This window comes from Marinomonas polaris DSM 16579 (assembly GCF_900129155.1).
GTDB classification, from domain to species: Bacteria; Pseudomonadota; Gammaproteobacteria; order Pseudomonadales; family Marinomonadaceae; genus Marinomonas; species Marinomonas polaris.
In genome coordinates this window covers 57,672-115,342 of the sequence record NZ_FQVF01000017.1, presented here as the reverse complement: position 1 = coordinate 115,342, position 57,671 = coordinate 57,672, and the positions used below count along the sequence as shown (strand labels likewise).

General features: G+C 41.4%; 51 protein-coding genes (2 of these 51 cut by a window edge). 30 read left to right on the top strand and 21 right to left on the bottom strand.

Going from position 1 to position 57,671, the window contains the following annotated elements; genetic code table 11:
• From BUA59_RS17305 to BUA59_RS23495, 3 genes are all read left to right on the top strand, one after another.
• A protein-coding gene (locus BUA59_RS17305) for an alpha/beta hydrolase (RefSeq protein WP_072840929.1) crosses the window boundary here: on the top strand, positions 1 to 452 show its end. The gene continues 655 nt to the left of window position 1, outside the view; only the last 452 of its 1,107 coding nucleotides appear in the window; the start codon falls outside the window, past its left edge; its stop codon occupies positions 450 to 452.
• Between the two features lie 94 nt (positions 453 to 546).
• Positions 547 to 1,752: an MFS transporter gene (locus BUA59_RS17300; protein ID WP_072840928.1), complete on the top strand. Its 1,206-nt coding sequence runs from the start codon at positions 547 to 549 to the stop codon at positions 1,750 to 1,752.
• Positions 1,753 to 1,795: 43 nt separating this feature from the next.
• Positions 1,796 to 2,335, top strand: a complete 540-nt coding sequence (locus tag BUA59_RS23495; RefSeq protein ID WP_084122511.1) for a cyclophilin-like fold protein — start codon at positions 1,796 to 1,798, stop codon at positions 2,333 to 2,335.
• Between the two features lie 169 nt (positions 2,336 to 2,504).
• Here the strand turns inward: BUA59_RS23495 and BUA59_RS17290 are convergent, their stop codons facing one another.
• From BUA59_RS17290 to BUA59_RS17255, 8 genes are all read right to left on the bottom strand, one after another.
• Positions 2,505 to 2,699, bottom strand: coding sequence for a hypothetical protein (locus BUA59_RS17290; RefSeq protein ID WP_072840927.1), 195 nt, complete (start codon positions 2,697 to 2,699; stop codon positions 2,505 to 2,507).
• Between the two features lie 168 nt (positions 2,700 to 2,867).
• Positions 2,868 to 3,701: a carbon-nitrogen hydrolase family protein gene (locus tag BUA59_RS17285; RefSeq protein ID WP_072840926.1), complete on the bottom strand. Its 834-nt coding sequence runs from the start codon at positions 3,699 to 3,701 to the stop codon at positions 2,868 to 2,870.
• A complete protein-coding gene (locus BUA59_RS17280; RefSeq protein ID WP_072840925.1) occupies positions 3,701 to 7,519 on the bottom strand; it encodes a YhdP family protein in 3,819 nt (1,272 codons plus the stop codon). The genes BUA59_RS17285 and BUA59_RS17280 overlap by 1 nt, the downstream gene beginning before the upstream one ends.
• Before the next feature lie 17 nt (positions 7,520 to 7,536).
• Positions 7,537 to 8,991 carry a ribonuclease G gene (gene rng, locus BUA59_RS17275; RefSeq protein ID WP_072840924.1) on the bottom strand — a complete coding sequence of 485 codons (1,455 nt, stop codon included), beginning with the start codon at positions 8,989 to 8,991 and terminating at the stop codon, positions 7,537 to 7,539.
• The gene (locus tag BUA59_RS17270) at positions 8,984 to 9,592 is read right to left on the bottom strand and encodes a Maf family protein (RefSeq protein ID WP_072840923.1); all 609 of its coding nucleotides are present in this window, start codon (positions 9,590 to 9,592) and stop codon (positions 8,984 to 8,986) included. Before BUA59_RS17270 ends, rng begins: the two co-directional genes overlap by 8 nt.
• A gap of 20 nt (positions 9,593 to 9,612) precedes the next feature.
• Positions 9,613 to 10,086: a rod shape-determining protein MreD gene (mreD, locus tag BUA59_RS17265; RefSeq protein WP_072840922.1), complete on the bottom strand. Its 474-nt coding sequence runs from the start codon at positions 10,084 to 10,086 to the stop codon at positions 9,613 to 9,615.
• The gene (mreC, locus tag BUA59_RS17260) at positions 10,086 to 10,889 is read right to left on the bottom strand and encodes a rod shape-determining protein MreC (RefSeq protein WP_072840921.1); all 804 of its coding nucleotides are present in this window, start codon (positions 10,887 to 10,889) and stop codon (positions 10,086 to 10,088) included. Before mreC ends, mreD begins: the two co-directional genes overlap by 1 nt.
• A 46-nt stretch (positions 10,890 to 10,935) precedes the next feature.
• Positions 10,936 to 11,979: a rod shape-determining protein gene (locus BUA59_RS17255; protein ID WP_012069640.1), complete on the bottom strand. Its 1,044-nt coding sequence runs from the start codon at positions 11,977 to 11,979 to the stop codon at positions 10,936 to 10,938.
• A 236-nt stretch (positions 11,980 to 12,215) separates the two neighbouring features.
• On the opposite strand from BUA59_RS17255, the gene gatC reads away from it, so the two are divergent.
• Genes gatC through gatB form a run of 3 tightly spaced genes read left to right on the top strand, consistent with a single transcriptional unit; the run spans position 12,216 to position 15,423 of the window.
• Positions 12,216 to 12,503, top strand: coding sequence for an Asp-tRNA(Asn)/Glu-tRNA(Gln) amidotransferase subunit GatC (gene gatC / locus BUA59_RS17250; protein WP_072840935.1), 288 nt, complete (start codon positions 12,216 to 12,218; stop codon positions 12,501 to 12,503).
• Positions 12,504 to 12,514: 11 nt separating this feature from the next.
• The gene (gene gatA / locus BUA59_RS17245; RefSeq protein WP_072840920.1) at positions 12,515 to 13,975 is read left to right on the top strand and encodes an Asp-tRNA(Asn)/Glu-tRNA(Gln) amidotransferase subunit GatA; all 1,461 of its coding nucleotides are present in this window, start codon (positions 12,515 to 12,517) and stop codon (positions 13,973 to 13,975) included.
• 2 nt (positions 13,976 to 13,977) lie between these two features.
• A complete protein-coding gene (gene gatB / locus BUA59_RS17240) occupies positions 13,978 to 15,423 on the top strand; it encodes an Asp-tRNA(Asn)/Glu-tRNA(Gln) amidotransferase subunit GatB (protein WP_072840919.1) in 1,446 nt (481 codons plus the stop codon).
• 80 nt (positions 15,424 to 15,503) lie between these two features.
• Here gatB and BUA59_RS17235 read toward each other — a convergent pair whose 3' ends face one another.
• Entirely contained in the window at positions 15,504 to 16,739 is a 1,236-nt protein-coding gene (locus BUA59_RS17235; protein WP_072840918.1) for a GGDEF domain-containing response regulator, read from the bottom strand.
• Between the two features lie 183 nt (positions 16,740 to 16,922).
• On the opposite strand from BUA59_RS17235, the gene BUA59_RS17230 reads away from it, so the two are divergent.
• Together BUA59_RS17230 and BUA59_RS17225 are read left to right on the top strand one after the other, a co-directional pair.
• Entirely contained in the window at positions 16,923 to 17,210 is a 288-nt protein-coding gene (locus tag BUA59_RS17230; RefSeq protein WP_072840917.1) for a YkgJ family cysteine cluster protein, read from the top strand.
• Positions 17,207 to 18,877: a L,D-transpeptidase family protein gene (locus BUA59_RS17225; RefSeq protein WP_072840916.1), complete on the top strand. Its 1,671-nt coding sequence runs from the start codon at positions 17,207 to 17,209 to the stop codon at positions 18,875 to 18,877. Before BUA59_RS17230 ends, BUA59_RS17225 begins: the two co-directional genes overlap by 4 nt.
• 117 nt (positions 18,878 to 18,994) lie before the next feature.
• Here the strand turns inward: BUA59_RS17225 and rlmM are convergent, their stop codons facing one another.
• The 3 genes from rlmM to BUA59_RS17210 all read right to left on the bottom strand — a co-directional run bounded on the left by rlmM (position 18,995) and on the right by BUA59_RS17210 (position 21,834).
• Positions 18,995 to 20,047, bottom strand: a complete 1,053-nt coding sequence (rlmM, locus tag BUA59_RS17220; RefSeq protein WP_072840915.1) for a 23S rRNA (cytidine(2498)-2'-O)-methyltransferase RlmM — start codon at positions 20,045 to 20,047, stop codon at positions 18,995 to 18,997.
• A gap of 46 nt (positions 20,048 to 20,093) precedes the next feature.
• On the bottom strand, positions 20,094 to 20,765 hold the full coding sequence (locus BUA59_RS17215) for a TIGR01621 family pseudouridine synthase (RefSeq protein WP_072840914.1): 672 nt from the start codon (positions 20,763 to 20,765) through the stop codon (positions 20,094 to 20,096).
• Positions 20,766 to 20,868: 103 nt separating this feature from the next.
• Entirely contained in the window at positions 20,869 to 21,834 is a 966-nt protein-coding gene (locus tag BUA59_RS17210; RefSeq protein WP_245813175.1) for a GGDEF domain-containing protein, read from the bottom strand.
• Positions 21,835 to 22,456: 622 nt separating this feature from the next.
• Between BUA59_RS17210 and BUA59_RS17205 the strand changes: the two genes are divergently transcribed.
• The 12 genes from BUA59_RS17205 (at position 22,457) to BUA59_RS17155 (ending at position 36,170) form a co-directional block, all read left to right on the top strand.
• A complete protein-coding gene (locus BUA59_RS17205; RefSeq protein ID WP_084122509.1) occupies positions 22,457 to 24,010 on the top strand; it encodes an ABC transporter ATP-binding protein in 1,554 nt (517 codons plus the stop codon).
• Positions 24,007 to 25,074, top strand: a complete 1,068-nt coding sequence (locus BUA59_RS17200; RefSeq protein WP_072840912.1) for an ABC transporter permease — start codon at positions 24,007 to 24,009, stop codon at positions 25,072 to 25,074. The genes BUA59_RS17205 and BUA59_RS17200 overlap by 4 nt, the downstream gene beginning before the upstream one ends.
• A 9-nt stretch (positions 25,075 to 25,083) precedes the next feature.
• Positions 25,084 to 26,016, top strand: coding sequence for an ABC transporter permease (locus BUA59_RS17195; protein WP_012069627.1), 933 nt, complete (start codon positions 25,084 to 25,086; stop codon positions 26,014 to 26,016).
• Positions 26,017 to 26,073: 57 nt separating this feature from the next.
• Positions 26,074 to 27,141: a BMP family ABC transporter substrate-binding protein gene (locus BUA59_RS17190; protein WP_072840911.1), complete on the top strand. Its 1,068-nt coding sequence runs from the start codon at positions 26,074 to 26,076 to the stop codon at positions 27,139 to 27,141.
• Positions 27,142 to 27,303: 162 nt separating this feature from the next.
• Positions 27,304 to 28,311, top strand: coding sequence for an adenosine deaminase (locus BUA59_RS17185; RefSeq protein WP_072840910.1), 1,008 nt, complete (start codon positions 27,304 to 27,306; stop codon positions 28,309 to 28,311).
• 105 nt (positions 28,312 to 28,416) lie between these two features.
• A complete protein-coding gene (locus tag BUA59_RS17180; protein ID WP_072840909.1) occupies positions 28,417 to 28,785 on the top strand; it encodes a DUF2750 domain-containing protein in 369 nt (122 codons plus the stop codon).
• Positions 28,786 to 28,808: 23 nt separating this feature from the next.
• A complete protein-coding gene (locus BUA59_RS17175) occupies positions 28,809 to 29,306 on the top strand; it encodes a DUF2946 domain-containing protein (RefSeq protein WP_084122507.1) in 498 nt (165 codons plus the stop codon).
• Positions 29,307 to 29,459: 153 nt separating this feature from the next.
• The gene (locus BUA59_RS17170; protein ID WP_072840907.1) at positions 29,460 to 30,854 is read left to right on the top strand and encodes a PepSY-associated TM helix domain-containing protein; all 1,395 of its coding nucleotides are present in this window, start codon (positions 29,460 to 29,462) and stop codon (positions 30,852 to 30,854) included.
• 175 nt (positions 30,855 to 31,029) lie between these two features.
• A complete protein-coding gene (locus BUA59_RS17165; RefSeq protein ID WP_072840906.1) occupies positions 31,030 to 31,986 on the top strand; it encodes a class I SAM-dependent methyltransferase in 957 nt (318 codons plus the stop codon).
• 14 nt (positions 31,987 to 32,000) lie between these two features.
• The gene (locus tag BUA59_RS23895; protein WP_012069620.1) at positions 32,001 to 32,171 is read left to right on the top strand and encodes a hypothetical protein; all 171 of its coding nucleotides are present in this window, start codon (positions 32,001 to 32,003) and stop codon (positions 32,169 to 32,171) included.
• 302 nt (positions 32,172 to 32,473) lie between these two features.
• Complete coding sequence (locus BUA59_RS17160) at positions 32,474 to 34,126, top strand: phosphoethanolamine transferase (protein ID WP_072840905.1); 1,653 nt, start codon at positions 32,474 to 32,476, stop codon at positions 34,124 to 34,126.
• Positions 34,127 to 34,205: 79 nt separating this feature from the next.
• On the top strand, positions 34,206 to 36,170 hold the full coding sequence (locus BUA59_RS17155; RefSeq protein ID WP_072840904.1) for an LTA synthase family protein: 1,965 nt from the start codon (positions 34,206 to 34,208) through the stop codon (positions 36,168 to 36,170).
• A gap of 72 nt (positions 36,171 to 36,242) precedes the next feature.
• On the opposite strand, the gene BUA59_RS17150 is transcribed toward BUA59_RS17155, so the two are convergent.
• A complete protein-coding gene (locus tag BUA59_RS17150) occupies positions 36,243 to 36,908 on the bottom strand; it encodes a class I SAM-dependent methyltransferase (RefSeq protein ID WP_072840903.1) in 666 nt (221 codons plus the stop codon).
• 129 nt (positions 36,909 to 37,037) lie between these two features.
• On the bottom strand, positions 37,038 to 37,934 hold the full coding sequence (locus BUA59_RS17145) for a LysR family transcriptional regulator (protein WP_072840902.1): 897 nt from the start codon (positions 37,932 to 37,934) through the stop codon (positions 37,038 to 37,040).
• A gap of 117 nt (positions 37,935 to 38,051) precedes the next feature.
• Between BUA59_RS17145 and BUA59_RS17140 the strand changes: the two genes are divergently transcribed.
• From BUA59_RS17140 to BUA59_RS17125, 4 genes are all read left to right on the top strand, one after another.
• Positions 38,052 to 39,113 carry a 4-oxalomesaconate tautomerase gene (locus BUA59_RS17140; RefSeq protein ID WP_072840901.1) on the top strand — a complete coding sequence of 354 codons (1,062 nt, stop codon included), beginning with the start codon at positions 38,052 to 38,054 and terminating at the stop codon, positions 39,111 to 39,113.
• Positions 39,114 to 39,174: 61 nt separating this feature from the next.
• Entirely contained in the window at positions 39,175 to 40,257 is a 1,083-nt protein-coding gene (locus BUA59_RS17135) for a Bug family tripartite tricarboxylate transporter substrate binding protein (RefSeq protein ID WP_072840900.1), read from the top strand.
• A gap of 23 nt (positions 40,258 to 40,280) precedes the next feature.
• Complete coding sequence (locus tag BUA59_RS17130) at positions 40,281 to 42,251, top strand: tripartite tricarboxylate transporter permease (protein ID WP_072840899.1); 1,971 nt, start codon at positions 40,281 to 40,283, stop codon at positions 42,249 to 42,251.
• Positions 42,252 to 42,519: 268 nt separating this feature from the next.
• Positions 42,520 to 44,037, top strand: coding sequence for an alanine/glycine:cation symporter family protein (locus tag BUA59_RS17125; RefSeq protein WP_072840898.1), 1,518 nt, complete (start codon positions 42,520 to 42,522; stop codon positions 44,035 to 44,037).
• 122 nt (positions 44,038 to 44,159) lie between these two features.
• Here the strand turns inward: BUA59_RS17125 and BUA59_RS17120 are convergent, their stop codons facing one another.
• Positions 44,160 to 44,537: a DsrE family protein gene (locus tag BUA59_RS17120; RefSeq protein ID WP_072840897.1), complete on the bottom strand. Its 378-nt coding sequence runs from the start codon at positions 44,535 to 44,537 to the stop codon at positions 44,160 to 44,162.
• A gap of 149 nt (positions 44,538 to 44,686) precedes the next feature.
• On the opposite strand from BUA59_RS17120, the gene BUA59_RS17115 reads away from it, so the two are divergent.
• The 4 genes from BUA59_RS17115 (at position 44,687) to BUA59_RS17100 (ending at position 50,824) form a co-directional block, all read left to right on the top strand.
• Positions 44,687 to 46,357: a transporter substrate-binding domain-containing protein gene (locus tag BUA59_RS17115; RefSeq protein WP_072840896.1), complete on the top strand. Its 1,671-nt coding sequence runs from the start codon at positions 44,687 to 44,689 to the stop codon at positions 46,355 to 46,357.
• 45 nt (positions 46,358 to 46,402) lie between these two features.
• Positions 46,403 to 47,896 (top strand): sigma-54-dependent transcriptional regulator, encoded by a 1,494-nt coding sequence (locus BUA59_RS17110; RefSeq protein ID WP_245813174.1) that lies wholly within the window; start codon positions 46,403 to 46,405, stop codon positions 47,894 to 47,896.
• A gap of 190 nt (positions 47,897 to 48,086) precedes the next feature.
• Positions 48,087 to 49,514, top strand: a complete 1,428-nt coding sequence (locus BUA59_RS17105; RefSeq protein WP_072840895.1) for an aspartate ammonia-lyase — start codon at positions 48,087 to 48,089, stop codon at positions 49,512 to 49,514.
• Positions 49,515 to 49,549: 35 nt separating this feature from the next.
• The gene (locus BUA59_RS17100; protein ID WP_072840894.1) at positions 49,550 to 50,824 is read left to right on the top strand and encodes a dicarboxylate/amino acid:cation symporter; all 1,275 of its coding nucleotides are present in this window, start codon (positions 49,550 to 49,552) and stop codon (positions 50,822 to 50,824) included.
• 101 nt (positions 50,825 to 50,925) lie between these two features.
• Here BUA59_RS17100 and BUA59_RS17095 read toward each other — a convergent pair whose 3' ends face one another.
• The 3 genes from BUA59_RS17095 to BUA59_RS17085 form a co-directional block, all read right to left on the bottom strand.
• The gene (locus tag BUA59_RS17095; protein WP_072840893.1) at positions 50,926 to 52,509 is read right to left on the bottom strand and encodes an L-lactate permease; all 1,584 of its coding nucleotides are present in this window, start codon (positions 52,507 to 52,509) and stop codon (positions 50,926 to 50,928) included.
• A 599-nt stretch (positions 52,510 to 53,108) separates the two neighbouring features.
• On the bottom strand, positions 53,109 to 54,359 hold the full coding sequence (locus tag BUA59_RS17090) for an HD-GYP domain-containing protein (protein ID WP_072840892.1): 1,251 nt from the start codon (positions 54,357 to 54,359) through the stop codon (positions 53,109 to 53,111).
• A gap of 122 nt (positions 54,360 to 54,481) precedes the next feature.
• Positions 54,482 to 55,141 (bottom strand): NADPH-dependent FMN reductase, encoded by a 660-nt coding sequence (locus BUA59_RS17085; RefSeq protein WP_072840891.1) that lies wholly within the window; start codon positions 55,139 to 55,141, stop codon positions 54,482 to 54,484.
• Between the two features lie 238 nt (positions 55,142 to 55,379).
• On the opposite strand from BUA59_RS17085, the gene BUA59_RS17075 reads away from it, so the two are divergent.
• Positions 55,380 to 56,141, top strand: coding sequence for an EAL domain-containing protein (locus BUA59_RS17075; protein ID WP_072840889.1), 762 nt, complete (start codon positions 55,380 to 55,382; stop codon positions 56,139 to 56,141).
• 41 nt (positions 56,142 to 56,182) lie between these two features.
• Here BUA59_RS17075 and BUA59_RS17070 read toward each other — a convergent pair whose 3' ends face one another.
• Together BUA59_RS17070 and BUA59_RS17065 are read right to left on the bottom strand one after the other, a co-directional pair.
• Positions 56,183 to 56,647: an ASCH domain-containing protein gene (locus BUA59_RS17070; protein ID WP_072840933.1), complete on the bottom strand. Its 465-nt coding sequence runs from the start codon at positions 56,645 to 56,647 to the stop codon at positions 56,183 to 56,185.
• Between the two features lie 50 nt (positions 56,648 to 56,697).
• Positions 56,698 to 56,889, bottom strand: a complete 192-nt coding sequence (locus tag BUA59_RS17065) for a DUF3185 family protein (protein ID WP_012069603.1) — start codon at positions 56,887 to 56,889, stop codon at positions 56,698 to 56,700.
• Positions 56,890 to 57,063: 174 nt separating this feature from the next.
• On the opposite strand from BUA59_RS17065, the gene BUA59_RS17060 reads away from it, so the two are divergent.
• The gene (locus BUA59_RS17060) at positions 57,064 to 57,435 is read left to right on the top strand and encodes a glutathione S-transferase N-terminal domain-containing protein (RefSeq protein WP_072840888.1); all 372 of its coding nucleotides are present in this window, start codon (positions 57,064 to 57,066) and stop codon (positions 57,433 to 57,435) included.
• A 140-nt stretch (positions 57,436 to 57,575) separates the two neighbouring features.
• On the opposite strand, the gene BUA59_RS17055 is transcribed toward BUA59_RS17060, so the two are convergent.
• A protein-coding gene (locus BUA59_RS17055) for a GGDEF domain-containing protein (protein ID WP_072840932.1) crosses the window boundary here: on the bottom strand, positions 57,576 to 57,671 show its 3' portion. Its footprint extends 807 nt past the window's final position; the window shows 96 of its 903 coding nt (coding positions 808–903); its start codon lies off the right edge, out of view; the stop codon is at positions 57,576 to 57,578.

Sequence of the window (57,671 nt, the reverse complement as noted above, 5' to 3'; positions counted from 1 at the left end):
CCCTAGAACAGCGTACACAAGGACTGAAACAATTAAGCCAACAACGTTGGGAAGATGCAGGTAAAGCAGCTCCAGCTTACCAAGCACCCTACAACGTATTAAAAGGTGGCGAGCCGCAATTCATGCTCGATTATCATGATTACTACATGACACCTCGTGGCTATCACCCACGTGCGGTGAATTCTGGTAACGCTTGGTCACAGACGACGCCATTATCTTTTATGAATATGCCGTTACTAACCTATATCTCTGAGATTTCCCCTCGTCCGGTTTTGTTCATCCATGGCGAAAAAGCACATTCGCTTTATATGGGCAAAACAGCCTATGAAAATGCGGCTGAACCAAAAGAGATGATGATCATTCCTGGGGCAAGCCATGTTGATTTATATGATCAAGTGGATGTCATCCCATTCGACAAGCTAACAAGCTTCTTTAAGCAACACCTAGCCTAATCGGCATCAAAATAGTTGAAGTAACTTCTGCACCATGCGGCTCTTTGAGCTCGCGTGGTGCTTTTTTGTAAAAACCGAGGCGTAACAAAAAACTATGGCACTCACCACATCTGATATTCATGATGGAACATCAACAGACAAGACTGATAACACGGCTCATTGGAGTGGCGTTTTTGCCATGTCTCTATGCGTATTCACGCTGATAGCGTCCGAATTTATGCCTGTTAGTCTGCTAACACCCATTGCCAGCGACTTACAAATTACGGAAGGAATGGCTGGCCAAGGTATTGCGATTTCTGGCGCCTTTGCCGTACTAACCAGCCTTTTACTGCCTATGCTAATTGGCACTATGGACCGCAAAAAGTTAATGCTGATGCTAACAGTCTTGATGGGGATCTCTGGAAGCATTGTCGCGCTAGCGCCAAATTATCCGACCTATATGCTTGGTCGTGCGCTCATCGGTGTAGTCATCGGTGGATTTTGGTCGATGTCCGCCGCCATGGCGATTCGATTAGTTCCATCTAATAAAGTACCTAAAGCTCTGGCCATTTTTAATGGTGGCAATGCACTGGCAACAGTAATTGCCGCACCATTGGGGAGTTATTTGGGCTCTATAGTAGGATGGCGAGGCGCATTTTTAGCTATCATTCCCATCGCACTGATCACCTTAATCTGGCAGTGGATGGCATTACCTTCTATGAAAGGGAAAGCAAGTACACCGGGTTCCGGCAATATTCTCAAGGCACTAAAAAGCCGCGCGGTTGCCTATGGTATGGCTGGATGTGGTGCTTTTTTTATGGGTCAGTTTGCCCTCTTCACTTATCTACGCCCTTTCCTTGAAACCGTCACACAAACCAGCGTATCAACACTATCGCTTCTATTACTCACTATTGGATTTTCAGGGTTTATCGGTACGTTAATCATCAGCTCAATACTAAAACGTACTTTATATGGTCTGCTTATTGGCATTCCCGTTTTTATGGCAGCAATTGCTGTAATGCTGATTCCTGCTGGAAGCGATGTTGCACCTGTCGCTTTACTACTGGCAATGTGGGGGCTAGTCGCAACTGCTGCACCTGTCGCTTGGTGGACTTGGCTGGCGAAAGCAATGCCACATAACGCAGAAGCTGGCGGCGGTCTGATGGTTGCAGTGGTTCAATTATCCATTGCATTGGGTTCGACAATAGGCGGCATACTCTTCGACGCAGACGGCTACCAAAGCACCTTTATTGCCAGTGCTGCTGTCTTACTCATTAGCGCCTTTCTGACGTTTCACGCATCTCGCATGCCAATACAGTAACGTACCTATCTATATACAAAAATAAAATAATGAGGACCCTATTATGAATAAATCCTTTCAAACCTATTCGGATAAAGCAAACATTTCAATCTTAATTGCGGGCCGTCAGCATGTAAGAATTCTGAAGCGAGTTGGCCTTTCATTGCTGCTTTTACTGACGATCGGTAAAGGCTATACAGCGCAGTCAACAACAAAACCTGTCACTGCTCAACCAGCATCCATAAACTTGGAAGAATCACAGATGTGGATAACCATTGGAGAACATCGTTTCGCAGCGACCTTAGCCGACACTGATGCGGCACGTGAATTTGCGGCTATGTTACCGCTAACCCTAGACATGGATGATCTGAACAGTAACGAGAAGGAAGCCGATTTACCAAAAGCACTGTCAACTGATACCTATCGACCTGGCACAATTAATAACGGGGATCTAATGTTATGGGGATCGCGCACTATGGTTGTCTTCTATAAAACGTTTAATACTTCATACTCATACACACGTATTGGGCATATAGAAGAGGCTACCAATCTACCACAAGAATTGGGGCGGAGAAATGTACAGATAACATTTTCCAAAGAGTAACGTCTAATGATTATTAGATGTTACTCCAATAAATCTACGCTTATCGATCAACGAAAAACCGGCTAAAAAGGTAAAAAAAGAGCCTCAACAGAGGCTCTTAGTATAATAAGTTGCGCGACAGCAATACCCTGTCAGAACTAAAAAATACTTATCGACAGTTCTTTAATAATCAATCGTCGTTTGAGTCATCCCAGAAGTCATCATCGCTATCACTTGGGTCACCATAATATGGTTCATCATCACCTTCGTCGTATTCATCATATTCGCTGTATTCATCACTAAGAGAATAATGGCTAGCCATGGCTGACTCTGAGATAAAAATAGTACTTGGTAGTGTTATGGTTTGTGTAGTTTGTAGATACATCAGACAGCCCTCCATTCTCAGGCTAATCAAGCAGGAATACTAAGCTTAGCAGGGAATATCTGATTTGGTAAAAGCAAATAATCTGAATTAATATTTCTATAATCTATAGTGATTATTTTAAAATTGATGCCCTCTCAAAGGTCTTAAGAAGGCTTGGGGGAAGGCTTGTTATGGGAGTCTACGGTGTGAAAGACAAGGCATTTTTTGTCTACAATTACTTAATGTCGTCTTTGTCATATTAAAAACGAAATACCCAGGCTCTTCTTCTAAAGAGGCTAGACGTTCGCCGAATGGAGAGTACAGAACACTGTGACCATAGGTTTGTCTAGTTTCATTATGCCAACCACATTGACCAACGCCAAGAACGTAACACTGATTCTCGATCGCTCGTGCGGCCAAAAGAATATCCCAGTGTGCTTTTCCAGTTACATAAGTAAATGCTGCTGGTACTAACAATACTTCAGCGCCTAACTTAGTCAATTCTCGGTAGAGCTCCGGAAAGCGCAGGTCGTAACAAATGCTCAGACCTACTTTAAAACCATCTACGTCAATTACTTTTAAAGCCAACTCTCCCGGTTCAATAACTCCGGACTCTTTGTAAGACGTCGCTTTATCATCAACGGTTACATCAAACAAATGAATTTTATCATAGCGCTCATGTAAGAGACCGTCAGGCCCAATAACCCAACATGTTTGTCTTACTCGTTCATCTGCAACCAGATTGCCGCTAGGTCTTAATAGCGAAGGATGTGATCCAACCACAAGATAGATTGAGTGTTCTTGAGCAAGTGCTGATATTTCTTTGAATATGACGCTCTGATCATCAGATTCAGCTAGGCTTCGCATTCCTTTACCATGAAACAAAAATACGTTTTCTGGTAATACAACCAATCGAGCACCGTCTCTTGCTGCAGAAGCAACAAGATGCTTCACTTCATGTAAGTTGTCTTGCCAACTTATCGTGCTAGTTAATTGAATAGCAGCAACACATAAAGTACTCATTATTTCGTTTTCTCTAATGGTTGATAGCGGATCGGCGTCATAACAGGGTCATTAAATGAGCCTTCTACTTTGTATTGCACACTGGTTACTTTTGACAACTGATCACCGATTAATTTGTCAGTAATAAATAGTAATCCAGCTAATTGTGGTGTGCCCCATAACAATCCAGCCAATGGAAGAGTTCCTGTTAAAGGAAAAGTTGCGGTCAGCTTTTCATTTAATGTTTCAGTCACAATATTAGCTTCCCCAGTAACAACCAACTCAGCTGAAGGAGCAATAATTGAAATAGGTGATGTGGTTTTTAAAATTCCCTTATCAAGAGAAAGTGCGCCACTAAATTTGTCATAAGTTAAACCTGGTTCGTACACATCAGAGAAGTCTAATAATAAACGTCGACTAAGCGCGCCAATATTAAAGATACCTAATGCTTTTAAGAATGCCGGTAACTCATCTACTTTACTAAAATTACCATCTTCAGCCGAGAAGCTAATACGGCCTGAAACAGACTCACGATCAAAGTAGAACGGATGACCTTTCCAGCTCAAACCGACATCAAATTTATATTTTTTAGAGGATACAAATGCATCATTCGAAAACTTTTTCGTCAATTCTGCTAGATCAGCACCACTTGCCGCCATTGCTAGCTCGACACTGGAATTGTCTCCTTTGTCTTGCCAAAACAAACTGCCTTTTAGACTACCTGTTTGTAATTTAGACGAAATAGGATCTATGCGAACAACATCGCCCTCTCTGAAAATAGCTAATTGCCAATCACCATAAGGATTTTCATTAAAATATAGCTGATCAACTGACAAGGTCATGTTAGGTATTTGTTTTGCTGAAATCGGCGATGACTTAGATTCAGGCTCAGAAGGGTCAGCTGGTGAAGTATTCCAACTTAAAAACCCAAAATGCAGATCTGGAGTTCCATCTTTATTAAGTAAAGAAAAGTTCATTTCATCAGAACTAACAAATAACGACTTATTTGTCGCCGAGTTATAAGCTACTTTAAAGTTGTGCCAAGTGTTACTAGGATTAACGATTACTTCATCAACAATTAGGTCTACTTTACTTAGCCATTCAGGGACATCTGGAACCTCAGCGCCCTCCGAAGACGTTGATACATCACTGGATAAATCAGTAAAAGCGGATTGCCAATCTTGAACATAGAATCGATCAAAGTCACCGGTTAGAACCAATCCTTTCGGAATTTTGGCATTTAAAGTTTGGTCTTTTCCGCCATTTAAAATCACCTCTCCACCCGCAAATTCACTATCTTGCAGCAAAATTCTTGCCTTGGATAAGGTCGCATAATCCGCATCAATAACAATATCTTTTTCGTGCTGCATCACTTTTATATGCAATGCTTTGGCTTCTACTGCATTTTTACCAACAGGCTCAGGCAAGTTAATATTCGCACCAAGCAAATCACTATCAATCACTAAATCAACTTGACCATCTTGTGACTGATTAACCGATAAGCGTCCAGTATAAGCCGCATTTCCAGATACTTTTTTGAGTGCTGCTTCTGGTAATTTCTGCCAAGCCGCTACCTGCTTTACATCAACGTCACCTGCAAAATCGCCGAAGACAGCAAGCCCACCGTTAGATGCTGCAGCAGACGATAGTATAAGATGCGATGATCCGCCCAAAACCTGAGCATCAAATTCTGAATTGGTTATACCTTGCTCTGAACTATAGCTTAAGTGCCCATTTGTAACGTGGGTAGAAAGGTCAATATCATTGATCGCTAAAAGGTTGTCTTTGAAATCAAGATTCAATTGTACTTTTGGTTCAACGCCTTCTTTAAAGGGAACTGCAACATCAAAACTGCCTTTGACTTTACCGCCCAATTGCCAATTGGCAAACGGCTGTAAAACTGAGTCTGCCAGTGGAGTTGCCCTCAAGGTTGCTAAAATAAGCGGCGCGTTATTACTAACCTTCCCTTTAAGGTTTAACCAATCAGCAGAGCCATTCGAAATAGGAACCGTTAATAATAAATTGCTGACAGGTAAATCAAGTAAATTACCTGATTTGACCTGAACCGAAACACCAACTTCATTAAATTCAAAAAAACCATTTACGTTAGTTGCTGTAGGCCAATTTTCATCAAACGTCACATCTGCATTACTTACATCTAACTGCACACGAACATGTGGTTCAGCGTCATCGGATAATTCGCTTTGAACTAAGACATCAACATTGTCTACTTTACCAGTATCTGCAAACGCCCCTTTTATCCATGACATGACATCATCACTAAGAGCTTTTGGAGGAAGATACGTTAAACGATCCGTAACCGAGAGATTACTGCCATGTAAGTCCAATGCAATCCAATCAGGTTCAGTGTCACGCACTTCTAATCGAAAACCACCACTTACATTCGCGCCATTACGTTGGACGGCTAAATCACGACCTTCTACCAAGAAAACATCTTGTTGTTGCTGCCAACTAACATAACCTGACAAAAAGCTAGTGCGCCAAGACTCGTCATATATAGTGTCGAAAGCTATTTCACTGTCTCTGCCGCGGAAATCGACATAGCCGCTTTCATCAGAAAGGCTAAGCACAGCATTAATATTACTTGCCTTGGGAATACCGTTATAACCTTTGATAGAAGCGGACTGTAGATTACTTAAAAATTGAAAAGACAATTCACCATTTTCACGCCATAAGCTAACAGAACCATTTTTGGCCATTCCACTTGGATCAAGTCCGTTCAAAATTTTTGATGCATTTGTATCTTCAGGCAAAAAATGAGCCGCGATTTTATGTGCTAAACCTAAATCCGCTCGCGCAAAGCTGATATTCGAGCGATTAGTCACCGACGACCAGTCAAATAATAGATCCGTTGTCGGATAATTTAAGCCATCTTTATCTTTGATGAGCATGTCGTGAACATCCATCCGTACACTCGGATGCTTTTGAGAATATCGAAGCTTAATAGAGGATGTCACCTCATATTTCTGGCCATCATCAAACGCCACATTTAACTGCGTTGCCTCAGTTCTTACTTCTAGTTCCTTGCCAACTAACGCATCCAACCAAATATCACCACCAAACTCTATAGAAGATAGCGAATAAGGATTATCTGGTAACATATCATTTAAAGGAATGGAAAATAATGGTGCTTTAATCGATGCTTTAACTCGATAATTACCCAGTAAACTACGAGTCTGATCAATGCGAGCGTCTAAATGAAAAGGTGATTGATAGTCGTCTAAATAGAGCTCTGACGTTAATAACGATTCAAACGACTTTTGAAATATATATACATGAGGAATGCGTACTGAATGCTGACCAAATTGATCACTGTCAATTTCCAATTCAGCGTCATAAATAGAAAAATTTCTTTGTGCGGATAAATAATCTAAAACACGTTCAACACCCACTTCATTGCCGACATTACGCGAAGGTGTCGCGCCATTTAGTCGCCACTGACCATCGCTTTCCTGCAAACCAACTTTAGGCCGTACAAATCGAATGTAGGTGAACTGAGGGCTCAAAGTAAGAAGTGACTTAACCGTATCTAATCGCACTCGCATTTCATTAACAGTGATCGCAGATTGGCCATTTGCTTGCAAATGAAATCCACTAATAGAAACCGTTGGATCAACACCTTCAAGGCGACCACCAATTTCTTCTAGCGTAACGGGATAGCCCATAATTTGTTGAAGATTATGCTCTATTTGAGGACGATAATGGTCTAGATAAGGCAGCAACTGCCCAACACTGACGGCAAAAATAGCAAGCAATGCCGATAAAGCAATTGCTCCCCAAAAAATAAAAAGGATCAGTTTACGCAACAACCAACGCATCTTAAGGCCTTTTTTTGCTAGCGCAAAACAACATCATATTGATCTTGCGTGTAGACAGAGTCCACTTGAAAACGAATCGTCTTACCAATAAAAGCTTCCAATTCAGCAACGGCAGCACTTTCCTCGTCAAGGAAACGTTCAACTACTGTGCTTGCCGCCAAAACGGTATAGGTTTGAGAATTATAAGCACGATCTGCTCTTAAAATTTCACGAAATACTTCATAACAAACGGTTTCAGGCGTTTTCACCAAACCACTGCCACGACAAGACCGACAAGGCTCACACAAAGTCTGACCAAGACTCTCGCGAGTTCTTTTCCTTGTCATTTCTACTAAACCAAGTTCCGAGACACCAGTGATTTTGGTTTTGGCATGATCCGCGTCTAATATTTTTTCGAGCATACGCAGCACTTGACGTTTATGTTCTTCATCTTCCATATCAATAAAGTCGATGATGATAATGCCACCAAGGTTTCTTAATCTGAGCTGTCGCCCTATTGCTGTCGCAGCTTCAAGATTGGTTTTGTAGATAGTCTCTTCAAGATTACGACTACCCACAAAAGCACCGGTATTCACATCTATAGTGGTCATTGATTCGGTTTGCTCAACCAACAAATAACCACCAGATTTCAACTGCACTTTACGGTCTAATGCTTTGTGAATCTCATCTTCAACACTGTATAGGTCAAAAATTGGACGCTCACCTGGGTAGTACTCAATACGATCTCTCAACTCAGGTATAAAGTCTTCGGCAAATGCCCGAAGCTTGGCGTAGTTTTCTTTAGAATCTATGCGGATTTTTTCCGTTGTTAATCCCACCAAATCTCGCATAGTACGCAAATGCAGAGGTAGATCTTCATAAATAATAGAAGGCGCTTTTGCATTTTGCATGCGGCGTTTAACAGACTGCCATAATCGTGTTAGAAATTTGATATCAGCAAGAATCTCTTCTTCACCGGCTCGTTCGGCAGCGGTTCGCAATATATAGCCACTGTTTTCATCAGCATCCGTTAGAGCTTCTGATACTAATGACTTAAGACGTTCGCGCTCAACTTCGTCTTCTATTCTTTGGCTTACACCGACATGCGCTTGATCTGGCATATAAACTAGGTAACGAGAAGGGATAGACAGATGAGTGGTTAAACGCGCCCCCTTAGAACTAATAGGGTCTTTTGTCACTTGAACCACAAGCGATTGCCCTTCACGCAAATAATCACCTATCTGATCACTTGGGTTAACAGCATCACGATTTACGACTTCTGATACATGAATAAACGCCGCTCTTTCAAGACCAATGTCTACAAAAGCTGCCTGCATACCAGGTAGGACACGAACCACCTTACCTTGATAAATATTACCGACAATTCCTTTACGACTAGAGCGCTCAATGTAAACTTCTTGCAATACACCGTTTTCAACTAGAGCAACACGAATCTCCATAGGAGTAACATTAATGAGTACATCTTCACTCATGAGACATTTCCTCTAGTGAATGAATTCCAAATTGGGTTAATAATTGCGCCGTTTCATAAAGCGGTAGCCCAACGACTGCAGAATAAGATCCTGAAATAGAGCGAACAAACACAGACCCTAGCCCTTGGATGCCATAAGAGCCAGCTTTATCTTTAGGTTCATTAGTTTTCCAATATTGATCTATTTCAACATCTGAGATTTCACGAAAAAGCACGTCGCTGGTAACACATTTTGTAGCGACATGTTCATGTTCTAAATTACAAAGACAAAGAGAGGTAATAACTTGGTGAGAGCGGCCGGAAAGCAGCCTTAACATCGATCTAGAATCTTCAAGAGACGCGGGTTTACCTAAGATACAACCATCAACCACAACACTTGTGTCTGAGGCTATAAAAATAGCTGACGTGTTAACGTCTGCTTGCCGCTGATATTTCAATGATGCCGCTTTCGCTTTTTCAATCGCCATACGCACAACATATTCTTCAGCCTTTTCTTGATGATTTGGAGTTTCATCTATATCGGCAGGCAAAACCTCAAACTCTTTCACCAAGAGGCTAAGTAGCTCTTTTCTTCTTGGCGAAGCTGAAGCCAAAACAAGCATAAACTTTCCCTAAAAACGGCCTAACGGATAGCATAAATGCGCCGTACGCTACGCAAAATAATAAATGACCAAGGCCACAATAGCCCAGTAATAACCGCAGGCATAAAGATCATTAAGGTCGGCTCAGCATGACCAAGATAGTGATCGATCCAGAAATCAACCAGCTGATTAATACTGACTAGCAAGCAGATAAAAAAGCCCTGTTGCCAACGATGATACATTCGCAATCGCTTGTAAAACACAGCGCATGTATAGGCGATAATGACATAAGTTAACGAGTGTTGACCTATTATGCCGCCCTGCAATAAATCGACCATTAAACCCAGAAACCAAGCCAAGCCAACACCCACGCGGAATGGCAAAGCAATAACCCAATAAAGAATAACCAACAACGCCCATTCAGGGCGGAACCAAACAAGCTCTTCAGGAAAAGGCATAGCTTCAAGCATTAAAGCCGTTAACAGAGTAATACAAAAAACAAAAATCGGTTTCATTATCGCCCTGCCTTCGGCTTTTCAATGAGCATGACATGACGGCTACGTCCCAACTGAGCTAAAGGAACGACGTCAACATCTGCATAAGCCTTACCTTGCGTGTACTTAACACTTCTAACCACACCTACAGGGTAGCCACTCGGAAAACGTTTATCCAACCCTGAAGTGGTTAAAATATCGCCCTTCTTGATATCAACAGATCGAGGAACACTCATTAGCTCTAAACGTTTCAAGCTCCCTGTGCCTCTCAAAATGCCTCTAAACCCTGTCCTAGTAAGCTGTACAGGAACAAAATGACTCGCATCGGCAATCAATAATACTCGACTACTGTATGCCGCTGTTTCTACTACCTGTCCCAATACACCAGTTGCGTCTAAAACAGGCTGACCAACGTAGGCACCAGAGGAAAAGCCTTTATCTATCATTAATTTATGACTGTACGCATTCTGATCAAAACCAATAACTTCCGCCATAACAATCTTTTCATCTACACGTTGAGAAGCATCTAGCAACTCGCGCAAACGAACGTTTTCTGCTTGGAGGGAATCGAGACGCTGCTGACGACTGCGCAGTAACAAAATTTCTGATTGCAGGGATTGATTCTCTTTTACCAATCCTTCTCTACTTGCAAGATGCTCACCAGCCCAATTAAGCATTTTCTGAGGCGTATTCACCACAACCTGGATAGGAGTCACAAGCAAGGTCAAATAAGGCCTTGCTTGTGAGAAAACAGAGTAACGAACATCTGCAATGATCATCGCCATAGACAAAATAACCAGCACAACAAAACGAGTGCTAGACACCTTGCCACTATACTGAAGCGAATTTTTAATGGTGCGCTCCTAACTTTTACTCATTGTCTGCAGTAAAAAGCTCAGATGCGTGCTTATCCATTAACTCTAGGGCCATACCGCCGCCACGAGCAACACAAGTTAGTGGATCATCAGCAATAATAACTGGCAAGCCAGTTTCTTCGCTGATTAAACGGTCGATTTCACGTAACAACGCACCACCGCCAGTTAACACCAAACCAGTTTCACCGATATCTGCAGCCAATTCTGGTGGAGACTGCTCAAGAACACCTTTAATAGCCTGAACAATTTGCGCCAAAGGTTCTTGTAGTGCTTCGAGAATTTCAGTACTGCTCAAAACAAATGAGCGTGGAATCCCTTCGGCCAAGTTACGACCACGAACATCGATCTGTAACTCTTCACCAGTGTGGTAAGCCATACCGATTTCAGTCTTGATTCGTTCTGCAGTTGCATCACCAATCAAACTGCCATATTGACGACGAACATAAGTTGTAATTGCTTCATCAAAGCGATCACCACCAACACGAATGGATTCAGATGTCACGATGCCATTCAAGGAAATAATAGCGATTTCAGTAGTACCACCACCGATATCAATCACCATAGAACCTGATGCTTCCGCAACAGGAAGGCCAGCACCAATCGCCGCAGCCATTGGTTCTTCAATAATATAAACTTCACGAGCGCCTGCGCCCAACGCAGATTCTTTGATGGCTCGACGCTCAACCTGTGTAGATTTGCAAGGTACACAAACCAAAACACGCGGGCTTGGTTTCAAAAAACTATTTTCGTGAACTTTGGAAATAAAATACTGCAACATTTTTTCTGTGACATGAAAATCAGCGATAACGCCATCTTTCATCGGGCGAATAGCCGTAATGTTACCTGGAGTACGGCCTAGCATACGCTTCGCATCGGTACCAACTGATGCTACTGTTTTCTGATTTCCATTATGACGAATGGCAACTACTGATGGCTCATCAAGCACAATCCCACGGCCACGAACGTAAATAAGGGTATTTGCCGTTCCTAAGTCAATGGACAAATCGCTTGAAAACATTCCCCTGATTTTCTTAAACATGAATTCTTACACCCTGATAATACGATACGAACAGCGTCAAAATGTAACAACCACGGGGCCAATGGGCAAGTTGATTCAGTGTAAAACTTAAAAAAGTTCCTATGTATTTCATTGTTTACTAAAAAAAATTTAATAAATAAAAAATAAGCCCTGTTTTTCCCCCTCTTCGCTTTATAGCAATACAACTAAGAGATACAATGGCAGCCATTTACGATAATCAAAATATCAGGTGGAACATGTCCATAGACAAACAAGACGTGCAAAAAATTGCACACTTGGCACGCCTCGCTCTTACTGAGGCTGATGCCGATCAATACCAGCAATCGCTTTCTAGCGTTTTATCACTTGTTGAACAAATGCAATCTGTTAATACCGATGGCGTTGAACCACTTTCCAATCCGCTTGAAATGACCCAAAGATTGAGAGAGGACATAGTCACCGAAGAAAACCGCCGTGACGCATTCCTAGCGAACGCACCGCAGACTGAAGCCGGCCTTTTCCTTGTACCAAAAGTGATCGATTAAGAGAGACAAGCATGTTCGAACAAAGCATCTCGACATTAGCACAAAAATTACGCAACAAAGATATTTCCAGTGTTGAGCTAACCCGCCTTTTCTTAGCGCGTATAGCCAAACTTGACCCACAACTAAATAGTTTCATCACCGTCAGCGAACAACGCGCCTTAGAACAAGCAGCAGCGGCCGACATACTTCTTCAAAGCGGAAAAGGCACCAGTTTGACAGGTATCCCTGTTGCCCATAAAGATCTATTTTGCACGGAAGGCACGTTAACAACTTGCGGCTCCAAGATGCTGCATAACTTCATTCCACCTTATGAATCCACTGTTACCAGCCGCATTCAACAAGCTGGCGCCGTCATGTTGGGTAAAACCAACATGGATGAGTTCGCTATGGGCTCTTCTAACGAAAACAGCTTTTACGGTGCGGTGAAAAACCCTTGGAACTTAGACATGGTTCCTGGTGGGTCATCTGGCGGCTCAGCTGCAGCTATTGCCGCGGGATTGGCTGTTGCCGCAACAGGTACCGACACTGGAGGATCAATTCGCCAACCAGCTTCTTTCTGTGGTATCACAGGCCTTAAACCGACTTACGGTCGTGTTTCTCGTTTTGGTATGATTGCGTACGCATCAAGCCTCGACCAAGGCGGCCCAATGGCAAAAAGCGCCGAAGATTGCGCGCATTTAATGCAAGCTATGGCAGGATTTGACGAAAAAGATTCTACCTCTGCAGACAAGCCAACCGACGACTATTTAGCAAACCTAAATACACCACTAACCGGTTTAAAAATTGGCCTACCAAAAGAATACTTTGGTGAAGGCCTAGATTCAAAAGTAGCTGACGTCATTATGGCAGCTGTCAAAGAGTTTGAAAAACTAGGCGCGACAGTAAAAGAGATTTCACTACCAAATCTACAGCTTAGCATTCCATCTTACTATGTCATTGCGCCTTCTGAAGCCTCTTCAAATTTATCCCGCTTTGACGGTGTTCGATTTGGCCATCGTTGTGATGACCCAAAAGATTTGCTCGATATGTACACGCGCTCTCGCGCTGAAGGCTTCGGTACAGAAGTACAAAAGCGCATCATGGTTGGTACTTACGCATTATCAGAAGGCTACTACGACGCTTATTACTTAAAAGCACAAAAAATTCGTCGCCTTATTAAAGAAGACTTTGTCAAAGCATTTGAAGAAGTGGATGTCATCATGGGCCCTGTTGCACCAACCACCGCGTTTGGTCTTGGCAGCAAAACCAGCGATCCTGTCGCTATGTATCTAGAAGACATCTACACCTTATCCGTTAACCTTGCTGGCATCCCTGCCATGTCTGTTCCTGCAGGCTTTGCTGATGGCATGCCTGTCGGACTTCAAGTAATGGGTAACTATTTTGCCGAAGCCAAGCTATTAAACATAGCGCATCAGTATCAACAACACACTGACTGGCATTTACAAACACCAACTATGGCAAAAGGAGCATAAGCATGAATTGGGAAGTTGTTATTGGCCTTGAGATTCATACTCAGCTCTCTACAAAATCAAAATTGTTTTCTGGCGCAGCGGTTGGCTTTGGTGCTGAGCCAAACACTCAAACCACACTTGTCGATTTAGGCATGCCTGGCGCATTACCTGTTTTCAACAAGGAAGCCTTGCGCATGGCCGTGATGTTTGGCCACGCTATCAATGCTGAAATTGGCATGACATCGGTTTTTGCTCGCAAAAACTACTTTTACCCAGATCTTCCAAAAGGCTACCAAACCAGTCAAATGGATCACCCTATTGTTGGTAAAGGCTACCTAGACGTAATGCTAGAAGACGGCACCACTTCTCGTGTTGGCATCACTCGCGCCCACCTTGAAGAAGACGCTGGCAAATCTTTACATGAAGATTTCCAAGGCATGACAGGCATAGATTTAAACCGCTCCAGCACACCATTGCTAGAAATTGTGTCTGAGCCAGACATTCGCTCTGCAAAAGAAGCCGTAGCTTACGTAAAGATGATTCACTCTATTGTGACTTACCTTGGCATTTGCGATGGCAACATGGCAGAAGGCTCAATGCGTTGTGACATCAACTTGTCACTGCGCCCTAAAGGCCAAAAAGAATACGGTACACGCACCGAAATCAAAAACGTCAACTCGTTCCGCTTTATCGAAAAAGCAATCTACACGGAGATCGAGCGTCAAGCAGACATTTTAGAAGACGGTGGACGCATCATTCAGGAAACTCGCCTGTACGATCCAGAAAAGAACGAAACTCGCAGCATGCGTTCTAAAGAAGACGCAAACGACTATCGCTACTTCCCATGCCCAGACCTACTTCCTATTGTGTTAACACAAGAATATGTTGACGGTATCAAGGCAACCTTACCTGAGCTACCAAGCCAAAAAGCAGCGCGCTTCCAAAGCGAGCATATGCTAAGCGAATATGACGCAAACGTACTGTCGTCTTCTCGTGCCATGGCAGACTATTTTGAAACAGCTAATACTGTCGTTAGCGATGCAAAGTTGACTGCGAACTGGGTAATGGGTGAGCTAAGCAAGCTTCTAAACCAAGATCAGCTAGACATAGAAAACTCTCCAGTTAGTGCTCAGGCATTTGGTGAATTATTGGTTCGAATCAAAGACGACACCATCAATGGCAAAACAGCGAAAGATGTTTTCCAAGCAATGTGGGATGGCGAAGGTTCAGCAGATAAAATTATCGAAGCAAAAGGCCTGAAACAAGTAACAGATACTGGTGCGATTGAAACCATGATCCAGACTATCTTGGATGCTAACGCAGCTCAGGTTGAACAATACCGGGCCGCAGACGAAGATAAGCAGAAGAAAATGATAGGCTTCTTTGTTGGGCAAGTAATGAAAGCATCACAAGGTAAAGCCAACCCAGGCTTAGTCAATCCAATCCTGGTGAAAATGCTGAAAGGCTAATCGATTAGATATAGCACTTTAACCAGAAACCAAAAAATCCCGCACTTTGCTGCGGGATTTTTTTATTAAGAATAAGAACATTATAGATCAGTAACCATCCTATCTCGACCCAATCGCTTTGCCTCTTGCAAATTACTATCAGCCTTTCGAATCAACTCTTCAAGCGAATTCATAGGTTGGCAGCATATTCCTGCACTACACGTTAACGATATTTTAGCTTCTGTAAATTCTTTCTGGTGAAGAAACTTTAAAAAAGCATTTAGCCTATTAATTAGATTTTGCCCATCCAATTTAGCAATAATACAAAACTCATCACCACCAAAACGACACACCAGCATATTTTGAAAGGCGTTCTGAATTTCTCGCCCTATGACTTCCAACAAGCTATCACCAACAATATGACCATATGTATCATTTACACTCTTAAAATGATCGAGATTCAATATAGCCAACACAACACCAGATGGATTATGGCGAAGCAGCTGCTCACCTTTATCAAATAAGTAACGCCTATTTTTAAGCTTAGTTAGCGGGTCAACATTTGCTAGATCGCGAATAGTCTCAAGCATTTCTTGCGCTTCCAAGCTATGAACTACGCGACAATGAAACTCTTCATGGTAAAACGGCTTTTTCAGAAAATCGTTAGCGCCAGCCTTAATAAATTTCGCCGACAAAGCATTATCCCCTTCTGCCGATAAACCTATAATCACCAAATCCTGAAAACGGGAATTAAACCTAAGCATGCGCACTAAATCATAACCACTTACCAAAGGCATATTATGATCAGTAATCAGCATCCTAATTTCCGAGTCTTCCTCCAACTTAGCTAAAGCTTCTTGACCATTTTCAGCTTCTATAACGTTAAAGCGATATTGTTCAAGTAAAATCCGAATAAACAAGCGACTCGTTGAGGAATCTTCCGCCACCAAAACCTTGATACCTTGGTTCCTATTTAAACGTTCAATCACTTTAATAACATGGTTAAACGAATATCGACTATCTTTGGTGATGTAATCCAAAACGCCTTTATTTAAAAGACTAAGTCGCAACTTATCATCAAAGTTTGCCGTCAAAACAACACATGGAATTTTTGTCGATAACACAAGATCAACAATTTCACCATTTTCAGCATCTGGTAAATTCAGATCGACAATGGCAGCAAAAAAAGCATCTCTTGAAGTTTTTAGTTTATCTTCCGCCTCTTTATAACTGGCACACAATACCGGCGTAAAAATAGGGTTTTGAGACAATAGATGATGAAGAACCTTCAACACAACAGGACTGTCTTCAACCACCAATATTTTTTTCTCTACCATAATTTGTAAAATCCTATCCTAAAAAGCGATATCAGTGCTTTTTTTGACTATATTTTTCAATTATCCCCTATGACCCACGATTACGATACTCTAAAATGACTCTCAAATTGCTGTTTTGTAAATAAACAGCAAGGTTAATAACATAAAGATTACGTTCACCTATTTCAAGCAAGGTTGTTTATTATGCAATGTCGGTCAGGTTGTGGTGCATGTTGCACAGCACCCTCCATCACGTCTCCAATCCCAGGAATGCCCAATGGAAAAGCGGCAGGAGAACCTTGCATACAACTGCTAGATGACTATCGCTGCGCTATATTTGGAGATCCCTCAAGACCAAAAGTATGCGCAGATTTCTCTGCTGAAGAATATGCCTGTGGCAACAGTAGAGAAGAAGCCATCAACATATTATCCCACTTAGAAGATGCAACTAGCCCCAAAAATACCAGTTCATTAAAAAGGAAATATCAATGACATCCGCGAAACAACTACTCTCTCTACTCTGCGTCAGCTTGTTGCTTAGCGCTTGCTCATCATCTGGCTCAAACAAACAGTTTGTTGTCGTTCCGCCCAGTGAATCTCAAATAGAAAATAGCGTGAAAGATCAGGTGTCATTAACACTAAACGCATTCACTCCGGTAGCTGGCCAGGCCCTGCCTAATCACACTGTACTTGAGGCTTACGAAAACCGCGGTTACGACCCAATTTGGATAAAAGACAAAAAAATAAACATGTCTATATACAAGTTGGTCGACATACTTGAGCAGTCTTATACTCATGGTCTGAATCCAATTCACTACCATACTGGCACTATTAAAGAATATTTAGCCCTTAAACAACCAACACCGCAACAACTGGCTGAAATGGACGTTATTAGCACAATCGCTTTAACCAGTTACGCCCATGACCTAAGCAACGGTCGCTACGAGCCGCAGCTAATTGACCCAAATTGGCAGCTGGATGCACCCAATAATAATTGGAAAGACTTACTGTATCTTGATTCAGCAACAGACATGGTAAACTCCCTACCATTACTAGCTCCTCGCAGCCCACAATATCAAGTCCTGCAAAAATGGTTAGTGTATTACCAAGACCTCGCAGCGAAAGAAAAAGATATTTTTGTTAATGCTGGCGTTCCCTTATCAGCAGGCGACGAAGGCCCACGAGTTGCACAGCTTAGAGCAAGACTAGTTCAGCTTGGAGATATTCGTTTTTCGACTCGTAAGGTGAATGAAGAGCAATTCGATACCCTCCTAAAAGAAGCCCTCATTCGCTTCCAACAACGCCATCACATTACCGCCGATGGCGCTGCGGGCTCTAAAACCATTGAAATGCTCAATGTGCCATTAAAAACACGCGCAAAACAAATTGCTTACAACCTAGAAAGATGGCGCTGGTTGCCAAGCGAACTAGAAGCTAACCGCATATGGGTTGACCTAACAAATTACACGGTAGACATGTACCTAAACGGTGAGCTTACATCAATGAAAGCCGTCATCGGCAAGCCAGATAGAAAAACACCTGTATTCAAAGGCTTGATGACTTACATGGTAACCAACCCTACATGGCGCGTGCCACATCGCATAGCCAGAGAGAACCTATTGCCTAAGCTACAAGCTGATCCAAATTATCTGGTTAAGCATGGCTACAAGGTGTATTCAAGCTGGAGCATTGGCGCAAAAGAACTGGATTCAACCAAAATCAATTGGAAAGCGATTAGTGAAGACAAGCTGGCTTTTCGTTTCGAACAAGAACCAGATGAAGGCAACGCACTTGGCCAATTCAAGTTTATGTTCCCTAATAAAAACGAGATTTATTTGCATGACACACCTGCAAAACATCTATTTCGTGAAGAAGATAGAGCCTTTAGTTCTGGTTGTGTTCGCCTAGAAAACCCAACAGAGTTCGCCAAAGAAATAACCAAAGGCAGCAAACAGTTTAATGATATGAATAACTCCTTAAAAACAGGAAGTAATACCGTTATTACCTTACCAACCTACATTCCTGTTTATTTAGTCTATTTCACCGTTGTTCCGAATGCTAATGGCATGCTGGAATTCCGTAACGACATTTACGAAAGAGATGCTCTTATGGAAGAAGCAATGGGATATTCTGCTTTCGGCTCCAGAGACTCCATTTAATAGAAAGCATCACTTCTTTAATTGTTGTTTTAAGTTTCTCCAAATCACTAAAAAGCCCCATATACAAAATTTGTATATGGGGCTTTTTAGTGATTCAAAATCAGATTTAACTTAAAATTATTTAACCATAATGCAAACAGTCACTTCTTCTCTATCATGATAAAGATGCTTAACTTGATACTGATAGCTTACCCCAGCTTTTCTCAGCAAACCCTCTATGGTCTGCAAGCATAAAGTTACTTCTTGATAACGCTTTTTCATTGGTAGCTTCAGGTTAAAAATAGCCCTTCTAGTCCAACCGCTCGCCAGCCATTTAGCCATCAATTCTGCGACCTTTATTGGGCGCTCGACCATATCACAAACTAACCAATCCACTGTGTAAGGCGGCTCGTATTTAAAGCCATCGGCCTTTTCATGCTCAACCAGCCCAGTAGACATCAATTCTTTTTGCATAGGACCATTATCGATTGCAATAACATGAATGCCCTTTTTAACAAATTGATAAGTCCAACCACCAGGCGCCGCGCCAAGATCAACTGCCGTCATGCCTTCAGTCAAATCCGCTTCTAGCGTTTGCTCTGGCACAAATTGAAGAAAAGCCTCTTCCAGCTTAAGCGTTGAACGACTCGGACCTGCTGCTGGAAAACGTAAACGACGAATACCCATAGGAAATTCACTACGACAGGCAGCATAAGACACACCCAAATAAGCAGCCTCACCATCCAGCATAAATACATGGTGGCGAACACCTACCGCCTTGTTACGTAAAACGCCTGACCTTTTCCAACCTTCACGCAAAGGTTTTTCCAGTTTCTTTATTAAACCAGACAAGGCTTTAGCGTCATTTGTATCAGCTGTTTCAATCCAAATTTCTTCCGCTAATGGCAACTCACGAGCCGCTTCAAGCAAGGATTCAACTCGACCACCTTGCTCTAATTCAATCACATCATTAACAGCAATAATCTGGCGAGCAAAAATCAGACGATTAAAATTTAATTGCTGGATCAATGTTTCACCAGCGTCCGCCTGATCAAAGTTATACACAATGTAACCCGCATCAGGAACAACCTTAGCGTAGCCATAAAAACCTTTGCTACTAGCCACTTCTGACAATTCCGCCGCACAATCTTTTTCGAAGCCTTGACGGCAGTAAACCAAAACATTTTTCATTCAAATTCCTTCTCAGCCAGAGCAAAACCCTGCTGAGTTATATTAATTACTTTTTACCGGGCCATTTTAATAAAGATTCATCAAATTGAGTCGCGATAAAATCGGACAACTCAGACGAAAAATGCTCCCCTGATATAGGAAGGCTGAGATAACTTTTCATCTCACCCCGCCAATGAAACTGCAAAGAGTAGGCATGCAAATACCCTCTGTCAGCTCCTTCTCCGCTGTACCTAAGGTCTCCTAAAATAGGCGACCCTAAACTCTTTAATGCCACACGAATTTGGTGCGTTTTACCTGTTAAAGGCCTAACAATAAAAACCCTAAGCCCTTGAAATGCAGAAGAAAAAAACTGTGTGACTGCTAAATTTTCATTATCTTGTGTAAGCTTCCACTGACCTCTTCGGCTCGGCGCCATACCACCTGAGATCGTTCCTTGTTTCTTTTTTGGCTTTTTTGCAGACAAGGCCAAATAGCGCTTTTCCATCTCATGGTTTTCAAACATCTTTCCAAATTCTGCAGCAGCTGCTGCATGGCAAGCCACTATCAGAAGACCCGATGTCATTTTGTCCAAACGATGAACAGGATAAAAACTTTGATCTGGATAAGAAATCGCCAGGGTTTGCATTACCCCCAGCTCTTCCGACTCGGCATGAAAACTCATACCTGCAGGTTTTTCAACAATCCAATAATCAACAGAGCGAAATAGTATCTGGAGCAAATGAGCCTCATCACGAAAAATAAAGGAAAAATAGATTAGCCAACAAGTTTATCCACAGAGAAAGTGGACAACTCATATGTCAATACAGATAAGTAAATATATTCTAACTTTGATAGTCTGATTGTACAGAAACTCGATTTCGGCCGTTACGCTTAGCCGCATACAAACCTTTATCCGCTTGCGCCAATATTTCTTCATAGCGCGAAACACTTGGTGCAATAGCAGCGACACCAATACTGACAGTAACCGGAATAACAATACCATGCTCGGTTTCTATCAGCATATTTTCGACCGATTGCCTCATGCGCTCCATAACAACCTCTGCGTCTTTTAAAGAAGTGTCTGACATGATGACAATAAATTCTTCACCACCATAACGACCTATTTCATCTTGAGGCCTTATAACAGACGCCATCATGGCTGATACTTTTGCCAGAACCAAATCGCCTGCTTCGTGCCCAAAAGTATCATTGATCTTTTTAAAGTGGTCTAAATCAACAATAGCAAAGACACATGACTCTCTATTGATAACAGAATCTGCAAAAATATTAACAGCATCCGCCAAGACCTTTCTTCGATTTGAAAGGCCAGTAAGCTCATCCATTTCAGCCAAGGTTCGCAAGTGACTATTAACCGACTTCAGTCGGTTTATTACAAGATTAATGACCATGGCGAAATTGAACGAGAGTGCAAGAAATACAAAAATAACAATCACACTTTGATCAAACGAAGTGAGGTAAATCCCTCGCGTATTCAAAAGCTCACACATCAGAAATAAAACAATAGAAATGCTAACTATCCAGTACTTAGCAAAGTTCTGATCTGCCCTGAAGACAACAAAGGAATAAGCAATGACATTGACAAAAAACCAATGAAAACCACTGTTAGTGCCGAAGTAAAACAAGCTAAGAATGGATATTTGAGAAATTTTAAGAATGGGCATTAATAATTGAGCACGAGAAAAATACCCAATATAGCTGTAACGTAAACCAACCAAACCGATTAATAAACCAACCAAAGAAAAAATAGCAACCGAGGACATTTGACGCAGCGAGAACACAATAAGCATGAACAAACAGCTTATACAGAACATCATGTAGGAAAAATTCACTACATGTTTCTGATTGAGGTCATTTCCAAATTCATCCTCAAAGCCGATATTTAATAGTTTACCTATGATTTTTTTTATCGATGAAAACACAGTACCCTACACTTATTGTCACATTAAAAGCAATTAAGCTTGAATCGCTATATTTTCCATAAAACATGGCTTCTATAAAGCTGAAGTTAAACGCGATATTCTACAGAATATCAATCACTTTTCATACAATTCAAACAAGGAAAAGCCCCTTTAAGCACAAATATTAAACACATCAAACCCCACCTAGAAAATCCTTCTAAATAAAGACACGCACTTTAATTTTACGTATTGTAAGCCATTACAACTGTACACTTCGTTGGCATGAATATTGATTAGATAAACCAATATATCAACAAGACAATCGATTTTATTAACTAGTCGGTCAAATTTATAAAAACAGACATGATTATCGCCCAAAAAAAGTGCAAATGCCGCACCAAAAAAGAGCGTTTGATTTTATTTTTTTGAACCAACATAAAAACCAAAGATAAAAAAATTAGAAAATGAGCAATTCCACTCACTCAACCTCTAGAAATAAGGTGCTGGAACATTGAAAAAACACAATTTGGTATCACGCCTTGAGCTTGTAAACATTACCAAACAGTATCCTGGCTGCCTTGCCAACGACAACATCAGCATAACGCTGATGCCAGGTGAAATTCATGCCCTGTTAGGAGAAAATGGCGCTGGAAAAAGCACCTTGGTAAAAACCATTTATGGTGTTGTCGCCCCAGATAAGGGCGATATCATTTGGGATGGTAAAGAAGTGAATATTAAATCTCCATCCATTGCCCGTGATTTAGGTATTGGCATGGTGTTTCAGCACTTTTCTTTATTTGAAACGTTGACAGTTAGTCAGAATATAGAATTGTGTTTAAGTAAAACTCAGTTAAATAAAATTGGGGATTTAGCAGCAAGAATTACTCAACTTTCTGAAGAATATGGTTTAAACGTTAATCCAAGCCGATACGTGCATTCACTGTCCATTGGCGAAAGACAGCGTGTTGAAATCATGCGCTGCCTAGTTCAATCGGTAAAACTGCTTATATTGGATGAACCGACCTCCGTTCTCACACCACAAGAAGTCTCTGGATTGTTTGGCGTCTTGCGCACTCTGTCAGAAGAAGGTTGCAGCATTCTATTTATTAGCCACAAACTTCATGAAGTGACGGAAATTTGCCACAAAGCAACCATATTGCGTGGTGGGAAAGTGGTCGACACTTGCGTGCCAAACGAGGAAACGCCAGCCTCTATTGCCAAAATGATGGTTGGCGATCTTGCTGAGCAAGATGCAGGCTACGCAAAAAAAGAAGGCACTGAACGCGCTTTTAATGTTGAAAATTTATCCCTCCCAGCCAAGCAACCTTTTGGTACATCTCTAAAGAACATCAATTTTGAATTAAAGTCTGGCGAAATTCTCGGCATTGCTGGTGTTGCTGGTAATGGTCAAGACGAGTTAATGGCGATTATCAGCGGTGAAGATGAACGTAATGTAAAAAACAGCTTATCACTCGACAGCTTAGACATTGGTCATTTACATGCTGGAGAACGTCGTAAGCTTGGCATGGCCTACGTCCCTGAGGAACGATTAGGTCGAGGAGCTGTTCCAGATATGAGTCTGACAGAAAACACCTTATTAACTCACAGCGATGGCTTTGTAAAAAACGGCCTAGTGGAATGGCAAAGCATCAAAGAATACACCTCAGCACTCATCGCTAAATACAAAGTCAAATGCCATGGCGAGTTCTCAGAAGCCAAAAGCTTAAGTGGTGGCAACTTACAAAAATTCATTATGGGACGAGAAATAGGACAAAACCCTAAAGTGCTTATCTGTGCGCATCCGACCTGGGGTGTAGACGTTGGTGCGGCACTCGCCATTCACCAAGCCTTACTGGAGCTTCGTGATCAAGGTGCTGCCATTTTGCTCATTTCTGAAGATATAGACGAATTGTTTTTACTAGCAGATCGTATGGCTGCAGTTTGCGATGGCCACTTATCTCCAGTGGTAAGAACGGAAGCAACCAACATAGACCAAATCGGACAATGGATGGCGGGAACTTTTATTAATAACTCATCGCTTCACACTCAAGAGGCCAAGGCATGATCCGCATTCAAGCTCGTACCGAGCCAAGCTCATTAATGAAAGTAGCCTCGCCACTTCTTGCTATCACATTAACGTTAATTTTCGGCTGCATTCTTTTTTCAGCCATTGGTAAATCACCTTCACAAGCCTTACATGTGTTGCTGATTGCGCCATTAGCGGACAGTTATAACATTGGTGAAATGTTCGTCAAAATGGGGCCATTACTGCTTTGTGCCGTTGGTTTATCTCTATGTTATCGGGCCAACATGTGGAATATCGGTGCGGAAGGGCAATTACTTGCTGGCGCATTGGGTGGCTCTGCAATGGCGCTTTACTTTATCGATTCAGAATCCGCTTTCGCCCTACCCATCACACTATTAGCCGGCGTAGCTTCTGGCATGATTTGGGCAGCCATTCCCACTTTTTTAAAGTTACGTTTTAACTCAAACTTAATTTTAACCACCATCATGTTTAACTACATTGCATTGTATCTGCTTATTTGGGCTGTACACGGACCTTTAAGAGACCCTCAAGGCTTTGGTTTCCCTGAGTCTGCGATGTTTGCAGACTCAACATTATTACCAACCCTATTTGAGAGTAGTCGAATTCATCTTGGTGTTGCTTTCTCTATTGTGTCTGCTTTTATTGCTTGGTTCATTTTGAGCAAATCCCATCTTGGTTTTCAAATTAGAGTCTTTGGTTCCGATGAGCCAGCAGCGAGATACGCAGGGTTTAGTAGTAAAAAATTAAGTTGGTTTGTTATGTTATTTGCAGGTGCATTAGCAGGGCTAGCAGGTGTCAGTGAAACAACAGGGCCAATAGGACAATTAGTACCCAATGTGTCACCAGGGTACGGTTACTCAGCGATTATTGTAGCCTACTTGGGAAGGCTACATCCTCTTGGCGCTATCCTAGCGGCAGTTTTTATGGCGGTACTTTATATGGGCGGAGACTTAGCTCAAATTGAAATGGGCATTCCCGTTGCAGTGGTCAGTATGTTTCAAGGCGTTTTATTATTCTTTCTTTTGGCTTGTGATTTTTTCATTAACAATCGCCTTGCCTTTTCTAACCAAGCGACAAACTAGGAGATTATTTTGGACTCAGATCTAATCGTACAAATATTGTTTGCCGCTGTAAAAACCGGTACTCCACTACTTTTCATCGCCTTAGGCGAGGTGATTTGCGAAAAATCAGGCGTGTTAAACCTAGGCCAAGAAGGCATGATGCTAATGGGCGCTGTGGTCGGTTTTTTAGCCGCTTATGGTACAGGCAGCGCAGGCTTAGGTGTTCTGGCTGCCATGTTAATGGGTTGCGTAATGAGCTTGATTTTTGCCGTGCTCGTTCTGCATCTAGGTGCAAATCAGGTGGCCACAGGGCTTGCTTTAACGATATTTGGCACAGGGTTAAGCGCTTTTATTGGCTCAGGTGTGGTTGGTCAAACCATTCAAGGCTTCCAACCTATCGCCATTCCATTGCTGTCTGACATCCCGTTTATTGGCAAGATTTTGTTTAGTCATGACATATTGGTGTATTCCTCTTTTGCAATGACCTTTGCACTTATGTTTGTGGTCAACAAAACCCGAATTGGACTAACACTTAAAGCAGTTGGTGAAAACCCTCATGCAGCCAACGCCATTGGCATAAAAGTGCTAAGGGTTCGCTACTTAGCCGTTATGTTTGGTGGTGTAATGGCAGGTATTTCTGGTGCTTATATGTCCTTGGTGTATACACCAATGTGGGTAGAAAACATGACGGCGGGACGAGGCTGGATCGCACTTGCTCTGGTCGTTTTCGCTTCATGGCGTGTTGGTCGAATTATGTTAGGTGCTTACCTCTTCGGTTTGGCCAGTATTATGCATTTAGTTCTTCAAGGTTTGGGCTGGTCTATTTCACCAAACTTACTCGCTATGTTGCCGTATGTTGCAACGGTGGTTGTTATGGTTATTATCAGCGCTGACAAGTTTAAAGAGAAATTACTGGCTCCTAGAGCGCTAGGAAAACCTTTTGATCCAAGACAAATGGCCTGATTTTAAATAAAAATTTAAACATTAAATAAAACGCCCTCGGGCACAAAGGAGCAAGCAATGAAACTTAAAAGTTTACTGGTTAGTCTAGGGCTTTTAGCCGGAGCAAGTATTGCTCAAGCAGAAGAGCCATTGAAAGTGGGTTTTGTCTACGTTGGACCCGTGGGTGATTTAGGCTGGAGTTACGAACATGATATGGGTAGAAAAGGCTTAGAAGAATATTTTGGCGACAAAGTAAAAACCACTTACGTTGAGAACGTTCCAGAAGGTGCGGATGCTGAGCGAGTTATTACTCAACTAGCAAAAGCAGGTAATGACCTAATCTTCACCACATCTTTTGGTTTTATGAACCCAACGGTGAAAGTTGCAAAACGCTTTCCTAAAGTAAAGTTTGAACATGCTACAGGTTACAAGCTTGATAAAAACTTAGGTACTTATGTTCTTCGTACTTATGAAGGTCGATACATCTCCGGCGTCACTGCAGGTATGATGACAAAAACCAACACCATTGGTTATATCGGCTCCTTCCCAATCCCAGAAGTTATTCGTGACATCAACGCAGCTTACATGGGCGCAAAAAGCGTTAACCCTGATGTAAAAATGAAAATTGTATGGGCAAATACTTGGTACGATCCAGGTAAAGAAACTGATGCTGCAAATGCGCTAATGGACCAAGGCGTAGATGTCATGCTACAGCACACAGACAGTCCTGCTCCGCTTATTGCGGCTGAAAAACGTGGTTTACGCGCAATCGGCCAAGCCTCCGATCAAAGCAAGTTTGCGCCTAATGCGCACATTTTTTCTGTTCGTGACAACTGGACACCTTACTACATCAAAGAAGTTCAAGCTGTTATGGATGGCACTTGGAAATCTCAAGATTTCTGGGGTGGATTCCATGATGACATGCTAACACTAGCATCAATTAACCCGAACCTTCCTAAAGATGTTCGCGCTAAAATTGATGCTACTTATGCAGCAATTAAGTCTGGTGAATTCAAACCATTCACAGGTCCAATCAAGGATAACAAAGGCAATGTTGCAGTTCCTGCTAATCATTCGTTAACAGATCAAGAGCTTGCTCAAGTTAACTGGTATGTTGAAGGCATTACTGACGAAATCCCGCATTAATTTTTGCACATTAATTTTTATATACGGCCAGCTCTGCTGGCTGTATATTCTCCTGCTTTTTAAACGACCACTCTTAAACACTGCCAGCCATTCTTTTTCATCTGCGTTTTTATCGTTATATTTAAGAATCCAAGGCACAGCAAAGCAACGAAAGGTAAACCTATGGAAACACTAATCGAACTATCAAAAAAAATGCCCAAGACCGAACTTCATTTACACATTGAAGGTACCTTTGAGCCAGAGCAGATGTTTGCCATAGCACAACGCAATCAGGTTGAATTGAAATACAATACAGTAGACGCCTTAAAAGCAGCCTATCAATTCACCAATTTACAAGACTTCCTAGACCTTTATTACCAAGGCATGTCGGTGCTTCTTCACGAAGCCGATTTTTATGACCTTACGATGGCGTATTTAGAAAAAGTCCACAGTGAAAATGTCGTCCATGTAGAGATATTTTTTGACCCTCAAGGTCATTTATCTCGTGGCGTTAGCTTTGATGTTCAAATCCAAGGTATCTATAACGCTCTTCAAGATGCAGAGAAAAAGTGGGGGATGACATCCAAGCTAATCATGTCTTTCTTAAGGCATTTAAGTGAAGAAAGCGCATTTGAAACCCTTGAGTTAGCAAAGCCTCACCTAAAATGGATTTACGGCATTGGATTAGACAGTTCGGAAGTAGGACACCCTCCTGAAAAATTCTTACGCGTGTTCGAAGCTTGCAAGAATCTTGGACTGAAGATAACGGCACATGCTGGCGAAGAAGGACCTCCAGACTACGTTTGGCAAGCCATTGAGCAAATCGGCGTTGATAGAATCGATCATGGCAACAGAGCACTGGAAGACGACAAGCTTATTGAAGCAATCAAGCAACGAAACTTAACTCTGACGGTTTGCCCACTTTCTAACTTGAAACTTTGTGTCGTTAATGACATGAAAAATCACCCAATTAAAAATATGTTGACGCTCGGCCTAAATGCGACGGTTAATTCGGATGATCCTGCCTATTTTGGTGGTTATATGAACGACAACTATGCCTCATTAATTAACGGTACCAGTATCAGCAAAGAAGAATTATTTCAATTAGCTAAAAATGGCATCACTGGTAGTTGGATGGAAGACCATCACAAAGAACGGCATTTAAAACACTTGAACGCCCTGTTCGAATAACCTATTTTTATCTGCCGCATTGATTAAAGGGAGATTGAATTAATCACTCTTTTGGTCAATGTGGTAAGATGCTGTTTTTTTATATTACCGAATTGAGCTAACCGCATGTCAAACACAATCCTTCTTGATGATACTTTTTACCGCTTACCTAGCAGCGATCGCTATGACCACGTTTTGAACCTTGTAAAAAAAGGCGCTTCTGTATGGACGCTTGCTGACACTGAAGGCTGTTTGATTATAGATCTTGGTAGTGACAAAGTATTACCAATTTGGCCAGCTGAAACCCTAGCGACAGCTTGGGGCGAGAAGGATTATCAAGGCTTCAATAGCCTGGAAATTAACGCAGCAGATTGGGCCGAAAAGTGGCTACCAGGTATGCAAGGCGATGGTTTCTCGGTTGGTGTAGCACCTAATCTTGCTGGTGAGTGCATTGTTTCCTCAGCAGAAGAACATGCAATCGACCTCAAAAGTTAGTAGTAATTACTGATACAAGCGCCATGTACTTTGAATTAAAGAGCTCTAAATTAAAGAGTCATAGAAATAAACTCACACAGTTCGCTGTGTGCGTTGGCTTGTTTGCAGTTTTTCTTATTTATTTTGGTCCGCTATTCTCACAAATAAGCAATGCACTTTCGCCCCAGCCAACCATGGCGCCAATGTCTATGGAAAGCATGGAGATGGAAGCCATGGATATGTCAGGGCACGACCATGCAAAAATGCTTGCCGAGCAAGCGAACAGTAAGCAAAAACAGGTAAGCTCTGCACATATTAGTCACCACGGGCATCACGCACATGGTGAAAGCGCTAATTTATTAGAAGCCTGCGGTTATTGTTCCCTGCTCTTCCATTTAAACTGGATTGACGCGAAAACCTTCGAACTTATTCCACTGACACAAAGCCGCTACCCAAACATGGTAACAGCGACTATTTCGCACAAATATCATGTGCCCTTCACCTCTATTTTACCCAGAGCACCACCAGTAATTTCGGTCTAATTAATACCATAATTAATATCAAAAAAAACGACGCAGCCTATTCTGATTTATCACAGAACAGATATTTTTGTGCGCGTCTTTCATGATGATAGAAAAGTGAGATTTTCACTCAGAGGCGTCATTTTGCCCTTTTCTATAAGACGAGAAATTACTATGTCTACAAAAACAAATAACAAGGCATCTGAATCTGCTTCAAATGCTATGCTACTTTTAATTACACGACTGCATTTTTATATTGGTCTTTTTGTTGGGCCCTTTATCTTTGTAGCGGCTCTTACTGGAACCCTCTATGTGATTACGCCGCAGATTGAAAATGCCATCTACAAAGATGTTTTAACAACGCAAAGTGTCGGCGAGGCCAAACCGCTGTCACAACAAATAACTGCGGCAAAATCACACCTAACGAGTGATTTAACCTTATTTGCCGTACGCCCAGCACCAGAGCAAGGCGATACAACACGTGTTATGTTTCTCGACCCAAGTGCAAACCTATCTGGTTCCAGAGCGATTTTTATTGATCCGATAACACTTGAAATGAAAGGCAATTTGCCCGTTTATGGCACAAGTGGTTCTTTACCTTTCAGAACCACCATTAGTTTTTTGCACCGCCAGCTACTCATGAGTGAAGTGGGTCGCTATTACAGCGAACTTGCAGCTTCATGGTTGTGGATTGCAGCGATTGGTGGACTTTTCCTTTGGTACAAGGGTGGAAAGAAAAACAAAGCAGAATTCGCGAACAAAACAGAACATCTGCGTAAGCGCCGCCGCCATTATCAAGTTGGTCTTTGTCTTTTTGTTGGTCTGATCTTTGTTTCTATTACGGGATTAACTTGGTCGAAATGGGCTGGCGACAACATCAGTGCTTTGCGCAATAGCATTGGCTGGATAACACCTTCAGTCTCACAAGACCTGACAACTATAGATCACAATATGATGATGTCAGATGAGCACGCAGATCATCTCAATCATTCAAGTCATCACAACATGCAGACAAAGAAGCAAACGGCGGAAAAATTTGAAAATGTTGATGCTCTATTTGATGGTGTACTCAAGGCAGCAAGAGACGCAGGAATTGATGCCAATAAGCTAGAAATAAGACCTTCATCAACAAAAGACAAAGCATGGCGAGTAAGTGAGATCGATCGATCTTGGCCGACTCAAGTAGACAGTGTTGCCGTTGATGCTAGCACTATGACTGTCACCAGTCGTGCCGATTTTGCCACTTTCCCTATTGTTGCCAAGCTGATTCGCTGGGGCATTGATGCTCACATGGGTGTTTTGTTTGGCGTCGTTAACCAAATAATCCTAACCATCTTCGGCTTGTCTTTGTGCTTCATGATTATTTGGGGCTACAGAATGTGGTGGATTCGCCGCCCACAGGCCGGATCAACTTCTAAACCATTATTGCAAGCATGGGCAAGACTAACTGGTCCACAAAAAATAATCACAGTACTAATCGCCATTGCATTGGGTATAAGCATGCCAGTTATGGGCGTTAGCTTACTCGCCTTTTTGTTAATTGATGTTTATCGCTGGAAGCGTCAATAATTCTATTTCTAACAACTAAATATTCATCGAGCCAACCACTGGCTCGATGAATATTTTTCACCTTGACGACTGATTTTCCCTTTCAAATACGCCTAATGTTGGCTTTTTCTGGCCTCTTGGCTTGTTATCAGTAAAATACCTGCTCTTATTTCATCACCATCAGAATACGTATTTTATGGACACGCAGTCACTCGCAACACTTACAGAACAAGTTTTTAACAAACTAGCTCAATCACCAAATGGTGTGCAGCGACTATTTCACGGTCGAGGCCGCTGCTTTCCTGGACTAGAACAGATCACTGTGGATTGGCTAGAGGGACAAGTCCTCATTTCTCTTTTCAAAGAACCAACTGCTGATGAACTAGACAAACTGAATGAAGAAATCATCAACTGGACAAGTAGAGCTGAATGGAGTGATAGCAAAGCACAATCGCTATTACTTCAGCACCGAAGCCGTGAACGAAGCCCGACTGAATGCCTCTGGGGGAATTACCAAGAGCAACAGATCGTTAACGAAGAAGGCCTACTTTTTCAACTCGATCTAGGCAAGAATCAGAACTCTGGTCTTTTTCTTGATATGCGATACGGACGACGCTGGGTAAAAGAAAACAGCCAACACAAACGCGTACTCAATCTATTTGCTTATACCTGTGGCTTCTCTGTCGCTGCCATAACGGGTGGTGCAGATTTTGTGGTTAATCTAGATATGGCAAAAGCCGTGCTTACCCGAGGCAGAGAAAATCACAGACTCAACCAACATGATTTAAACTGTGTGAAATTCTTCGCCCATGATATTTTCAAATCTTGGGGAAAAATCAAAAAATATGGCGAATATGATCTTATCATCATAGATCCGCCGACATTTCAGCGCGGCAGCTTTGCGCTAACTAAAGATTATCAAAAAATATTACGACGCTTACCTGAGTTATTAGCTGAAAATGGTCAAGTGCTTGCTTGTGTCAATGATCCAAGCATTCCTGCGCAATTTTTAATTGATGGCATGCGTGAAGAAGCTCCAACTTTAGCGTTTCAATACCGACTTGATAATCCGCCAGAGTTTTTGGATATCGACATAGAAAGCGGTTTAAAAGCGCTTATATTTCAGAAAACACCTGATGAAGAAATTAACTAATTAAGGAAGTCACAATGTCTAAAACAACCGTTACATTCGAATACGAGAAAGAAACCAAAAACAGCGTACGCTACCAAGAAGTGCCAGAAGAAGGCAAGGCTCCAATTATGGGATCACTTTACGTTCAAAAGTGGTTTGCGGGCAACAGCAAGACACTAGAAATCACTATAGAGAAAAAAGACTAAGCGCGAATTTTCATTCTTAACTGTATAAAAAACACTCTTCTTCCCTGCCTTTCTACTATCCTATTTTAGACACTTCTAAATAAGATAGTAGAGAAGCTACTCCCCTCGTCACCTAGAACTAGGTAATTTGTCATTTCCCCATAAAAACGCACTCAATATATGAAAAAAATATAAAAAATTTAACATAAAAAACAAAAATACACTTAAAACATTTTTTAATTCACAAAATAAAAGTTGCTATAAATAAATTAGAAACTAAGCTTAGGCTAACTGTTAAATTAATAAAAAGCGAAAGAATTAAAATGGATTTGAAATCAGAATCATTATCAAAGAAAATCAGAATAAAAATCACATATTTTAAATTAACGATATTGATTGCCTTGTACTACGCGTTAGTTATAAACATTCCTTTCTATGTACAACTATATGACGCTTTAGAACGTTCAAACTCTATGAATATTGGTCTTTTTTTATGCATGCCAATTTTTATTTTTTTAATCACAAATATTTTATTTAGTCTGATTAGTTGGCCTTATATTACCAAGCCATTATTTATTTTTTTACTATTAACATCCAGTATTGTAAGTTACGTAATATATAATTATGGAATCTCCGTCGATTACGGAATTATTCAAAACGCATTTGAAACCGATACAGGTGAAGCAGCCTCTTATCTAAGTTTTTATTCCGTATTTTGGGTGGCTATCACAGGCATCATCCCTTCTTTAATGGTAGCGCTAGTAAAAATCAGACCTGAAATTAGCGTGATTAAAAAATCGCTTTCCATCTTCGTTTCTGTGCTTGTCATTTTATCCATTGTCTTTTTTTACTTCAAAGATCTGAGCTATATAGGTAGAAAAAACAGCTACTTAAAAGAAATGATTGTCCCTACTTACTACCTTTCAAGCAGTTATAAGTACATAAAGAACACTTATTTTTCCAGCCCTGTCACCTATAAAAAAATTGGTGAGGATGCAAAACAAGCTATAAAGGATCCATCACAAAAACCGACTCTATTTTTCTTTGTACTTGGCGAAACAGCGCGCTCACAAAACTATCAGCTAAATGGCTATCCAAGACCAACCAATGAATATACTAGCAAACAAGATGTAATTTCATTTAGAGATGTCGCGTCATGCGGAACTGCAACAGCGGTATCGGTACCTTGTATGTTTTCCGCTCTATCAAGAGATGAATACAAAGAATCTGTCGCCAAACATCAAGATAATGCTATCGACATTCTCAAAAGAGCAGGCATTTCATTACTTTGGAAAGAAAATGATGGTGGTGACAAAGATGTTGCCAACAACATCACTAAAACGACATTAAATCGTGAAGTAGTAAATGAGTTCTGTAATGGTAATAGTTGTTACGATATGGCTCTTTTAGATAATTTAGATTCAGATATAAAAAACATGGAAGGTGATAGGGTTATTTTCATTCATTTAATGGGCAGCCATGGGCCAAATTATTTTAAACGCTATCCAGATGATCAGAAAAAATTCACCCCTGATTGTCAGAGAAATGATGTAGAAAATTGCTCTTCCGAAAGCATTATAAACTCTTACGATAACACTATTCATTACACTGATTTTGTTATCAGTAAACTTATCGACAAACTCAAAGGCGTCAGCGACCAGTATAATACAAGCCTCTTATATCTTTCTGATCACGGCGAATCATTAGGAGAAAATGGCGTATTTTTACACGGACTACCCTACGCATTTGCTCCTATTTATCAAACAAGAGTCCCTCTCATGTTATGGATGTCGGACGGCTTTAAAAAAACTAAAAACATAGATCAAACCTGTCTAAAAAATGAAGCTCAAAACAGCAACATATCGCAAGATTATATCTTTCACTCTCTACTTGGCATCATGGATGTAAAAACATCGACCTATGACCAAGAACTCGATCTTTACAAAAAATGCCGAAAAAACAATGAAAAAGGTTAAGATACACATTATTTTTTACTTTTTATTTACTTTATCTACTATATTCTAGTGCACATATAATAATTTATAGAGATAAGATATGCCAAAAAATAAAAACTCATGGTTACGTGTTCTATCTCCTCTCAAACCGTATTTATGTTTTTTAGCTCTCACCCTACTCTGCTTATCACTTAGTCGTTTGTTATTAATGATCTGGAAATATGATCGAATCGACAGTGCTGCCGATTGGATCACATTGCTTGGTTTCGGCTTACGCATTGATATCGCTTCCATCTCATACATAATCGGCATACCTGCAGTCATCAGTTTACTTATTTCAGGCATTCCCTATATCAATCGTATTTGGGATCTCCTCACTCGAATCTGGCTAACATGCACCTTTGTTTTGCTGATTTTTATGGAAGCCTCTACACCTCCTTTTATTGAGGAATACAGCTTAAGACCAAATCGACTTTTTGTAGAATACTTACTCTATCCGAAAGAAGTATTTTCTATGCTTATCGAAGGCCATAAGCTCACTTTGCTTTTGACGTCATTAATATCCACTATCACTATCATTTTGGCGTATCAATTTTTTCGTAAACAAAGCATAGTCAAACTTCCACAGCCTAAATGGTTCGAACGTCCAGTATTAGTCGTTATCATTTTCTGTCTTGCATTTCTTGGCGCTCGTTCAAGCTTGCAGCACAGACCAATAAATCCAAGCTATACGGCATTTACTAACGATCCACTAGTAAATAGCCTAACCCTTAACTCGACTTATTCTCTTATGTACGCCGTAAGCCAAATGGCCGATGAAGTTAGCTCATTTGAACTGTACCCAGAAATGAGCCAGGACAGGGTCATTGCAGAGACCCATAAAGCAATGGGGCTAGATAAAGATCAGTTCACATCTGAAGACCTTCCTACCCTACACATGCAACAAGCTACTCAGCGTTTTGATCGCCCGAAAAATCTTGTTATCATTCTTGAGGAAAGCTTGGGAGCGCAGTTTGTTGGCAGTTTAGGCGGGCTTCCTTTAACGCCTGAATACGATAAATTGGTGCCTGAAGCATGGTCATTCAACAATTTATACGCGACTGGAACTCGCTCGGTACGAGGTATTGAAGCAGTTGTAACAGGCTTTGTTCCTACTCCCGCGCGTAGCACAGTAAAACTCCCTAATTCACAAACCAATTTTTTCACTATTGCCAAACTACTCGGTAAACAAGGTTATGACACTAACTTCATCTATGGTGGTGGCGCTCATTTTGACAACATGAAAACCTTCTTCTTAGGTAACGGCTTCAACTCCATCATCGAAGAAAAAGACTTCGTGAATCCTGAGTTTGTTGGCTCTTGGGGTGTGAGTGATGAAGATCTTTTCACCAAAGCCAATCAAGACTTTGTAGCAAAATCTAAGACAGGGAAACCTTTTTTCAGTTTGGTATTCAGCTCATCAAACCACGACCCATTTGAATTCCCTGACAACAAAATTGAACTTTACAATACGCCCAAAGCAACTCGTGAGAATGCGGTCAAATACGCCGACCATGCAATAGGCCATTTTTTCAAATTAGCGAAACAAGAAGACTATTGGAAAGATACAGTATTCTTAGTGGTTGCCGATCATGACGCACGTACAACCCGGTCAGATTTAGTGCCAATTCCAAGCTTTCACATACCAGCTTTAATCATAGGCGATGGAATAAAACCTAAAAGTGATAGTCGATTGGTCAGCCAAATAGACTTGGCACCAACACTTTTGTCATTAATTGGCGTAGATTCAGAACACCCAATGATTGGACAAGACTTAACAAAAGTCGGTGATAATTATGTGGGACGGGCGATTATGCAATTCAATGAAAACCAAGCCTTCTTGAAAGATAACAAAGTCGTTATTCTACAGCCGAAGAAATCGCCAAAAACCTTTTCCTATAAAGACTTAACATTAACACCAAGTGATGATGTTAGTGAGGATTTAATAAACCAAGCTATTGCACATCCACTGCTAGGTACTTGGCTTTACAACGAAAAAAGATATGACATGCGCAGAAGCAAATAAGTCATGGTCATAAAAATGCAGAGCGAAAACTCGGCTTTTTTATATTTAGAGAATGCCTCAAAGCAAGCGACTTTAAATCCCTGCAATACCCTTCTGATACGTCAAAATTTGCCCTTTAAAAGGCGAAGATAGGTAATTTGTAGCATCTGGTTTTCGTTGATGATGAGAATATCCCAAAAGAACCATTTTTTTACTGAAAGGAGCATGGTGACCCCGACCCGGATCCACCAGCAAAACCAAACAATTTGCCGCAGCGTGTTTTTCAATAAAAGCGGATAATAGATCAACATGAAAACGTTCATACAAAATATCACTACCGATAATACAGTCGTATTTGCCTAAGTCTGTGCTTGCGTCTTGCCAGCTCGCCCTTATAAAAGGTATAGGCTGATCGCCATTCAAAAGCGTATTTTGCTTAAGGAAATTGCCTGCTTCAGGGTGATAATCCGTTGCCGTAATATTGGCCAATCTATGATTCAATACAAGGCTTGCAAGCCCAATACCACAGCCAACTTCTAATATTTTTAAACCATCGATTTTATGCTCAAACATCAGGTGTGCAAGCACTTCACCAGATGGCCAAATCACACCAAACAAAGGCCATACCGCAGATGAGATACCAAGATTTAACGCAATATTATCATCATCTGAAAACTCTTGATTATCACGCAGTGTTCGCACATGGATATCGGTCTTATCAAACTCAAGAGTTTGATAACGGACGCGAAAATGAGACATATAAGTCCTAGGTGATGCACGGAAATAGCAAACGCTATTAAACTGAAACACCATACTAGCTGTATTATTTAAAATACCCTAAGTTTAGTTCTCTAGCTTTTTTAAAGTGCCTCATGCTTTGATCGTAAGTTAATTAACCGACCAGCGCTCCAACAGGATATTAATAAATAGATCCGCCGCGGGAGAAACCGATGTAGAGCTTCGCTTTACAAGTCCAATTGAACGATCAATTTTTTTGCCTTTGAGCGGCCTAGAAGTCAGTACTGATGCGCTACTTAATGGCATAGCCAATTTGGGAACAATAGATATACCTAGCCCCATTTCCACCAAACCGAGCGACGTAGAAAGATGTTGGACTTCGTAAAAACTGTTCAGCTGCACTTGATCTCTTGCTAAGGATTTATCCAACAAAATTCGGTTACCACTGGCACGTCCAACACTAATTAATTTATACGGCTCCATATCCGTCCATGAGACTTCATCTAACTCACATAATGGGTGATCTTTGCGTAAACAAACCACAAATGGATCATCGAGAAGCGGCGTAAAAGACACTTCTGGATGCTGAGCTATAGCCATATTTATACCAAAATCCGCATCTCCGCGAATAACCGACTCCAAACCATGATTGGCACTTTCGTCTAAAATTTGAATGCGAATCCCTGGATAACGTTCGTTAAAAACATTAATAACACTGGGCAAAAAATAAAATGCAGCAGTGGGGATACAGGCAATAGTGACTTTGCCTTTCTGCTGAGAAGCCATGTCTTTTATGCCTAAAACAGACAGCTCAAATTCCTCTACCATACGACGAGCTTTTGGCAAAAACTCACGCCCCACAGAGGTTAGCCAAGTTTTTCGAGTCGTTCGTTCAAATAATTGAGTACCTAAAATAGCCTCTAATTTCTGCATTCTCCGGCTCAAAGCAGGTTGAGATAAAAAGGTTAATTCAGCGGCATCATGAAAATTTCCTGTCTCCGCAATACGTATGAAGATAACCAAATCTTTAAATTCTATTTGATGCATTGCCACTCCAATTGATTCGTTTTACACATCAATTATGACGTATCTTTGCATTTGATGCACGAATATAGATTGTGAGACTTTAGCTACAAGCTATTACAACAACAAAGGTTTATCACAATGTCACAAACCATATCTTGCATCATCATGCGCGGCGGCACCTCTAGAGGGCCCTATTTACAGATCTCCGATCTTCCTCAAGACCGGAATGCCTGTGCAGATGTTTTGTTAAAAATTATGGGATCCGGCCATGAACTTCAACTTGATGGCATTGGTGGAGGAAATAGCTTAACAAGCAAAGTGGCGATGGTTGGCGCTTCAACTCACCCAGATGCGGATGTTGATTATTTATTTGCTCAAGTAGGCATAGTAGAGAAAACTGTAGACTTTGCGCCAAACTGCGGAAATATGCTTGCTGGTGTTGCGCCTTACGCCATAGAAACTGGCTTATTCCCGGCTAGCGAAGGAACGACGACGGTACGCATTCATAATCTAAACACCGGAAAGATTATTCATTCAACAGTACAAACTCCTCAAGGCAAAGTAGAATATACCGGAAATACTATTATTAGCGGTACGAACTCGCCTGGCGCCCCAATTCAGTTAACATTTTTGAATGTAGAGGGCGCAAAAACAGGTAAGTTATTACCCACTGGTAGTGCTCTGAACATTATCGATTCGGTAGAAGTTACTTGTATTGATGCTGCGACACCAGTTGTTTTAATCCAAGCAAGTGATCTTGGAAAAACCGGCTATGAAACGCCAGCAGAGCTAGATAACGATATTGAGTTTATGACTCGTTTAGAAGTTATTCGCCTTCAGGCAGGTGAGCTAATGGGTATGGGGAATGTTTCAGACTCTGTGATACCTAAGCCTATTTTACTTTCTCCAGCTCGTTTTGATGGAACCATCAATGCTCGCTACTTTGTCCCACATAAATGCCATAAATCATTAGCCGTTACGGGAAGTATCGCTATTGTGACTGCGTGTTGCCTTCCAGGAACCGTAGCCTCAAAACTCATTGGTGATAAAGACTCCGAGTCCCATTTCACCCTTGAACACCCTTCAGGAAAGATCGAGCTTAGCGCTCAACGCAAGGAAGACAATTTATCAGCGTTAAATAGTGTATCGGTAATCCGTACAGCAAGAAAAATACTTTCAGGTACGGTTTATCTTAATTAACTATCAATACAAAAAATAATAAACGTATTAAACATTCATAAAAACAAGAAAGGTGAATTCAATGAAAAAACTTTCTAAGCTCTTAGGGGTTTCTGTCTTAACTTTTGGTTGCCTATTGGCGTTACCCACAAAAGCACAAGATACTGAACTTCCGTCAACCATTAACTGGACGATTCCATTTGGGGTCGGTGGCGGCACCGATGTTTGGGCTCGCTTTGTTGCACCCCATTTAACTAAAAGCCTACCAGGAAACCCAACAGTGGTTATAAAAAACCAACCTGGTGGAGGCTCAATCACAGGCACAAATCTATTTTTTCAACGAGCAAAGAGTAATGGTGAGGATATCCTAGGAACCTCAGCATCAACACTGTATCCATTCATGTTAGGGGATAAACGTGTTCGCTATAACTTTGATAAATGGATTCCGTTGATGGCTAGCCCTACAGGCGGAGTTGTCTACGTACAACCAGATCTTGGAGTAGCCTCAGCGAATGATATTACTAAATTAAATGGTGTTACGTTACCTTTTGGCTCTCAAAGCCCAACAGGGTTGGAGTTACCGGTCTTTTTGGCTTTCGAAATGCTAGGGCTTGATATAAAGCCTGTTTTTGGTATGAAAAGCCGCGGTGCTGGCCGTCTTGCATTTGAGCGAGGTGAAGCAAAAATAGATTTTCAAACGTCTTCTGCCTACTTAAGCTCTGTCGTTGATCTTGTTGATAATAAAAAAGCAGTTCCACTATTTTCATTAGGTATTCTAAATAATAAGGGCGAAATCGTTAGAGACCCTGCTTTTGCAGACCTTCCGACATTTGAAGAAGTCTATTTCAAAAAATTTGGTAAACAACCATCTGGTATGGAATACACGGCTTATAAAAAATTCTTAGCGGCTGGATTTGCCTTTCAAAAGGTGATCTTCATACCTGCTGACACACCAAATGACATTATTCAGACATATCAAAAAGCTGTTAAACAGATGCTACAAGATCCTGCCTTTATAAAGGATTCAGAGATACAAGTAGGGCCTTATGAAAACATTGTAGGTATTGATGCCGCTCAATATCTTAGCGATGCCATTACCGTTTCTCCTGAGTTGTACACTTGGATTTCCGATTGGCTAAAAACGAAATTTGATTACAAGCTGTAGTTTTAAATTAGGAGTGATTATTAATGATTGAGTTCCTCAGCGCCCTGGATCAAATAATGTCAGTTACCCATCTAACCTACCTAATTGCTGGTGTTTTAGTTGGATTAGTAGTCGGCATTATTCCCGGACTTGGTGGCATCGCCGGTATGTCTTTACTTTTACCTTTTTTATATGGGATGGAACCTTCCGTTGGTCTTGGTATGCTGATGGGACTCGTTGCGGTAATACCAACGGGGGATACATTTACCTCAGTTTTGATGGGCATTCCCGGCTCAAGTTCATCACAAGCTACGGTTATGGATGGCTTTCCTTTAGCGAAAAAAGGGCAAGCGGCTCGCGCATTGTCCGCCGCTTTCTTATCATCCATGATAGGTGGTGTTGTTGGTGCAATTGTATTAAGCGTATTTATACTCGTCGCACGACCTGTAGTTTTGGCTTTCTCCTCGGCTGAGCTATTTATGCTTACGCTGTTAGGGCTAAGCGTTGTCGCCGCTCTTTCGGGCGGTAATGTCTACAAAGGCTTGGCAGCTTGTGGATTTGGTCTTTTGGTAGGCGCTATTGGCGGAGCTCCAGCAACAGGAGAGTTCCGCTTCACTCTAGATATCGACTATCTGTATGACGGGATTCCATTAGTTGTGGTTGGTTTGGGGATTTTTGCTTTACCTGAGATCATCAGCTTATTAGTGAAAAATAGCGCAATTGCCTCTTCACCAAATAAACTTGGTCACGGCTTAAAGCAGGGCTTCAAAGATGTTTTTGCTAACCTTCCACTGGTTGGTAAATCCTCTATCTTTGGGAGTTTAATTGGCGCGATTCCAGGCCTAGGTGGATCAGTTGTAGATTGGATGACATACAGCTTTGCCATCAACTCTAGTAAAGACTCGTCTCAATTTGGAAAAGGTGATATTCGTGGTGTCATCGCTCCTGAATCTGCCAATAACGCCTGCGCATCAGGAAGCATGATTCCGACCATTTTATTCGGTGTACCTGGTTCTGGCGCGGCGGCGGTTTTTCTAGGCGGTATGTTATTGCTTGGTATCCAACCGGGCGTATCAATGATAACGACTCACCTTGACCTGACATACACGATTATTTGGTCTCTTGCTCTTGCCAATATTCTGGGCGCATTATTCTGTATTTGTTTTACACGTCCAATATCGCTACTCACTTACATTAAATTTTCGGTACTTACGCCTATTATTTTGACCCTTATCTTGTTTGCTGCCTATCAAGCAACTCGAAGCTTAGGTGACTTTATTTTATTAGGTGTCGTGGCAGCTCTCGGCGTCATGATGAAAGGTGCGAATTGGCCTAGACCGGCATTTTTAATTGGCTTTGTATTATCTTCAGGAGCAGAGAACTACTTCTTCCAAAGCATCCAATTTTACGGTTACTCTTGGTTTTTACGTCCTGGAGTAATTGCTATTGCCGCACTCATTATTGTTGGTTTCGTACTACCTCCTATTTTGAAAAAAAGGCAGCAGAAGAATGATGTGAAAGCAGAACCAACGCCACAAGAAACTAAAAAAGACAATATTGTAAAAACTGTTTCTTTGGCAGATTGGGGGATAATCGCAATTATGAGCGTATGTGCTATTTATGCTCTCGTGAATGTTTGGGACTCATCCATGCTAACAAAAGCATTTCCCATCATTGCCATAGCAATTATCTTGTTTTCAGTAGTAATGATTGTGAGTAAATACATTAGAGTAAAACACACAAGAATTCCGTCTGATCTCACCATGAATTTGATATATATAGCTGGCTTCTTTTTCATTGCTTATGGGTATTACTTGTTTGGCTTCATTACAACAACCTTTGTATTTTCACTCTTGTTCTTGAAGTTCTTAGCAAAAGCGTCTTATCTAAAATCAACGACTATTGCTATTTGCTTGGTCATATTTTTAGTCACTATTGGTAGAGTGATGAATGTAGACTTCCCTGAAGGTCTCTTTGACCCCTATCTATTAAGCGCAATCAAAACCTTTATCTAGGTACTCCAGCGCCTAGAACCTATCCCGATGCAACTATCTTTGCATCGGGATTTTTTTTGTGAAATATCCCCCTTCTATCTTTTACAAATAGATCTCATTTCTTTTTCATGTTAAATTCGCCCCACTTAAGTGCACTTTTCATGCGCAATTTACATTTCCAACGGTAACATTCCGCATAATGGCAGCGGCAATTCCCACAACCGCCGCACTCTAGTATCCATACAACAACTAAAAAAGCTCTCAGAGCTAATCTTATCGAGGACTATCTATGCAAGCATTCATTGATTTCTTAAACGGAGTCATTTGGAGCCCTGCCCTAATTTATCTATGTTTAGGCGCGGGCTTGTTTTATTCAATACTTACACGTTTTGCTCAAGTTCGTCATTTCAAAGAAATGTGCTCGCTTTTGTTCAATTCTAACGATTCAGACAAAGGCATTTCTTCTTTCCAAGCACTCGCGGTATCGCTATCTGGTCGTGTTGGTACAGGTAACATTGCAGGTGTTGCTGCGGCCATTGGTTTTGGTGGTCCAGGTGCGATTTTCTGGATGTGGGTCGTTGCTTTCTTAGGTGCAAGCACGGCTTATGCGGAATCCACTTTAGGTCAGCTTTATAAAGTCAGCGAAGGTGGTCAATACCGTGGTGGTCCAGCTTATTACTTCGAGCGCTGCCTTGGCTGGCGTTGGTTAGGCATATTATTTGCTTTGTCATCTATTCTTGCTTGTGGTGTTTTCTTACCTGGCATTCAGGCAAACTCTGTTGGCAACGCTGTCGTACAAATCTTCGGCGAAGGTGTTGTTGTATCAAGCTCATTCGGTGACGTAGGTTCAACTAAATTAGTTGCCTTAGCTGTTATCTTGGTTGTCTTGGCATTCATCATCTTTGGTGGCATCAAACGTATCGCGAACTTCACTCAGATAATCGTGCCATTCATGGCGCTTGGTTACATTGTGATGGCGTTGATCGTTGTTTTCCTAAACCTAGATAAAGTACCAGGTATTTTCGGCTTAATCTTCTCTGATGCATTCACTGCACAAGCAGGTTTTGGTGCGGCAATTGGTTGGGGTGTAAAACGTGGTGTTTACTCTAACGAAGCCGGTCAAGGTACTGGACCTCATGCAGCCGCTGCGGCAGAAGTTCAACACCCTGCACAACAAGGTCTTGTTCAAGCTTTCTCTGTTTACGTTGATACTCTATTCATCTGTACAGCTACGGCTCTGATGATTTTGATCACGCAACAATACAACGTCCAAGGCTCTTTGCCTGACGGTCAATTCATCGTTCAAAACGTTGATCCTTCTACTATCATTGCGTCTCCTGCCTTCACTCAAATGGCATTGGCAAGCGTATTTGGTAGTTCAGGTCCAGTCTTTGTGGGCATCGCATTGTTCTTCTTCGCATTCACGACTATTTTGGCGTATTACTACATCGCTGAAACTAACGTAGCTTACCTACGTCGTGCGTTGAACATCAACGTGTCACTAACCTTCGTAAAACTGCTTATCATGTTCATGGTAGCTTACGGTACAGTTAATACAGCAGGTTACATCTGGAACCTAGGTGACGTTGGCGTAGGCTTAATGGCTTGGTTAAACATCGTTGGTATCATCACTATCTTCTTCATGGCAAAACCAACCATGAAAGCATTGCGTGATTACGAAGACCAAAAAGCATCTGGCGTAACTGAATACACCTTTAACCCTAAAGCACTTGGTATCAAAGGCGCGGAGTTCTGGGAAAAACGTTACGACAAGCAACAAGCTGAAAAAGCTGCCGACAAAAAATAGTCATTAAGCTTTTAAGTAAAAAATTGATATAAAAAAGGGTCACTTCAAAGTGACCCTTTTTCGTTCTGTACCATTTACCGTCTTATATACGATAGTCGCTGAGGTTTTATATATGACAGTCACTAAGGTTTTATATAAGCAAAACTATCAGCTTGCTTTTCGATCAGTTCCAACACGCCAACCGGAACAATTTTTACAGACTCTGGCAAAGATTCAACAGAAATACTCAATCCATTAATCGAGTTTTGGCACACTGTAAATTCAATACCCAGCTCGGCTAACTCTTGGATAGCATCAGTATGATTTGGTTGTGCTTTTCTATCAAAAGAAAGCTCATCAACAATCTTCCCATCAAATATGGTCACAGCTTTTGAGTTAACCAACACAACAATTTTGGAAGCGGCAACATCCACGACCTTTACAAGATTTCGTACATTCGCGAGAAGCAACGACCACTTTTCAACTTCATCAATATGAAAAACCACTTTGACTGATTGCATAACATCCTCATTAAACGGTTAGCACGCTTTTGATTAATGACTAGCGTAAGACAAATCCGGCGCACAAAATAGCAATAAAATAAACTCCAGCTATCTTATCATCGAAGCATGTTATGATTTAAATATTCTAAAAAATACAATTTACCGACATGTCTATTAAAATCAACGCAATGCCATCTATTTACCAATCTTTCTTACTTTTTATCGGCTTATGCACGGCGAGTATCACTCTAGCAGACGCTCCGATTCACGTGGGTGGCGATCTAAATTACCCACCTTATGAGTTTATTAATGAAAATGGTAAACCGGATGGGTACAACACTGAATTAACTCGCGCCATTGCCGAAGTTATGGGGATTGAGGTCGATATACAACTGGGCAGCTGGGATGATATTCGTAGCCGCTTAGAACAAGGCAAACTAGATGTTTTACAAGGCATGGCCTATTCAACAGGGCGAACCGACAATTACAATTTTTCGCCGCCACATGCGTTAGTCCACCAATCTATTTTTGCTCGTAAGGGGACCGCTAAAGTAAGTGATTTGAACGAACTTACAGGCAAAGAGCTGATTGTCCAACGCGGCGGCGTCATGCATGACTTTTTTCTTCATAGCGATATCAAAGCCAAGTTGATTCTGGTCGACACCCACTCTGCAGCACTACGTTTACTTTCGTCAGGCAAATACGATTATGCACTGGTCGCCAACTTACCCGGGCTATATCTTGGTAAGGAACTGGCGCTATCTAACATCATTCCTGTTGGCCGCCCTTTTGGTGCCAAGCAATATGGTTATGCCGTAATGAAAGGCAATAGAGACCTTCTCGCTCAATTTAGCGAAGGTCTTGCCATTCTTAAAAATACTGGCCGCCAGCAGGAAATTTACGATAAATGGCTAGGCCCATTAGAGCAAGACGGCTTCCCATGGAAAAAGATCGGACTAATTACCGGCAGTATTTCTGGAATATTGTTGGTGATTTTAGGCGGTATTGTCATCTGGAACCGCATGCTAACCCGTGAAGTAAGTCGTCGTACCAACGAGTTAAAGCAACAGCAAAAACAGCTAATGCAAGCGGATAAAATGGCGTCATTAGGCATTTTAGTATCAGGGGTTGCCCATGAAATAAATAATCCCAGCAGCCTACTCTTATTAAATCTGCCAGTAATACAAGAATTTTATGATGATGCCGAAGATATCCTCGAAGCCCATTATCAAGAACATGGCGATTTTTATATTGCTGGGCTCGAATACAGCAGGATGCGCGATGAGATCCCTTCTATGCTGCAAGATATGTTAATAGGTACACAAAAAATTCGTCGTATCGTTAACGATCTCAAAGACTTTGCCCGTGAAACACCAGATAATTGGAAAGAACAGATAGATCTTAATGAAACCCTAGAAGTCGCAATTCGTCTAGTAGACAAAACCATTCGTCAAAGCTGTGATCAATTCAATGTGGAATATACCCGTCCGCTGCCGAGCTTTTATGGCAGCGCTCAGAAAATTGAGCAAGTTATTATTAACCTTATAGTAAATGCGTGTCAGGCTTTGGAATCATCTAATCAAGCCATTAATATTCGAACTTTTCTCAAAGACGAAAACCACCTGTGTTTAGAAGTTTGGGATCAAGGTAAAGGTATAGAGCCGCATAATATAAATCGATTATGCGATCCTTTTTTTACCACTCGACGAGAAGATGGTGGTACTGGCCTTGGTCTCTCTATATCCAGTAAAATCGTCCAAGAACACGGTGGCAGTCTGGTTTATGAGTCTATCCCCAAGCATGGCACTAAAGCTATTTTGACCTTTTCAGTTGCTTAGCTTCATTCGTGACATCCTGTAAAAGTCTCTGTTAGGAGTTCTTGTATGCAAAAAAACCTTTACCCACAATTCGGTATTTTACTGGTGGATGACGAAGAAGCCTTCTTACGCAGCATGAGCATTGCATTAGAACGTAAAGCAGGATTCAGCCACTTATACCATTGCCATGACAGTCGTAACGCCATGTCTATGATTGCGGAGCACCCAATTGGCATCGTCCTACTAGACATGACCATGCCTCATATTTCAGGTGATAAGCTACTACAGAAAATAGTAACGGAGTATCCAGACATTAATGTTATTGTCATTAGCGGCTTAAACCAGCTAGAGATCGCTTTAGACTGTATTCGACTTGGCGCCTTTGATTATTATGTCAAAACAACCGAAGAACGCCGCTTAATCGAAGGCATAAAACGTGCTGTACGTATGCAAGAAATGCATGTCGAAAATCAAGCCCTACGTCGCCATGTACTAACCAATACACTAGAACAACCTAATGTATTCGCCAGTATCATTACTCAAGACAAAGGCATGCATGCTGTCTTTCAGTACCTTGAATCAATTGCGTCTAGCCAACAGCCAGTTCTGATTACCGGCGAAAGTGGTGTAGGCAAAGAGCAAATTGCTCAAGCCATTCATGACTTAAGTAACAACACCGGGCCTTTGGTGAGTGTCAATGTCGCTGGATTAGACGACAACGTTTTTTCGGACACATTATTTGGTCACCGCCGTGGCGCTTTCACAGGAGCGGATAGCGCTCGCCCAGGCATGATTGAACAAGCCACGGGAGGCACTTTGTTTTTGGATGAAATTGGCGATTTAAGCCCTACATCACAGGTCAAATTATTGCGCCTATTACAAGAGGGTGAATATTACCCATTAGGCAGTGACCGACCTAAACGTCTGCGCGCCAGAGTAGTCGCTGCAACCCATCAAAACCTCACGGATAAACAAGCATCTGGCGCTTTTCGAAAAGACCTATACTATCGCTTGAAAATTCACCATGTTGAGATCCCACCCTTACGTCGTCGGGTCAATGATTTACCCTTATTGCTAGACTTTTTCCTAACACAAGCAGCAGAAGAAATGGGCAAAAACAAACCAACTATTCCCAAAGAGCTCCCCGTTTTATTAGCCAATTACCAGTGGCCGGGCAATATAAGAGAGTTAAAAGCACTCGTTTATGATGCCGTAAGCCGTCATCAATCTAAAGTTCTCTCGATGGAGACATTTCGTCACGTGTTGACGAAAGAAAACCCTTCACTATTACAAGCAAATCTAGAAAACAGTAACGCACGAGTGTTCTTTCCAGCCGAACAACCATTACCATCCATGCAAGAAATTAATGATCTACTAGTAGAAGAAGCGATGAAACGAGCACAGGGCAATCAATCCCTCGCATCTCGCCTCATAGGCGTGTCTCAACCTGCGCTAAGTAAACGCTTAAATAAAAAATCAGCTAAGCCTCCCAAAAGCAACCCATATAACTGTGGTTATAGTTATAACCACAGTTATTACTCACTTAAGACATTGATATAAAACATTTTTAATCCATATTTTGACAATTTAACTATTCCCTTGGCATACCCCTTCAGATTTAAAGAAACCCAACGAGTTTAATAAATTTATAAATTAAATCAATGAGTTAAATGAAATACATCCAATTGGCACAATGGTTGCTTTTATCTATTACAAAACCCCATGTAAAACAACAATAAACGAGAGCATCATGATACAAATCTCCACCGAAGCCGTTCGCTCCGAACACGATCTACTTGGCGAAAGTAATGTTCCAGCTAACGCATACTATGGCATTCAAACACAACGCGCCTGTTTGAACTTTGATCTCAGCGGCATACCGCTTCACCATTTCCCTGAGCTTGTTGTTGCCATCAGCATGGTGAAATCGGCTTGTGCTGGCGCAAACCGAAGCTTAGGTCTTTTAGACGACGATCGCTATCACGCTATTATTGACGCCGTCGCAGAAATCAGACAAGGACATTTTCACGACCAATTTATTGTCGATATGATCCAAGGCGGCGCTGGCACATCAACCAACATGAATGCTAACGAAGTCATTGCTAATATTGCACTTGAAAAACTCGGTTATGAAAAAGGCGAATACCAACACCTTCACCCGAACAATCATGTCAACATGTCACAATCTACCAATGACGCTTACCCGACTGCCGTTCGATTGGCTATTTTGCTCAAACACGGTGATTTAGTGACGGCCCTCGCCTCATTACGCGATGCATTTAAAGCTAAGTCTGTGGAGTTTGCCGACATTATCAAGATGGGACGAACCCAATTACAAGACGCAGTTCCTATGACTTTAGGTCAAGAGTTTCAGTCTTTTGCTTCGACGCTGACAGAAGACATCGATCGTATTGCCGGCCTGTCAGAGCTACTCAAAGAGGTGAACCTTGGTGGCACTGCGATAGGCACAGGGATCAACACAGATCCAGAATATGCTGCTATAGCAGTAAAAAACTTATCTAATATCAGCGGTTTCCAACTAATTCCTGCATTCGATTTAGTTGAAGCCAGCTCTGACATGGGCGCGTTCGTTTTGTTCTCTTCCATGCTTAAGCGCCTTGCAATCAAGCTATCGAAAATATCAAACGATTTACGCCTTTTAAGCATGGGGCCTCGCTGTGGACTTAACGAAATAAACCTTCCACCACAACAACCTGGCAGTTCTATCATGCCGGGCAAAATCAATCCTGTTATTCCAGAAGCTGTTAGCCAAGTAGCTTATCAAGTTATCGGTAATGATATGGCCATCACTATGGCCGCAGAAGCAGGTCAACTTCAGCTCAATGCAATGGAGCCACTTATTGCCTATAACGTACTGGAATCTATGCGCATGCTGAAACAAGCCATGGACATGTTAACAACGCGCTGTGTCATCGGTATCACCGCAAACAAAGAGCACTGCCAACAGCTGGTTGACCAAAGCATCGGCGTTATTACTGCCGTTGTTCCTTATATCGGCTACGACAATGCCAGCCGTATCGCTAAGACAGCACTTGCCACAGGACGTGGAGTTTTAGACTTAATTCGTGACGAGCAACTAATGAGCGAAGACGATATCAACGAGGTGCTTAAACCGGCCAATATGATTCGACCTCAAGCTCGACGTATTAAGCGTTAATTCCCCTGACAAATAACAAATAAAAAGGCATTAAGATGACAGATACTCAAACAACAAAAAAAACAACCTTTTGGGGCAAAATGCCACTTTGGCAAAAAATCTTAATTGGTATGGTTCTTGGTATAATAACCGGTTCTATCATGGGGCCAGACGCAGAAATACTGAAACCGCTTGGCACCTTATTTATTAAAGCCATTAAAATGCTCATTGTTCCCTTGGTGTTTTGCTCCTTGGTAGTTGGCGTTACTTCTATGCAAGACACTCGAAAAATGGGTCGAGTGGGATTGAAATCCATAGTGTTGTATTTAGGAACAACCGCTGTTGCTATTACTATCGGCCTAGGTTTAGGAACTATTTTTAGCCCTGGCGCCGGTTTGAATATGGACGCTTCTACGGTCTCTCAAGCGACAAAAGAAGCCCCAACATTAGTGCAAACGCTGCTAAACATGATCCCAACTAACCCTGTTGATGCGCTTGCTGCTGGCAACATTCTACAAATCATAGTCTTTGCACTTGGTTTAGGAATTGCGTTAACTCTGTCTGGTGAGAAAGGCAAACCAGCCATCGCAGTATTTGAAAGTCTTGCGGAAGCTATGTACACGCTAACCGGTCTAGTAATGAAACTGGCACCTTACGGCGTATTCGGTTTAATGGCTTGGGTAGCGGGAAAATATGGCCTAGAGATTCTACTACCGCTGATTAAAGTCGTTGCCGTGGTTTATCTTGGTAGCATTATACACGTCGTGGTTTTTTACAGTGGCTTGATCAGTCTATTAGGACGCCTTAACCCAATCCCTTATCTAAAAGGCATTGCTACACCCGCTGCGGTTGCGTTCACCACCACAAGTAGCTCAGGTACATTACCAGCAAGTATTAAAGCGGCTCGAGAAGAACTAGGTGTATCAAAAGGTATTTCTAGTTTTGTTTTACCTTTGGGCGCAACAATAAACATGGATGGTACGGCACTTTATCAGGGCGTTTGCGCTTTGTTTATCGCACAGGCATTTGGTGTTGACCTAGAATTTTCTGACTACATTGTCATTATCGCTACGTCTACACTAGCATCCATTGGTACAGCGGGTGTTCCAGGTGCTGGTATGATCATGCTGTCTTTGGTTCTAACAACTGTTGGTTTACCAATCGAAGGCCTAGCCATCATTGCTGGTATAGACAGAATCCTAGACATGGCTCGCACAACAGTAAACGTTTGTGGCGACTTGATGGTCTCAACTCTCGTTGCGAAAAGCGAAAATGAACTGGACCAAGATATTTATTCAGCCCAACCAACATCAGACTCAGCAAAAGCGTAGTCGATATTTAGTAGCCGATACTTATCAAAGCTGAACCTTAATAATTTCTTTGTAACAACATAAAAAATAGCCAGATGACATCAATCTCATCTGGCTATTTTTTATAAAGCCAAACTGACGATAGAAAACAATGCCGCCACCAACGCGTAGGCAAACAGCGGAATAATAGTTCGCTTAATGATAAACCCTTCTTTATTACTCACACCTAAGATTGTTGATACTGCAATAATATTATTAATGCACACCATATTACCCATGGCTGCACCAGCAGATTGCAAAGCAAGTACAAGGCTAACAGGCAAACCGACCTTCTCTGCAATACCTAATTGAATACCACCAAAAGTTAAGTTTGACACGGTTGCCGACCCTGAAAAAAAAGATCCGAGCGCCCCAAGTAGCGCCGCCGCATAACCCCAACTATCGCCCAGTAATCCTGAAAATGCTTGAGCTAATAACAACATTGGAGCTTGGCTTCCGCCTTGCATCATCAAATTAACCATCACCAATGCGCCAATTAGGGACAACATAGGCAAAAATAAACGCCGACCAGTATCTCGTAAAGATGTCACAACAAGCACGCGTGACATACCAAACAAAGGGATACAAATCAATGAGACTATAAGAAAAGGAATCACAGCTGGAACATAGAGACTTTTATATTGCCAATTTACGTCCATGCCCAAAATATTGTTAATGCTAAACACCAAGGCCTGACTCACCTCAAAACCAGCGTCACCGACATGCCAAGTGAACCATGGCGTCATATCATTAAGTAATGCCTTCACGCCCAATTGAGGAATGCGCGTTACAACTAAAATGGCAATAAGCAAAGCAAAAGGTAAAAAAACCTTCATGATAGTTTTTACTTCTATGACCTTATCGGACAATTCTGTAGTTGCAGATTTATTTAACCCAACACCCTGTTTTGCCAACAATACACTTAATCCCAAGCCAACAGCACCGCCTATTAATGAAGGAAACTCATAATTCCATTGAGCAAACACAACATAAGGAACTGTACAGGAAAGGATACTTAGTAAAATAAATAAGACATTTTGACGAATATCGCGCCATTTCACTACAAAAGACAGAGCGATAAAAGGGACAACTAAAGCAGCAAGACTATTAAGTAACGCTGTTTGTTTAGCTATTTCCATAAGCTGCATTTCGGATAGCGACAGCCCTGACAAACCAAACCAGATTGGTGTTCCCACCGCGCCAAAAGACACAGGTACAGTGTTCATCGCTAAGGCAAAAATAGCCACGGGGATAGCAGGAAACCCCAAACCAACCAATATAGGCGCAGCAATCGCTGCTGGAGTACCAAATCCAGATGCCCCTTCGATCATAAAAGCGAAAGCCCAACCAATAATCATCAATTGAGCCACTTTGTTAGAGCTGATGCTTTTTAACCACTGACTTAGCACCGCCTCAGCGCCTGAAAAGAACATCACACGATTTAATAAAATAGCACCAGCGACAATAGAAATAGGTGTCAATACAGACAAAGCCCCTGCGATTACATTAGCACTTAACAGACCTGTATCCGCCTGAAAAAACACCAGCTGAATAAAGGCAACTAGAACCGCAACAGTAGGCAAAGCAATATGCGAAGGCACGGGATTACGCTTTGTCATCACCCAAATCAATAATACAATTGGTAACGCTGACAAAATAGTATTCATGCTTTTCCTTGCTTAATGGTTATGCTTATCTTGCTTGCCTATAAAATTATAGTAAAAATTCAACTTGCTTTTTTATTTTAAAACTTTATGAAGAGTCTGTTATTGATATGAATCACACTTAAGACAAACTTGTAAATTCGGCATCATTGTTTTCATTACTTAATATAATGTTAATCAAGCTAGCCACCTCTCCTAAATACGCGTAATAAACATCAGCTAGAGCATACTCTTTCAAGTATAGATTACGCTCTTTTGTACTAAAATAATGATAGCTATAATCTAAAGATATTATAAAACTGACGAAATAATCCACATAAACAGTTGAATTTTAACAACATGAATAATTTGTCTGACGAATCACTTTAGGAATAGCCGAAGAATTTCTATGTTTCAGTTTAGCTTTCAAGAATTAAGACATTCTGAAAAAATGAAAGGATTCGACTTTGATTCGATTACCAACTAATCGAATACTCCAATTGGAAAAAATCCTTAAAAATAATATTCAAGCGAGAATCACTGAAAAAGACATATATATCTCAGTGAGATTACAAATAGATGTCAAAGTCTTAGCCTTACTAAGCATTGGAATAATATTTGGTTTATTTGGTGTTGTAGAAATATTTATCGATTTTGTTAGACATTAAAGTACGACACGATGCTTCATCGGCAATAGAGATAGTGCTATAAAATCCTTTTGCTAATCCTTCAAACAGCGCAACAAGAGACGGATCAAAATGAGATCCTTGGCTCTCCTGAATAATCGACAAGGCTTTATCGTAACTGAATGGTTCTTTATATGGGCGTTTAGAGCACAAAGCGTCAAAAACATCCGCTATAGCAAATATACGAGCGCTGATCGGAATGGCTTTACCAACTAAACGATGAGGATAACCACTACCGTCCCACTTTTCATGATGCGCCTCTATTACAGTTTTTGCATCACTTAACCAAGCAATACCATCGACCATTACCACCCCCTCTTGAACATGGGTTTTCATTACTGCCATCTCATCTTCTGACAGTTTTCCAGGTTTAAGTAAAATCTTGTCTGATATAGCAATTTTACCTATATCATGGAGATAGCTTCCTAATATCAGCGCTTTCATAGCTTCATTATCTAGGCCATAAGCTTCAGCCAATTCTGATGCTATCCACGCTACACGGTAATTATGCGCACCCGTATCAGAATCTCGTAAAGCAATGGCTTTCCCCATGGCATACATCATGTCTATATTGGATTGTTTAATTTTTTCAATATAATGCTGATTTTCTTTGTTCAAGATCAAAATTAGCGGATAAATTACCAGAGCACATAACCATGCAGCTCCCGCGGAAATTAATGCAAGCAACAATGAGAAGTTACGAATATCTGCACGTTGCCATTCCGGCACCATTCGAACACCTTCCAAATACCCCCAAATATGCCCATTATTTTTTATAGGTACGAAAGTTCTTAACGCCCAATTACCGTCATTTAAAGTCAAACTTTGATAAGACGCTTGCTGATAACTTGGCTTTTCATGATGAGGTAAAGCGGTTTCTATTAATTCACCCGCTGCAGTAATGGACTCAGAAATCTTGACCCCATCCTTGTCATAAAGCTCCGCTATATCAAACCAATCTAACACTAGATTATCAGTCGCTTGCTGCGCCCTTACCGCGAGATTATCAATGGAAGCATTCACTATATCAAAATGCGAAACGATACTTTGAGAGACCTCTAAAGCCAAATTAACCGTTTCTTGCTCTGCGCTTTCTTTGGCGATTTTCCATCCTGCAGCACCAGCAACAATACTGATGATCAAACCTGAAACGGCAACTCGCTTTAACGCTTTTTGGGCAAAATCCATGGTGAGATCTCTCAATGTTTATTACCCAAACAATAGCGCTTATTAATTAAGGAATTATTAAGGACAGGATTAATAGCAAATTGCTTGCTTCCAAACGACTTAACGTTTTCGTTTAAGCCAAACTAAGGCGCATTTCTTTGGGAAGGATCTCTTGTGAAGGCCCGAATCATATCTTGAGGATCAATGTGCGTTTTGTGATTCACCGCTGCCTGAGCCCACCAAATCAATTGGTTAAACGTACGCCCAAAGTATCCAAACCATTCAGATTGGTCTTCGCCCTCTAGCAAACCTCCGTCTTCAGAAAAGATATTTTGCGCTTTTGGAACATGAATCATAGATGATACTGGCAAACAGCCTAGCTCTGACAAAAAGGTTCGCATGCCGATTGCCGCTCGCATGCCACCCCATTGGCCTGCTGAATAAGTCACTATGGCACTTGGCTTGTATGAAAACAAAGAGCTACCAAAATGATTCAGTAAGTTCGCCAATGCAGGACTCATTGAATGGTTGTATTCTGGACTTACCATTATATAACCATCAGCGGAGGCTATTTTCTTAGCTAGCTCATCCAATTCAGATGGAACCTGACTTTTCGAATAGGAAAAATGAGGCTTAAAAATCGGTTCTAACGGATAATCTAAAGCGTCTACCAACTCTATTTCATGATCGCCATGCTGAGATGAAAAAGACGCTAAGCATGCTTTCGCTACCCTTTCACCTAAACGAGCAGGCCGCGGCGGTGTACTGTCTCTAACGGTACCAAGGAACATTAAAATCTTCATAAACAATCACCTATTAAAATCATCGCCATCAAATGCTTCAATAACATCCACCGAAGAAAGATGGAATAAAACCCACACGATAGCAAATCTTTGAAAGAAATGACGCATCACTGGTAAATTACCAACGAAAGCTCTATTGTTTAATACTCCATAGAAATCATTGTGATAGGGGATTATATGTATAAGAAACATCTATCTATTCCCTACATACCCAAGTATTAAACAAGAGAGTCGCAACATGAAACAGAAGGACTTCCGAAAACTAGGCTGCGCAGAATGTTCAACTGGATGTGACTTAGGCTTCGACTTCACTATGGCGTTTCAGCCGATTATTAATAGCCAAACCAAAACCGTTTTCGCACAAGAAGCGCTTGTTCGTGGCTTAAATCAAGAAAGTGCATTTCAGGTTTTTCAAAACGTCAATGAAACCAATCGCTATCGTTTTGATCAAAGTTGTCGAGTGAAAGCCATAAAACTTGCAGCAGAGCTAGAAGTCCATAAACACTGCTTTCTTAGTATTAACTTCTTACCTAATGCGGTTTACAAGCCAGAACTTTGTATTCGAACCACGCTAAACGCAGCGGAAGAATATCAATTTCCAAAAGAAAAGATCATTTTCGAATTCACTGAAAACGAACAAATTACGGACAGCAAACACTTAGAGTCAATCATCCAGCATTATCAGCAACAAGGTTTTTTAACCGCTACAGATGACTTTGGCTCAGGGTTCAACGGTTTAAACCAACTTGCCGACCTTAGAACAGATATCACAAAAATTGATATAGCGTTAATCAAGAACATAGACCAAGACAAAAAGCGCCAAATCATCGTACGAAATTTGGTAAACCTGTTTAACGAACTGAATATGATAATTGTCGCTGAAGGGGTCGAAACAAAAGCCGAATACCAAGTTTTACAAGACATGGGCATCCATCTGTTCCAAGGTTACTATTTTGCTCGCCCAAGCTTTGAATCACTTGCTGAGATAAACTGGGATTAACTCAAAGCTAAGCGCGAAAAGGCCAACTTATTAATATTTCCCTATTGATAAACAACCTTAAAGCGCTCTAACACCAGTAACATATCTTCCGTTGGCTCAATATCTAATTCCTCGCACTCCGCGGATAAAAACGCCCAGTGCGCTTCACGCCACCAAGCCAAGGTTTTATCACCCTCACCTTCTGCTGCGGCAAATTCAGCACTAACATCACAATATCGACACTCTGTAACAGAAGTAATTTCCACAATGCACACAGGCTTACCATCCCAATTGGTCACAACTAGTAAGTGACCAACCTCTGGCATAGCTTCACCTTCATAGCTGTACCAATGTTTCATACTGCAAGATGCCTGTTTTTCACCACGCATAATCAAATCGGCACAAATGTTGGCATTGTACTCATCGGCACAGTAGTAACCTGCACTAAACGAAGTGTATTTTTCGGCAACTTCTAGAGGTAAAGAATGGAGAAAGCTATCCAAATACACTTTGTTTCTTTTTTCCATGAAATCTTCAACCTCTATTTTCATCTCACACTATTCTACAAAATCAGCACTTATTTCAGTCTTGTTAGACCAACTAATACACAAACAATACCACCGACCATGCCGACCCAAGCTTCTACTGGCGTTTCACCGCTTAAGGCACGAGTTACTTGAGAGCTAGCCGCATCGTAAATGTTGTAACCCCATACAGCCAAAGCAGCACCAGCGATAACTAAAATAATACCTATAATTTTATTATTCATACTTACTCCAAAGGATTATAAATTCAGCGAATAGCGCTTGATAATGACACATACCAGAGCACAAATTAAAAACATTTATCTCTAGCCCTTAAATCATTAACACTTTACCGCTAGAATGGCGCGCACTGACATTACTCTTATTCATTTAGTTCTGAGAACAAGCGAGCGTCCTGCATGAAATTATTGATAAATCTCATCCGTAACCTTCTAGGCTACATCATCATAGCTGTTGATCTTATTACCCGCGGATCTAAGAAAAAGCGCACACCAGAAAAGCAACAAGAGATTAATCAAGAACTTAAAGATTTTTCGCTTTATCAATTCGCCGCCTGCCCATTTTGCACTAAAACACGCAGAGCCATGTACAAGCTAAACCTACCTATTGAAAAGCGTAACGCACCAGAAGGTTCAGCTCACCGTACTGAGTTACTTGAAGGCGGCGGTAAAGTAAAAGTGCCTTGCCTGCGTATTGAGAAAGATGGAAAAGTGGAATGGATGTACGAATCTTCACAGATCATCAGCTACCTAGAAAAACGCTTTGCTTAACACTAAAAATAAGCAAAACTAATATTTCTAATGCTTAAACGAAAAACGGCTTCTGCAACAGAAGCCGTTTTTCATAAAATATTTAATCATCAACTGAACAGAGCACGAATACTACTTAGTCTTCGATGCCTAAAAGGATATTAACCCAATCTTACCTGATCTTTGCCACTTCTTTTTGCCTCATACAAAGCATCGTCAGCACGTCTCAATGTCTCCTCATAAGATCGATCCGCAGG

What these genes read in the sequence shown, in the direction of transcription:
- gatA (WP_072840920.1), top strand. Translation starts at nt 12,515, where the DNA reads ATGTTCGAACAAAGCATCTCGACATTAGCACAAAAATTACGCAACAAA.
- rlmM (WP_072840915.1), bottom strand. Translation starts at nt 20,047, where the DNA reads ATGAAAAATGTTTTGGTTTACTGCCGTCAAGGCTTCGAAAAAGATTGT.
- BUA59_RS17150 (WP_072840903.1), bottom strand. Translation starts at nt 36,908, where the DNA reads ATGTCTCATTTTCGCGTCCGTTATCAAACTCTTGAGTTTGATAAGACC.
- BUA59_RS17255 (WP_012069640.1), bottom strand. Translation starts at nt 11,979, where the DNA reads ATGTTTAAGAAAATCAGGGGAATGTTTTCAAGCGATTTGTCCATTGAC.
- BUA59_RS17095 (WP_072840893.1), bottom strand. Translation starts at nt 52,509, where the DNA reads ATGAATACTATTTTGTCAGCGTTACCAATTGTATTATTGATTTGGGTG.
- BUA59_RS17090 (WP_072840892.1), bottom strand. Translation starts at nt 54,359, where the DNA reads ATGGATTTTGCCCAAAAAGCGTTAAAGCGAGTTGCCGTTTCAGGTTTG.
- BUA59_RS17060 (WP_072840888.1), top strand. Translation starts at nt 57,064, where the DNA reads ATGAAATTATTGATAAATCTCATCCGTAACCTTCTAGGCTACATCATC.
- BUA59_RS23895 (WP_012069620.1), top strand. Translation starts at nt 32,001, where the DNA reads ATGTCTAAAACAACCGTTACATTCGAATACGAGAAAGAAACCAAAAAC.
- BUA59_RS17110 (WP_245813174.1), top strand. Translation starts at nt 46,403, where the DNA reads ATGCAAAAAAACCTTTACCCACAATTCGGTATTTTACTGGTGGATGAC.
- BUA59_RS17185 (WP_072840910.1), top strand. Translation starts at nt 27,304, where the DNA reads ATGGAAACACTAATCGAACTATCAAAAAAAATGCCCAAGACCGAACTT.
- BUA59_RS23495 (WP_084122511.1), top strand. Translation starts at nt 1,796, where the DNA reads ATGAATAAATCCTTTCAAACCTATTCGGATAAAGCAAACATTTCAATC.
- BUA59_RS17280 (WP_072840925.1), bottom strand. Translation starts at nt 7,519, where the DNA reads ATGCGTTGGTTGTTGCGTAAACTGATCCTTTTTATTTTTTGGGGAGCA.
- BUA59_RS17270 (WP_072840923.1), bottom strand. Translation starts at nt 9,592, where the DNA reads ATGCTTGTTTTGGCTTCAGCTTCGCCAAGAAGAAAAGAGCTACTTAGC.
- BUA59_RS17300 (WP_072840928.1), top strand. Translation starts at nt 547, where the DNA reads ATGGCACTCACCACATCTGATATTCATGATGGAACATCAACAGACAAG.
- BUA59_RS17140 (WP_072840901.1), top strand. Translation starts at nt 38,052, where the DNA reads ATGTCACAAACCATATCTTGCATCATCATGCGCGGCGGCACCTCTAGA.
- BUA59_RS17160 (WP_072840905.1), top strand. Translation starts at nt 32,474, where the DNA reads ATGGATTTGAAATCAGAATCATTATCAAAGAAAATCAGAATAAAAATC.
- BUA59_RS17105 (WP_072840895.1), top strand. Translation starts at nt 48,087, where the DNA reads ATGATACAAATCTCCACCGAAGCCGTTCGCTCCGAACACGATCTACTT.
- BUA59_RS17180 (WP_072840909.1), top strand. Translation starts at nt 28,417, where the DNA reads ATGTCAAACACAATCCTTCTTGATGATACTTTTTACCGCTTACCTAGC.
- gatB (WP_072840919.1), top strand. Translation starts at nt 13,978, where the DNA reads ATGAATTGGGAAGTTGTTATTGGCCTTGAGATTCATACTCAGCTCTCT.
- BUA59_RS17235 (WP_072840918.1), bottom strand. Translation starts at nt 16,739, where the DNA reads ATGGTAGAGAAAAAAATATTGGTGGTTGAAGACAGTCCTGTTGTGTTG.
- BUA59_RS17130 (WP_072840899.1), top strand. Translation starts at nt 40,281, where the DNA reads ATGATTGAGTTCCTCAGCGCCCTGGATCAAATAATGTCAGTTACCCAT.
- mreD (WP_072840922.1), bottom strand. Translation starts at nt 10,086, where the DNA reads ATGAAACCGATTTTTGTTTTTTGTATTACTCTGTTAACGGCTTTAATG.
- BUA59_RS17200 (WP_072840912.1), top strand. Translation starts at nt 24,007, where the DNA reads ATGATCCGCATTCAAGCTCGTACCGAGCCAAGCTCATTAATGAAAGTA.
- BUA59_RS17230 (WP_072840917.1), top strand. Translation starts at nt 16,923, where the DNA reads ATGCAATGTCGGTCAGGTTGTGGTGCATGTTGCACAGCACCCTCCATC.
- BUA59_RS17085 (WP_072840891.1), bottom strand. Translation starts at nt 55,141, where the DNA reads ATGAAGATTTTAATGTTCCTTGGTACCGTTAGAGACAGTACACCGCCG.
- BUA59_RS17165 (WP_072840906.1), top strand. Translation starts at nt 31,030, where the DNA reads ATGGACACGCAGTCACTCGCAACACTTACAGAACAAGTTTTTAACAAA.
- BUA59_RS17070 (WP_072840933.1), bottom strand. Translation starts at nt 56,647, where the DNA reads ATGGAAAAAAGAAACAAAGTGTATTTGGATAGCTTTCTCCATTCTTTA.
- BUA59_RS17210 (WP_245813175.1), bottom strand. Translation starts at nt 21,834, where the DNA reads ATGCTTATTGTGTTCTCGCTGCGTCAAATGTCCTCGGTTGCTATTTTT.
- BUA59_RS17290 (WP_072840927.1), bottom strand. Translation starts at nt 2,699, where the DNA reads ATGTATCTACAAACTACACAAACCATAACACTACCAAGTACTATTTTT.
- BUA59_RS17075 (WP_072840889.1), top strand. Translation starts at nt 55,380, where the DNA reads ATGAAACAGAAGGACTTCCGAAAACTAGGCTGCGCAGAATGTTCAACT.
- BUA59_RS17285 (WP_072840926.1), bottom strand. Translation starts at nt 3,701, where the DNA reads ATGAGTACTTTATGTGTTGCTGCTATTCAATTAACTAGCACGATAAGT.
- BUA59_RS17065 (WP_012069603.1), bottom strand. Translation starts at nt 56,889, where the DNA reads ATGAATAATAAAATTATAGGTATTATTTTAGTTATCGCTGGTGCTGCT.
- BUA59_RS17175 (WP_084122507.1), top strand. Translation starts at nt 28,809, where the DNA reads ATGTACTTTGAATTAAAGAGCTCTAAATTAAAGAGTCATAGAAATAAA.
- BUA59_RS17190 (WP_072840911.1), top strand. Translation starts at nt 26,074, where the DNA reads ATGAAACTTAAAAGTTTACTGGTTAGTCTAGGGCTTTTAGCCGGAGCA.
- BUA59_RS17120 (WP_072840897.1), bottom strand. Translation starts at nt 44,537, where the DNA reads ATGCAATCAGTCAAAGTGGTTTTTCATATTGATGAAGTTGAAAAGTGG.
- BUA59_RS17225 (WP_072840916.1), top strand. Translation starts at nt 17,207, where the DNA reads ATGACATCCGCGAAACAACTACTCTCTCTACTCTGCGTCAGCTTGTTG.
- gatC (WP_072840935.1), top strand. Translation starts at nt 12,216, where the DNA reads ATGTCCATAGACAAACAAGACGTGCAAAAAATTGCACACTTGGCACGC.
- BUA59_RS17145 (WP_072840902.1), bottom strand. Translation starts at nt 37,934, where the DNA reads ATGCATCAAATAGAATTTAAAGATTTGGTTATCTTCATACGTATTGCG.
- BUA59_RS17170 (WP_072840907.1), top strand. Translation starts at nt 29,460, where the DNA reads ATGTCTACAAAAACAAATAACAAGGCATCTGAATCTGCTTCAAATGCT.
- rng (WP_072840924.1), bottom strand. Translation starts at nt 8,991, where the DNA reads ATGAGTGAAGATGTACTCATTAATGTTACTCCTATGGAGATTCGTGTT.
- BUA59_RS17135 (WP_072840900.1), top strand. Translation starts at nt 39,175, where the DNA reads ATGAAAAAACTTTCTAAGCTCTTAGGGGTTTCTGTCTTAACTTTTGGT.
- BUA59_RS17125 (WP_072840898.1), top strand. Translation starts at nt 42,520, where the DNA reads ATGCAAGCATTCATTGATTTCTTAAACGGAGTCATTTGGAGCCCTGCC.
- BUA59_RS17155 (WP_072840904.1), top strand. Translation starts at nt 34,206, where the DNA reads ATGCCAAAAAATAAAAACTCATGGTTACGTGTTCTATCTCCTCTCAAA.
- BUA59_RS17115 (WP_072840896.1), top strand. Translation starts at nt 44,687, where the DNA reads ATGTCTATTAAAATCAACGCAATGCCATCTATTTACCAATCTTTCTTA.
- BUA59_RS17100 (WP_072840894.1), top strand. Translation starts at nt 49,550, where the DNA reads ATGACAGATACTCAAACAACAAAAAAAACAACCTTTTGGGGCAAAATG.